Source organism: Rudaeicoccus suwonensis (genome assembly GCF_007829035.1).
Lineage (GTDB): Bacteria > Actinomycetota > Actinomycetes > Actinomycetales > Dermatophilaceae > Rudaeicoccus > Rudaeicoccus suwonensis.
Map to the genome: position 1 here is coordinate 2,349,422 of NZ_VIVQ01000001.1, position 57,671 is coordinate 2,407,092.

Here is a 57,671-nt window from a genome sequence, read left to right on the forward strand (position 1 = left end):
CCTTGTCCGCGATCGGGTCCATCATCTTGCCGAAGTCGGTCACCAGGCCACGCGATCGCGCCAGGTCGCCGTCGATGCGGTCGGTGATCGAGGCGATCGCGAAGACAGCCACTGCCGCCAGCCGGTAGCCGGTGTCGTGGCCGCCGTGCGTCAGCAACAACCAGCCGAAGACCGGCACGAGCACGACGCGGAACATGGTCAGGGCGTTGGCAATGTTCCAGTTGCTGACACCGGTGCTCGGGGTCGAGGCGGGGTCCGGCACCGGCTCGATGAGCGGCTCGCCCGCGGCCCGTCGTCGCTCGAACTCCGCGCGCCGACGTTCGAGCTCCTCCCGCGCGGTCGGCCTGTTCTCGCGGCGGTCGGCTGCGCTCACACCGGCTCCGCGATCAGGTCGATGCCGTGGGTGTCGACGACGCGTGCGGTCACGATGTCGCCGACCGCAGGCAGCGGAGCGCCCGGGCGCAGCGACAAGATCGTCTCGCCGTCGACATCCGGGCCCTGCTGGCCGGCGCGCCCGCGGACCTCCGGCTCAGCCTCGTCAGCGTCGCCGAAGTCGTCGAATTCGTCTGCGTCACCGACGGATTCGACGAGCACCTCGAGGGTCTCGCCGATGCGTTCGGTGGCGCGTTGCAGGTTGAGCTCCTCGACCAGTCGCTGCAAGTGCGCTAGCCGGTCGGCCACCTCGGCCTCGGGAAGCTTTGCGTCATACGTCTCGGCCTCGGTGCCGTCCTCGTCGGAGTAGCCGAACACCCCGACCACGTCGAGGCGGGCCTCGGTCAGGAAGGACTCGAGCTGCTCGAGGTCGGCGTCGGTCTCACCGGGGAATCCGACGATGACATTGCTGCGGACGCCCGCGTACGGCGACCGTCGCCGCACCTCCTGCAACAGCGTGAGGAAGGACTCGCGGTCACCGAACCGGCGCATCCGGCGCAGCAACGGCCCGCTCGCATGCTGGAACGAGATGTCGAAATACGGGACGACCCCGGGCGTGGAGGTCATAACGTCCAGCAGGTCGGGCCGGATCTCAGCAGGCTGCAGGTAGGACACGCGAACCCGCGAAATGCCTTCAACCGCAGCAAGTTCCGGCAGCATCGTGTCGAGCAGCCGCAGGTCACCGAGATCCTTGCCGTACGACGTGGAGTTCTCGCTCACCAGGAAGATCTCGCGCACGTCGTGCTGCCCCAGCCAGCGCGCCTCGGCCAGCACATCCGACGGGCGGCGGGAGACGAAGGCACCGCGGAACATCGGGATCGCGCAGAATGCGCACCGCCGGTCACACCCGGAGGCGATCTTCAGCGGTGCCCACGGCCGACCGTCCAGCCGCGCACGGATCACTCGCGGCGCCGCGACCGGCGACTCGACGGCCACATCGGCGGGTTCACGCACATCACCGTGCCCCGGGATCGCACCCGCGGCGTCCTGGCGCTGCACCGGCGACAGCGGCAGCAGCTTGCGCCGGTCCCCCGGCGTGTGGGATGTCGGTGCGTGGCCGTTGAGCACGGCCGTGAGCTGCGCGGACATGTCGGTGTACGAGTCGAATCCGAGCACCGCGTCGGCCTCGGGCAGCTGGGCGGCGAGCTGCTCGCCATACCTCTCGGCCAGGCAGCCGACCGCGACGACCGCCTGCGTGCGGCCGTGCTCCTTGAGGTCGTTGGCCTCCAGCAGCGCGTCGATGGAGTCCTTCTTGGCCTGCTCGACGAAGCCACACGTGTTGATGACCGCGACATCGGCTTGCGCCGCGTCGTCGACGAGGGTCCAGCCTTCGGCGGCAAGACGGCCGGCGAGCTCCTCCGAATCGACCTCGTTGCGGGCGCAGCCAAGGGTCACCAGCGCAACGCTGCGGGGGGAGGTCATGCGCTCAACTGTATTGGACCGGCATGCAGCCGACCCAGACCACGCTGCCCGGCTCGCCGGTGGTGAGATGTGCTGTATGTCGATGACCCCTTCCGCCGCCAGCCTCGCCCGCGTGACCGCCCTGCTGGGTGAGCATCCGCTCATCGACGGCCACAACGACCTGGCCTGGGCGGCACGGGAACTCGTCGGCTACGACTTCGACAAGCTCGACCTGGCCGCCGGCACCGCCGACCGCACGCACACTGACATTGAGCGGCTGCGCCGCGGGCACGTCGGCGCGCAGTTCTGGTCGGTTTTCGTCCCCTCGAACCAGCCGGGCAGCGAAGCCCTCACCCAGACGCTGGAACAGATCGACGCGGTGCACCAGTTCGTCGGCCGGTGGCCGGAGGCCTTCGGCCTCGCGCGCACCGCCGATGAGGTGGAGTCGGTCTTCGCCTCCGGCCGCATCGCCTCCCTGCTCGGCGCCGAGGGCGGTCAGTCGATCGACAGCTCTCTGGCGGCGCTGCGGATGCTCTACGTGCTGGGCGTGCGCTACATGACCCTTACCCACAACGACAACAACCCCTGGGCGGACTCGGCGACGGACCTCCCGGAGCACGACGGCCTGACCCGGTTCGGCGTGGAGGTGGTGCGCGAGATGAACCGCATCGGCATGCTGGTCGACCTGTCGCACGTCTCGGCAGACACGATGCGCGCCGCCCTGGCGGCCTCGGAGGCGCCGGTCATCTTCAGCCACTCCTCCGCCCGGGCCGTGTGCGACTCGCCACGCAATGCACCCGACGACGTCCTCGAGACGGTGCGCGACCGCGGTGGTGTGGTCATGTCCACCTTCGTGCCGGCATTCGTCTCGCAGGAGTGCGCGGACTGGCGGGCACGAGCGCAGGACGCCGCACGCGACGCCGGCGTGGTGCCGACCGACCACGTGGCGTTCACCGCGTTCGCCCGCACCTGGGCGCAGCGCCACCCGGAGCCGACCGCGACGCTCGACGACGTGATCGCGCACTTCGTCCACATCCGCGAGGTCGCCGGGATCGACCACCTCGGTGTGGGCGGCGACTACGACGGCGTGCCGGGGCTGCCGCTGGGGCTGGAGGACGTGTCGTCATACCCGGTGGTCTTTGCCGCGCTGGCCGACCTCGGCTGGTCGGACGAGGACCTCGCCAAGGTCGCCGGCGGCAACGTGCTGCGGGTGCTGCGCGATGCCGAGTCCGTCGCACGCGACCTGCAGACCACCCGTGGCCCGAGCGTGGCCACCATCGCCGAACTCGACGGCTGAGCGCGCCCGACCCGGGCGTCGCGGTCACGACGTCGGGGTCGGAGCCCCCTGCACGAGGCACTGCGACGGCGAGTGGCCGCCCTTGGGGAAGGCCACCGCGAGCGCCTGCGCGATGTCGTGTGCACGCGCGATGTAGCCGGGTGTCGTGAAGTGGATGCCGTCGCTGATGAACCATTTGTTCTGCACCTGGTCGGCCCAGTTCGCGACACGCATCGTGGGGTACTTCTTGCACGCGTCCAGCAGAGCGTTGTTCCACTTCTGCATGTTGGCCTCGGAGTACGCCGGATTGCTCGGGTTGTGCACCCGCACGTTGACCCACAGCACATCGTCCGAGCCGACGAGTTGCATGAGGCGTGAGATCCGTTGCGGCAGTGAGACATTCCCGCCGACAGCCTGGTCGGCGGTGTCATTGGTGCCCAGCGCGAAGACCCAGCAGCCGTGGTAGCCCGCGGCGATCTGCTGCTGAACGACGGTCGCCGCATTGGGGTGGCCGTCGAGGGTCTCGACGATGGACCGCCCCCCGGAGATCTCCGGGGTGTATGACGTGACGCCGACGTCGCGCAGTTGCTGCGGGTACTGCTGCGCGGGGTTGGGGATGTAAGAGTTGCCCAGCAGCCCGTCGGAGGTGGAGTCGCCGACATGCACGACGTGGGTGCACGACGACTGCAGCACGCCCGGACCGCCGATCGCGACCGACGGGGTGGCCGAGGAACTGGGTGAACCGCCACCGGAGGGTTTGGCGCTGCCGGTCGGCACCGACCCCGGAGAAGTCGGGGTGGGACTCGCCGGAGCGGCCGCGGCGTCGCTGGCCGCCATGAGATTCAGTGGGAGGGCCTGTGGCACGACCATGACCGCCACTGCCAGTGCACCGACCATCGCGCTGCCGGCTCGCACGTTGAGCCGACGCGACAGCACTCGTGCACGTGCAACGTCGACGGGGGTGGCCGCGACCGGTGCGGCAGAGACGGGCGCAGCGACCGGTGTCGCCACCGGCAGCGGTGCTGTCTCGTCGGCCTCTGTTACGGCGGCCAGGTGCGGTCGCACCGGCAGACGGACCGCGCCGGGGATCTGCCCGGGCAGCGGCACAGCAGTGGCGTCGGCGTCGATGACCGCCTCGGGCGGCAGGATCGGCTCCACCGCTGTGGTGCCACGTCGACGCAGCGCTGCGCGCAGCCCGAGGGTGCGGATCGGATCTTCGACATACCGCCACGACAGGGCCGAGATGAGCACGGTCAGTATGACGACCGCGGCGCCGTGGGCCAGACCGTTCGCCAACACGCCGTTCGTCGGCATGAACACCAGGATCGGCAGGTGCCACAGGTAGATGCCGTACGAACGCTCGCCGATCCACGTCAGCGGTCGTAGCGCGAGCACGCGGCCGAGGATGCTGCCGGGCGTGCTGATCGCGAGCAGCACTGCGCCGGTCGCGACGGACAACGCCAGCAGCCCGAAACGGTAGGTGGACAGGTCGTATTCGGTCGTCTCACTGACCAGCACACCGATCACGACCAGCCCGAGCACGCCGGCGACGTCGATCGCGCGCCGGTGCTCGGGCAGCCGCTCGCGACGGCCGTGCAACCACAATGCGAGCGCGGCGCCGACGAGCAGACCGCCCACCCGGGTGTCGGTGCCCTCGTAGGCGCGCGTGGTGTCGAAGCCGCTCTTGGCCAGCATCGACAGTTCGACGAAGGAGGCCGCGGCCAGCAGCGCTGTGATCACCGCCATGACCCGGGTATGACGGCGGGTCACGAACCACAACGCAATCAGCAGCAGCGGCCAGACCAGGTAGAACTGCTCCTCCACCGACAGCGACCACAGGTGGTCGAAGGGGCCGGTGTTGAACCGCGCGAAGTAGGAATCACCGGCCAGGATCGTGTGCCAGTTGGCGACATAGAACAGGGCCGCGATCGCGTCGACGCCCCAGGTGCCTGTCTCCCCCGGCCGTCGGATGACCGTCGCGACCATCGTGACGATCAGCAGCAGGACGACCGCCGGCAGCAGCCGGCGAGCCCGCCGCACCCAGAAGCTGCGCAGGTCCCAGCCGCGCTGCTGCGCGCCGGATAACAAAATGGAGGTGATCAGGAATCCCGAGAGCGTGAAGAAGATCCCCACGCCGAGCAACCCGCCACCGGCGTGCGGGACGTGCAGGTGGTAGGCGATCACCAGTGCGACCGCGATCGTTCGTAGTCCGTCCAGTCCTGGGACGTAGTGCTTGACGCCCCCGATCGGCTTGGGCACTGCGATTCCCCCTTCTCAACTCTCGTCGTGTCGCCGCGACTCGCTTCCGCTCGGCCGTTCCACCCCGGCAGACGCCTGACACCGCTGCGCGGTTGGGTCCGACCCTGTGTCGGAGGGCGGAACGCCCCATCGTCGGATTTTCAACGGTAACAACCGGTTCCGCCTTCTCCCGGTCACGACATGCGTATCCGCCCATCGGATCGCAGGCCGTAAAAATCACGTCAACGCCCCTCAAGGTCGCGTCAATTCACGAGGCGCCGCGCCATACCGGTCTGAGGCTGGGCGCATGGCTGAATACATCGTCGCGGGCGTGATCGCCTTCGCCCTGCTGGTGTACCTCGTGTACGCCCTGATCTACCCGGACAAATTCTGATGAGCGAGACCGTCAGCGGACTGCTGACCATTGCCGTCCTGGTTCTTGCGCTCGCCCTGGTGTATGTCCCGCTCGGCGACTACATGGCCCGTGTCTTCACCAGCGACAAGGATCTCGCGCCGGAACGGTTCGTCTACCGTCTCTGCGGCATCAATCCCCGCTCCGAACAGCGGTGGAGTCTGTATGCCGTGTCGGTGGGTGCCTTCTCGGTGGTGTCCATCGTCGTGCTGTGGGCGATGCTGCAGTTCCAGTCGCATCTGCCACTGGCGCGTGGCGCAACCATGGACTGGCACACAGCGATCAACACCGCCGTCTCCTTCGTCACCAACACCAACTGGCAGAGCTACTCCGGCGAGACCGGTGTGTCCGCGCTCGTGCAGACGCTCGGGCTGGCAACCCAGAACTTCGTCTCCGCCGCCGTCGGTCTGGCGGTGGCCATCGCGCTGATCCGGGGCCTGTTGCGCAACCAGAGCGGCACGATCGGCAACTTCTGGGTGGATCTGGTGCGCGGCACCTTCCGGATCCTGCTCCCCCTCGCCTTCATCGCGGCCGTCGTCCTGCTCGCCGGCGGCGTGATCCAGGACATCTCGGCCTCGCAGACCATCACGACGATCACCGGCAACCACCAGGTGATCGAGCACGGCCTGGTCGCCAGCCAGGAGGCCATCAAGGAACTCGGCACCAACGGCGGCGGCTACTTCAACGCCAACTCCGCGCATCCGTTCGAGAACCCGAACGGATTCACCAACATCTTCGAGATCTTTCTACTGCTGGTGATCCCGTTCTCGATGCCCCGCACCTACGGCCGCATGGTCGGCGACAACCGCCAGGGTCTGGCCGTCGTGGGCTTCATGGCCTTCCTGTGGACCATGATGCTCACCGTCATCACCTGGGCCGAGGTCGCCGCCTCACACAGCCCCACCGGTTCGATGGAGGGCAAGGAGGTGCGCTTCGGCGTCTGGGCGTCGGCTCTGTTCGCCAACTCGACCACCGCGACCTCGACGGGAGCGGTCAACTCATGGCACGAGTCGTACAGTCCGATCGGCGGCGGCGGCACCATCGTCAACATGGCGCTGGGCGAGATCAGTCCTGGCGGTGTCGGCTCCGGCATGTATGGCGCGCTGGTGATCGCGATCCTCACGGTCTTCATTGCCGGGCTCATGGTCGGCCGCACGCCCGAACTGCTCGGTAAGACGATCGGCCGCAAAGAGATCACGCTGGCGTCGCTCTACACCGTGGTCACACCCGCGCTGGTGCTGATCGGCACAGCTGCGGCGCTGGTCGTCAAGAGCGCGAAGGCCGGTCTGCTCGCCACCGGGCCGCACGGCCTATCGGAGATGCTGTACGCCTACACCTCGGCGGCCAACAACAACGGCTCCGCGTTCGCCGGTCTAACCGCCGACCAGCCGTACCTGAACCTCACCCTGGCAGCAGCGATGTTCTTCGGCCGATTCGTGCCGATGATGCTGATTCTGGCTCTCGCCGGCGCCCTGGCGAAACAGAAGCGACGTCCCGCAGGCGACGGAACCATGCCCACCCACACACCACTGTTTGCCGGACTGATGGTCGGCGTCGCGGTCCTGGTGACCGGGCTGACGTTCCTTCCCGCCATCGCGCTCGGCCCGCTCGCGGAGGCCTTCCAGAAATGAACTCATTGATGTCCCTGGCGGCGCAGTCGATGCCCGATGCGCTGCGCAAGTTCAACCCGCGCCATCTGTGGCGCACCCCCGTGATGTTCGTGGTCTGGGTCAGCGCGCTGCTGACCACGATCGAGGCATGTGTCCACCCGTCGTGGTTCGCCTGGCTCGTGGCGATCTGGCTGTGGGCGACGATCCTGTTCGCCAACCTCGCCGAGGCTGTCGCCGAAGGGCGTGGCAAAGCACAGGCGGAGACACTGCGCAAGACCCGCACGACCACCACCGCACGCCGGCTGCTGGAGGACGGCTCCGAGGAGCAGATCGCCGCAGCCGACTTGAAGCTGCACGACCGGGTGGTCGTCGAAACCGGCCAGGTGATCCCCGGTGACGGTGACGTCGTCGAAGGCATCGCGACCGTCGACGAGTCGGCGATCACCGGTGAGTCCGCACCGGTCGTGCGAGAGGCCGGTGGTGACCGATGCGCGGTCACCGGCGGCACCACCGTGCTGTCCGACCGCATCGTGGTGCAGATCACCTCCAAACCCGGTGAGACCTTCATCGACCGGATGATCGCGCTCGTCGAGGGCGCCGAACGGCAGAAGACCCCCAACGAGATCGCGCTCGGGATCCTGCTGATCGTGCTGACGATCGTCTTCCTGCTGGCTGTCGGCACCATCCCTCCGCTCGCAGGGTTCAACGGTCACAAGCCGTCCGTCATCGTGTTGGTGGCGCTGCTCGTCTGTCTGATCCCCACCACCATTGGCGCCCTGCTGTCCGCGATCGGCATTGCCGGTATGGACCGCCTCGTGCAGCGCAATGTGCTGGCGATGTCCGGGCGCGCGGTCGAGGCCGCCGGTGACGTGTCGACGTTGCTGCTGGACAAGACGGGCACCATCACCCTGGGTAACCGTCAGGCCAGCGACATCGTGGTCGTCGGCGAGGGCGACAAGACCGAGGTCTACGAGCTGGCCCACCTGTCCTCGCTCGCCGACGAAACACCCGAAGGCCGCTCGATCGTCGACTGGACGGCCAAGGAGCTCGGTCACACCTCCGAGTCACCGAAGGATGCCGAGGTGGTGCCGTTCACGGCACAGACCCGGATGAGCGGCCTCGATCTGGCCGATGGCACCGAACTGCGTAAGGGCGCCGCCAACTCGGTGGCAAAGCTGGTGCGCGACTCCGGCGGCCGAGGGGCCGACCAGGCGCTGGAGATCGCCGACACCATCAGCGAGAGCGGTGGCACGCCACTGGTCGTCGCCATACGTCGTCCCGGTGGTCCCGTCGACGCGGTCGGCGTCATACATCTCAAGGACGTCATCAAGCCCGGCATGGTGGAACGCTTCGGCGAGCTTCGTCGGATGGGCATCCGGACGGTCATGATCACCGGTGACAACCCCAAGACGGCGAAGGCGATCGCCGACGAAGCGGGAGTCGACGACTTCCTGGCCGAGGCCACCCCCGAGGACAAGATGCGCCTGATCAAACAGGAGCAGGAGGGCGGCCGGCTCGTTGCGATGACCGGTGACGGGACCAACGACGCCCCTGCGCTGGCACAGGCCGACGTGGGTGTCGCCATGAACACCGGAACCTCCGCAGCCAAGGAGGCCGGCAACATGGTCGACCTCGACTCCGACCCGACGAAACTGATCGACATCGTCGGTATCGGCAAGCAGTTGCTGATCACCCGTGGAGCGCTCACGACGTTCTCGATCGCCAACGACCTCGCGAAGTACTTCGCGATCATCCCGGCGATGTTCGTCACGAGTTACCCGGGCCTCTCGAAGCTGAACATCATGCACCTGCATTCGTCGAACTCGGCGATCCTGTCGGCGGTCATCTTCAACGCGCTCGTCATCGTTGCGCTGATCCCGTTGTCACTCAAGGGTGTTCGCTACCGCCCGGTGCGTGCCGAGCAGATGCTGATGCGCAACATCCTGATCTACGGCGTCGGTGGCGTGATCGCACCGTTCGTCGGTATCAAGCTCATCGACCTTCTCGTCCAGTTCCTCCCAGGGATGTGACCCATGTCCACTTCATCGCTCTCCATCGGCCGCCAGTCGTTCGCGGCACTGCGGATCTTCGTGGTGCTGACCGTGCTGGTCGGCGTGATCTACCCGGCGGCCGTCTGGGGTGTTGGACGCATCGCGTTCCACTCCCAGGCAACCGGCTCGCTGATCACCCGTGACGGCAAGGTCGTCGGATCGTCGCTGCTGGGACAGCAGTTCACCGGTCCGCAGTGGTTCCAGGGCCGTGCGTCCGCCTCGAACTACGCCGGCAACGCCAGCGGCGGCTCCAACCTGCCTGAGGACGACAAACGCCAGCAGCAGGCGGTTGCTCAACGCAGAGCCGCGTTGAGCTCGCTGGGTGGGAAGATTCCGCCCGACGCGCTCACCGAGAGCGCGAGCGGCCTCGATCCCGACATCTCCCCCGCCTACGCCCAGCTGCAGGCCCCTCGTGTCGCCAAGGCCCGCGGCCTGAGCCTCGCGGTTGTCGAGCACCTGATCAGCGAATACACCCAGGGCCGCGACGCCGGGTTCCTCGGCGACCCGCGAGTCAACTTCCTCGAGTTGAATCTGGCGCTGCAGAAGCTGCAGTAATGAGCCCGGACGACACCGAAGTGGCCCCGAGGCAGCACAATCGACGTATGTCGCGCGGCCGTCTTCGTATCTACCTCGGCGCCGCTCCCGGTGTCGGCAAGACAGTCAAGATGTTGCAGGAGGGCCGACGACGACAGGAACGTGGCACCGACGTCGTCGTCGGCCTGGTCGAGACGCACGGCCGTGAGTACACCGTCGAACAGCTCGACGGCCTCGAGGTGCTCCCCCGCCGCGAAGTGGTGCAGAGCGGGGCCCACCTGTTCGAACTCGATGTCGAGTCGGTGCTGCGGCGCCGACCCGACGTCGTGCTCGTCGACGAGCTCGCGCACCGCAATGCCGCCGGCTCGGAGCACGAACGTCGCTGGGAGGACATCGACCAGCTTCTCGCCGCCGGCATCGACGTGGTTTCGACGGTCAACGTGCAACACCTGGAATCGCTCAACGACGCGGTCACCCAGATCACCGGGATCCGCCAGCGCGAGACCGTCCCCGACGCCGTGGTCCGCTCGGCCGACCAGATCGAACTGGTCGACATGAGCCCGGAGGCACTACGCCGCCGGCTGGCCCACGGCAATGTGTACGCCGCAGAGAAGGTCGACGCTGCGCTCAGCAACTACTTTCGGGTCGGCAACCTGTCCGCCCTGCGCGAATTGGCGCTGCTGTGGATGGCCGACCGCGTCGAGGAGGCGCTCGCCGACTATCGCGACGATCACGACATCAGCTCGACCTGGCCGGTGCGTGAGCGTGTCGTGGTCGCCCTGACCGGTGGCCCCGAGCAGGAGACCCTCTTGCGCCGTGGAGCTCGCATCGCGGCCCGCGGCGCCGGTGGCGAGCTGTATGCCGTCCAAGTGGTTCCGGACACCGGATTGCGTGATGTGCCACCGGAGCTGGCGACGTCGGCGCGACAGCTCACCGAGGAGCTCGGTGGATCGATGCACACGGTCACCGGCAACGACGTCGGTGAGGCCATCCTCGAGTTCGCCCGCGGCGTCAACGCCTCGCAGATCATCGTCGGCGCGAGCCGGCGACGTCGTTGGCAGCGACTGCTCGGCCGCGGCGTCGGCGACACCGTCGTCGACGGATCCGGGGACATCGACGTGCTCATGGTCACCCACGCTCTTGCACATGGCGGGCGGACGCCGATGCGCGACTGGTCCGGACTCGGCCGAGAACGCACCATTGCCGGATGGCTGCTGGCGACGGTCGGGCTCGCGGTGTTCACCGCCTTGCTGGACCTCAGCCGGCACTGGCACTCGTTGCCGTTGGAGGTGCTGCTCTACCTGGCCTTCACCGTGATCACCGCCATCGTCGGAGGCCTGTGGCCGGCGCTGGCCGCCGCGGTGCTGGCCAGCCTGGCCCTGAACTGGTTCTTCACGCCTCCCGTCGGCACGCTGACGATCAATCAGCCGCAGAACGCCGTCGCGCTCCTGGTGTTCATCGTCGTAGCGGCATCGGTTGCCTCGGTGGTTCACCTGACCGCTCGACGCACCGCGCAAGCCGTTGTCGCCGAACGAGATTCGCGAGTTCTCGCCGAACTCACGCACTCATTGCTCGCGGTCCAGGACCAGCTACCCGCGCTTCTGGACCAGGCGCGCGACATCTTCGGCGCGAGTGGTGCAGCGCTGGTGCGCACCACCACATCCGGCAGTCTCGGCGAGGCCGTCATCGTCAGCGGCGCCGTACCGCTGGATCAGCCGGGTGCCCATCTGACGCGGGCACCCGTCGACGACACCCACCAGTTGGTCATCTCCGGCGATGTCGCCGAGGCGAACCAGCGCCGGCTGGTCGAGGCCTACGCGAGCGTTGCCACCGCGATCCTGCGGCGCAACGAGTTGGCCAAGCAGGCCGCAGCCGCGTCCTCGCTGGCCAAGGACAACCGTTCCCGGGCCGCCTTGCTTGCGGCGGTGTCCCATGATCTGCGCACACCCCTTGCCGCCATCAAGGCGGGCGTCTCGAGCCTGCGCAGCACCGACATTCAGCTCACGCCGGCCGACCAGGGCGAGTTGCTCGAAACCGTCGAGGAGTCCGCCGACCGGCTCGACTCGCTCATCGAGAACCTGCTCGACATGTCGCGGATCAGTTCGGGCAACATCACCGCCCGCACCGATGACCTGCAGGTGGCGGACCTGCTGTCGGCGACCCTGCACACCGTCAGCGAACCGCGACGGGTGCGCGTGTGGGTACCCGACCCGCACATCAGCTGCCGCGCCGATCCGGGACTGACCGAACGTGTCGTCGCCAACCTGGTCGAGAACGCGCTGCGCTACTCCCCCGGCCGGCAGGAGGTGGTCGTCGCCGCCGAACGGCTCGGCAGCGTCGTCCAGATTCGCGTGATCGACCGCGGTCCGGGCGTGCCGGAGAACGAACGCACCGGCATCTTCGCCCCGTTCCAGAGGTATGGCGACAGTCCCCGCGGCAACGGCGTCGGACTCGGCCTGGCCGTGGCGAAAGGACTGACCGAGGCGATGGACGGCACACTGACCGCGGAGGACACTCCCGGCGGCGGTCTGACGATGTGCATCCAGTTGCCCTCCGACGACCCGCACCGGACTGCCTTGCTGCAGGGCGACTCCGATCTGAATTCCGCCGAAGATCAAGGAGTTTCACCGTGACGAAGGTACTGGTCGTCGACGACGAGCCGAGCCTGGTGCGCACCCTGAGCATCAATCTGCGCGCCCGCGACTACCAGGTCGAGCACGCCTTCGACGGCCGCAGCGCCTTGCAGAGCATCGCCGAGGACTGCCCCGACGTGATCGTGCTCGACCTCGGCCTGCCGGACATCGACGGCGTCGAAGTGATCCGGCGGGTGCGTGCCACCAGCGAGGTGCCGATCATCGTGCTGTCCGCACGTCACGACTCCGACGACAAGGTCGAGGCACTGGACTGCGGCGCCGACGACTACGTCACCAAGCCGTTCGGCATGGACGAACTGCTCGCGCGCGTGCGCGCCGCCGTCCGGCGCCACACGCCGGCGACCAGTCATGCTCCCGCCATACACACCCCGGATTTCGCGCTCGACTTCGCCGAGCGGATCGCCATACGCGACGGGGTGCAGGTGCGGCTGACTCCGACCGAGTGGCACTTCCTGGAGGCCCTGGCGGTCCAGCCCGGCCACTTGGTCACCCAGGCCGACCTGCTGCGCGAGGTGTGGGGCGCGGGCTATGAGAAGGAGACGCACTACCTGCGGGTGTATGCCGGTGGCCTGCGCCGCAAGCTGGAACCAGATCCGGCGCACCCTCGCTACCTGGTGACCGACCCGGGCATCGGCTATCGCCTGCTCACCGGCACCACCGAGCGCCGACCTCAGCACTGAATCACGCTCCGTCACGGACCGTGGCTTTGTTCCACACCGCTGTGCATCTGTGCTGCCTTCCGGCGTCAAACCGAGGTTTTCGCAGCATCGGATTCTGCTGTCGCACGACCTTCCCGCCAGCCGGTGAGGTCCCGCAGGTCGCTCGATAGCACGCCGATGTAACGTGGAAGGCTGCACCAGCGCACGAGCGCCAGGTCGCGGCGTCCCGTCATACGCCGCGGCGTAGACGACGAAAAGCCTGGCGCCGCAGGCCTTTCGGCCTTTGCCGGCGTAGGCGGCGAGGAGCACGATGATGCGAGCACACGGGATGCGAGGACACGGACAGCGTCCTGACCACGACGCACCACTGACACCGAAGTCGAGACACTTTCTGCGACGGCTGACCTTCGCCACCGGCGGCGGGATGTTCATCGACGGATTCGTGTTTGCGACTTTCGCCGCCGCGATGGCCGGCAAGGCCCACGAAGCTCTCGGTGTGACCGGATTCTGGGATCAGGCGATCTCGGCGTCGGTGCTGATCGGCACCTTCTTCGGCGGGCTGGTCCTGGGCTACATCACCGACCGGATCGGTCGGCGACCGATGTTCACCTTCGACCTGATCCTGTTCTCCACCTGCGCGCTGCTGTTGTTCTTCGTGACCGCCGCCTGGCAGGTCTTCGTGCTCGGTGTCCTCATGGGGCTGGCAGTCGGCGCAGACTATTCGATCGGTTCGCCGTTGCTCGGCGAATTCTCCCAGTCCAAGAACCGTGGCCACTTCCTGGGCCTGCTGGAGATCAACTGGAACGTCGGCTACGTCGTGGCTTATCTCATCGGCTACCTGATCAACACCTACGAACCCACCTGGTGGCGCGTCATTCTCGGCTGCAGCATCGTGCCGGCGCTGATCTCGTTGGTCGTCCGGCACGGTCTGCCGGAGTCGCCGCGCTGGCTGGTCAGCAAGGGACGTGAGCAAGAGGCTGTCGATATCTACACCGAGGAACTCGACCTGCGCAGCCCAGGCGACCTGCTTGAGGAGACTGTCGAGGACACCGACTACAGGGTGCTCTTCTCCGCCGAGTACATCCGGCGCACGCTGTTCGCCTCGCTGTCGTGGAGTGCGATCGTGATGCCCTACTTCGCACTCACGTTCTTCGGGCCGACGATCCTGCGCTCACTGGGCCTGGGTGACCAGTCACTGCTGGGCGCCCTGCTCGGCACTCTCACGGCGTTGGTCGGCGCACTGCTCTCGTGGCGACTGATCGACCGGGTCGGTCGGCGAGCCATGATCATCCCGCCGATGTTCATCTGCGGCTTCTTCCTGCTGCTCGCCGCGGCATACCAGCAACTACCCACGGCGATCGGCGTGCTCGCCTACTTCGGCTACCTGTTCTCTTACGGTGTCATGAGCATCACGACCGGCATCTACCCGGAGGAGGTCTTCCCCAGCTCCGTGCGCGCGTCCGGGGTCGGCTTCTCCAGCTCGGTCAGCCGGATCGCCGCGGCCATCGGCACGTTCGGGCTGCCGTGGGTGAACGACACCTTCGGCACTCCTGTCGTGCTGATCATCCTGGGCATCGTTTCGGTGCTCGGCGGTGTCATGTGCGTGGCGTGGGCGCCGGAAACCAGTGGTCTCGCGCTCACCGAGACCTCACACCGCACCGACCCGCATGCCTACAAGCGCTCAGCCAAGGTGCCTGCCTCAGCCTGATCTGCTCGGGGCGTTCGAAGCTCGCCGGGCAGCGCCGGGCAGCGCCGGGAAATCAGATGCGCAGTGTCAGCAGGCGTGACTACCGTGGCGCCTGATGAACTCCCTGATCACCGACGACGCGACCCGCCCCACCGGCAGTGCCGCCGATCAGGGTGCTGCTGCTGCCGATCCGGTGCGACCGCTGGACTGGCGGCGGCTGAAGGGCACTGCCAGCGCCGTCGCCATGACCGCATCGCTGATCGCCGCCCTGGGCCAGGCGTTCGGCACGGTGGTGGCCGGCTGGCTGGCCGATCACGCCACCGCTGCACTCGTCGGTCTGCTGGCGGCCTGCCTGCTCGGTTCCGGCGTGCTCGACGCCGTCGGGCGGCTCATCTGGGCCGGGGTCGTCGACCGGGCCGAGGGTGGTCTGCGCACCGACCTGCTCACCGCGACGATGCGCCAGCCGGTCGAGGCACTGACCGAGCAGGCCGTCGGCGAGATCCTCGACCGGGTCGACGACGACACCCACGAGCTGGGCAACCTCAGCCGCGAGATCTTCTGGCGGCTGGCGCAGACGGTCTTCGCCGTCCCTGCGTTGTATGTCGTCGCCGGTGTCTCGTGGTGGCCGGCCTGGGTGCTGTTCCCGATCGCGGCAGTGCTGACCTTCGTGCTGATCCGCGGACCACTGCGCGAGATCGGCCTCCGCAAGGTGCTCGAAGAAGCTGCCTGGACCGATCACGCTGCCGCTCTCGAGGAAGCCGTCGCCGGTCGCGACGACCTGCGCACCAGCCTTGGCCAGGCTCACGCCATCCGTCGGCTGGCGACGTTGTCCGCACTCATCCACCGGCGCTTCGCCGACGTCGTCATCCTCGAGGGCCGCACGGTGCGACGCTCCGGTCTGATGCTGCACTGTCTGCTGGTCGCCACCGTCATCATCGGCGTCGGCATGGTGTCCTCGGGTGGTATGTCGGTGTCCGAATTGGTCACTGTCTTCCTGGCCGCGACGCTGTTCGTCGGGCAGGTCGACCAGGCCAGCCGGTAGCTGCCCGATCTGCAAGCGGGGGTCGGAGCAATCATCCGGTTGCGCCAGCTGCTCAGCGTCCCCGCGGAGCCGGTCGGCGGACGGCCGGTGCCCTCCGGGCAGGTCGGCCTGCGGTTCGATCACCTCGAATTCGCTTATGCGGAAGGCACGTTCGGCCTGCACGACATCGACATCGACATACCTGCGGGCAGCACCTGCGCTCTGGTCGGGCGCAGCGGATCGGGCAAGTCCACTCTGGCGTCGCTGATCACCCGCACCATGGAGCCGCGGCGCGGCACGGTCCGACTCGGCGACAGCGACGTGCTCGACCTCGACCTGCAGCAGTTGCGTGCCGCCGTGGGTGTCGTCACCCAACGCACCGAGATTCTGGCCGGCACTCTCGCCGAGAACATCACCCTCTTCGAGCCGTTCCCGCGACCGCAGATCGAGGCCGCGATCGACCAGTTGGCCCTGGGCGACTGGGTCCGCGGGCTGCCCGAGGGCCTTGACACCCCACTCGGACCGGGTGGGCTGAGCATCTCCGCCGGCGAGGAACAACTGGTCGCGTTCGCGCGGCTTCTCGTGCGCGACGTCAAGGTCGTGATCCTCGACGAGGCGACCGCCCGCATGGACCCCCTCACCGAGCGACGCGTGGTGGCCGCCGCAGACCGGCTGCTCACCGGGCGCACCGGCATCGTGGTGGCGCACCGCCTCTCCACCACCGAACGAGCGCAGTCGGTCGCGGTGCTGGAGCACGGACGCGTCATCCAGCACGGACCGCGCGAAGAACTCGCCAGCCGACCGGGGCCGTTCCGCGATCTGCTCGACGCCGCGAGCAGCGCGCAGGACGCACCGCTCAGCGAGCACGCCGATGCCACGGCTGCGACCATGGGCACAGGTAACGACGGTGCGCCTTCAGGCAGCGCCCGTTCGGTCGCGGCATCGTCCGATGGTGCACCTGCGGCGACCTCGATCGGTGCGGTGCGTCGCCAGGGTCCGCCTCCGCCGGCGATCGAGGTGCCGCCAGGGCCGTCGCTGGCCCGTGGCGTGTGGAGCGCGCTGCGCATGCATCCGCGCTGGTGCGTCGGGTCGATCGTGTTGTTCTCGATCAGCGCCGTCACCGGATCGCTGGGCGCGCTCAGCGGCTTCCTGTGGGGCAAGGTTGTGCAGGATCTCACCGTGTCGCCGCACCTGGACCGCACCGGCATGTGGTTGATGATCGGCCTGGTCGGCTCGCTGCTCATCGGACCTCTGCTGATCAGCATTGCCGTTGTGCTCTACCCGCAGTGGTGGATCGCGGTGCTGTTGCGCAGCCGGATGCAGGTGCTCGTGGGCCAGACCGGTCAGCACCGCCTGCCGCGACGGCCCGCCGGCGAGATCGTCGGACGGGCCCTCGACTCGGACCGGTTCGCGTCGTATGCCGACAACTGGGTCGACGTGTTCACCGGGGTACTGGTGATCGCGGTGACATCGGTGCTCGGCGGCACGATCGCAGCCGGTGGGGTCCTGTTGGCCGTCATGGTCGGTGCGATGCTGGCCTCCCTCATCGGTCGTGGTGTCTCGGGCCGGTCGGCGGCTGCCGCGTCGACCTCCCGCGCAAACTTCGGCCGGGCCCTGGTGTCGGCACTGGACTGCGTGCGCACGATCAAGCTGGCAGCCGCGATGCCCGCCATCCACGAGCACCTGCGCCAGGTCGACGGCGGCCGGGTCGATGCGGCGGTGCGCGAGCACCGGGTCGCCGCCGTGCTGTCGGCGATACCGAACCTCATGGTGCAGGGCGGCGTGGTCGCCGCCTGGACGATCTACCTGCGCGGTGGGTGGGACATCGCGACCGCCCTGCTGGTGAGCAGTGCGGTGTCCGGCTTCGGCTGGTTCGGCGAGACCGCAGGCAAGGTCATCACCCGCGCTCCGGGAGCCCGAGCCTGGCAACTGGCCACCTCGCAGTTCGCTGGTGGCGCCGATCTGATGGCGTTGCCGGCGGGTGTCGATCTGGTGGCCGGCATCGCCCCCGCTCCGGCGGTCGCGCCGCGCACCCGCCTCGACCGGCTGCAGCTGCACGACCTCAGCGCGATCCACGACGACGGCACGATCGGTGTCGAGGGCGTCGATCTGACCGTGCAACGCGGTGAGTTGGTGTTGCTGGTCGGGCAGGTCGGCTCGGGCAAATCCAGTCTGCTGAGCGCGCTGGCAGGTCTGATCGGTCACACCGGTGGTCTGAGCTGGAACGACGTCGACATCGACGATCCACAGCTCTTCCTGCGCCCGGGACAGGTGGCGCACGTCAGCCAGGTGCCGCGCGTGCTGTCGGGCACCTTCGCCGACAACATCCGCCTCGACCACGACCGCAGCACCGACCGCGCCATCGCCGACGCACGGCTGGCAGTCGACATCGCCGACGCGGGTGGTGCCGACTCACTCGTCGGGCATCGCGGGGTGCGCCTGTCCGGCGGTCAGGTGCAACGACTCGCACTGGCACGAGCGCTTGCCGCCGACGCGGAACTGCTGCTCGCCGACGACGTGTCGAGCGCGCTGGACGCCGCCACCGAGCTCGAGCTGTGGCAGGCGTTGCGCAGCCGTGGCACCACCGTGCTCGGGTCGACATCGAAGGCGGCCGCGCTCGACCTCGCCGACCGGGTGGTCGTCCTCGTCGACGGCCAGGTGGCAGCGGAAGGGCCGTGGCGGCACCTCGCCGACGACTGGGGTCATCTCGCAGCCTGAGCTGTGCACCCCTCGGTGTCGATCAGCGACCGCGGCCGGGCTCCTTGAGTAGATGGGCTCCCTGACCAGACGGACTCACTGAGCAGACCGAAACACCGGCGCGGCTGACGTCATCTGTTCCGGCGAGAGCTCTGTGCAAAGGCAGTGACCAGCCCGACGATCCAGCCGGTGGCCAGTCCCCAAGTCGCCCCCGACGACACGTCGTATCGAACATAGCCGCCGACCCAGATCCAGTCGTTCACCGCCCAGTCGGACACCATCGCAACAACCGCACCTGCAATGACCGTCGCCATCCAGCCCGAAAGGAACAGAGCGAAGGCGCCTCCACCGGTCTTGATGGACATCGCCGCCGGCAGCAGTACGAGGAATGACACGACGAGTACGACGATCACACCGACGATGAACCCGGTCTGCCAACTATCCCGCAGATCGCTACCCCACGGCCACGGCAGCACTGTGAGCCACCGCTTGACGATCGCCGGAGCCGACGTGGGCGAGTCCTTCGACGCATCGATCTGATTGCCCACGAACGCGCTTGCAGCAACCAGGACAGTTGCGACCACGGCGCCCACGATGGCCACCGAGAACCCGCTCGAGCCTCGACCTCCACCAGCGAACTCCGCTGCCACTGTTGCAGATCCAGGCTGCACATAACCCTGTCGCGGAGGCGGTGCGTCACCCGCAGCGCTGAATCCGTCGCTTCGTCCCACGGGACCGGCCGGCCCCGCATCAGGTGAGCCGGCGCCTCGTGAGTCGGCATCGGGCTGACCGAATCCGGACGGCCAAGAGCCTGCCGAGCCGGGGCCCACCGGAGCACGACCACCGTTGTAGCCCCTGCCGGACTGACCGGCTGCGTACCCGCCTCCCGCCGAACCCGGCGGCAACTCCTGCGTGTGGTCGAAATCGTCGGTCACGAGTGGTCGTGCTCCTCGGGCGGGTGCGGTCAGCGCGAACGGTTCATTCGCGACGGTCGGTCAATTGCCAGGCGTCTTCGCCGCCATCCTCGTCCGACGCGTCGGTGCCGTCCAGAGCCGCGTCATACGGCTGGTCGGGCACCTCGTCGCCCCGCAGCAGAGCGAGCGTCACGTCGATGTCGTCGGGTTTGACCAGCACGTCGCGCGCCTTCGACCCCTCGGACGGGCCGACGATGCCGCGGCTCTCCATGAGGTCCATCAACCGGCCGGCCTTGGCGAAACCAACCCGCAGCTTGCGCTGCAGCATCGACGTCGAGCCGAACTGGCTGCGGATGACGAGTTCGGCGGCCTGCAGCAGCAGGTCGAGGTCGTCGCCGATGTCCTCGTCGATCTCCTTCTTGGCAGCGGTGACCGTCACGTCGTCGCGGTAGTTGGGCTTCAACTGCTCCTTGACGTGGGCGACGACCTCCTGCACCTCGGTCTCGGTGACCCAGGCGCCCTGCACGCGCATCGGCTTGGAGGCGCCCATCGGCAGGAAGAGCGCATCGCCCTGCCCGATGAGCTTCTCGGCGCCAGGCTGGTCGAGCACGACGCGCGAGTCCGCCAGCGAGGACGTCGCAAACGCCATACGGGACGGGACGTTGGCCTTGATCAGACCGGTCACGACGTCGACGGACGGTCGCTGCGTCGCCAGCACGAGGTGGATTCCGGCCGCGCGCGCCAACTGGGTGATGCGGACGATCGACTCCTCGACGTCGCGCGGCGCGACCATCATCAGGTCGGCGAGCTCGTCGACGATGACCAGCAGGTAGGGGTACGGGACCATCTGCCGCTGCGACCCCGGCGGCGGTGTCACCTTGCCCGCGCGCACCGCCTTGTTGAAGTCGTCGATGTGCTTGAACCCGAAGGCCGCCAGGTCGTCATACCTGGTGTCCATCTCGCGCACGACCCACTGCAGCGCCTCGGCGGCCTTCTTGGGGTTGGTGATGATCGGGGTGATCAGGTGCGGGATTCCTTCGTAACCGGTGAGTTCGACCCGCTTGGGGTCGACCAGCACCATGCGGACCTCCTCGGGCGTGGAGCGCATGAGGATCGAGGTGATCATCGAGTTGACGAAGCTGGACTTACCGGCGCCGGTCGCGCCGGCGACCAGCAGGTGCGGCATCTTGGCCAGGTTGGCGATGACGTAGCCACCCTCGACGTCCTTGCCGACGCCCATCACCATCGGATGTTCGTTGCCGCGGGCAGCCTGGCTGCGCAGCACGTCGCCGAGGCTGACCTTCTCGCGGTCGGTGTTGGGGATCTCGATGCCGATCGCCGATTTGCCGGGAATCGGGCTGAGGATACGCACGTCGGCCGATGCCACGGCATACGAGATGTTCTTGGACAGTGCCGTCACGCGCTCGACCTTGGTGCCGGCGCCGAGTTCGACCTCGTAGCGCGTGACGGTCGGACCGCGGGTGAAGCCGGTCACCTGGGCGTCGACGTCGAAGGATTCCAGGGTGTCGGTCAGCGCCTGCACGACCCGGTCGTTGGCGGCGGACCTGGTCTTGTGCGGAGTGCCGGGCGCCAGCAGATCGGCTCCGGGCAGCGTGTAGGTCACGTCTCCGGCGAGCTGCAGTTGCTCGACGCGCGGCGGCAGGACGGCCGTCGGCGGGGCTTCGAGCGCAGGTTTGGGTCCGACCTTCTTCGGTATGTCGGGGCTCGCCAGCGACTCGTCGGTCCCGGGAAGGCGGTTGGAGTCGCCCGCTGCGGTTGCGGCGGCACCACCGGACGGTATGGCGGTGGTCGGTGGCAGGCCAGGTCGACGGTCCGCGCCGGTGGCACCGGCTGCGGCCTGTCCGGCGCCCGCCGAGGCGAGATCTGCCGCCACGTCGTAGACGTCGTTGACCGGCGCACGCTCACCCGGGCGCAGGATTCGCCCACCACGCGTCTTGCGGGGCACGACGGTCGCGGCCTGTTCGAAGGCTTCGTCACCGTCGAGGCCGGGCGCGTCGGCGCCCTTGGCCGAGCGGCGACGACGCTTGGGACGGTCGCCGTCGATGTCGGCGCCGTGCACGTCGGCGGCCACCGCGTCGAAGGGCTCGTCGTCATACTCGTCGTATTCCGACAACCCGTGCTCACCGAACAGTCGCCCACGCACCTGCCGCACCCGGGCGGGGATGAGCCGCACCGGCGTCGCGGTCATGACGAGGAGGCTGAAAACACCCAGCAGCAGCAGAAGCACGATCGCGCCGAGGTCGTGCACGGCCGCGACCACTGGGCTGGACGCCATGAATCCCACGATGCCGCCGGCTCTGCGCAACGCAGCACCATCGGACGGTTGCGGAATTCCCTTGGCAACACTGGTGATTCCGCACACCGAGACCGCGAACATCGCCAGACCGAGCAACACCCGGTTGGTGGCGTGATGCCCGCGCGGGGAACGCATGAGATGGATGCCGATGAGCAGCAACACCAGCGGGAGCACGAGCGCGCCGAGCCCGAAGGTCCCCGCGACCACGGAGTGGATGACGCCGCCGACAGGGCCAGCCAGGCCCCACCACTCGCGAGCGGCAATCACGACCGCGGCGGCGATGAGCCCGAAACCGAGCCCGTCGCGACGCAGTTCGGGCTCGAGGTCTCTCGCTGAGTGACCAACGCTACGGGCTGCTCCCCCGGCGACGTGGGCGACGCCCAACCAGGTGCCGCGGGCGGCGCGCATCGGCAGAGACAGACCGCCACCGGCCGGCTTCGCTCCGCCGCGAGCCTTGGGGGCAGCCGCCTTCTTCGCCGGAGGACGGGTCGAGGTGCGTCCCGACGCCGGCCGCGATCGCGCGCCCGAGCCGCTGGACGACTTCGGATTGCGGGTCGCGCGCGCGGTGGACGTGCTGGATGACGGACGGGTAGCCACGAAAGCACCGTACGCGAGTCACCGCCCGTCACAGGTGTCACACGCCGGAGCCCGTTCGAGGGGAATCTGAGCGGCCCGCCGGCGTGCATCTGCATGCGCATGTCGCGATACGTGCATGGGCATGTCGATGGACTGTCCCAGGATGCCGCCGCAGGTCTCATGTGACGAGATGGCGGTCGCACGAAGGGACACCCCCAGGATGCCCCCAAGGATGCCCGGGACGGTCTCGTATGACGAGATCGCTGTCCCATGGACTGGAGGCCGCTCGCGAGCTCCGGCTATGGTCTCTCGCAGGTCACGAGTCTCAGCGTCAAGCCCCGGCTGGCTGAGCGGCAACCCTCCTCCGCGGTGGGGTGCTCCGGGTGACGACCGGGCCGACGGCACCAACGCCGCCGGCAAGCGCGGACCACGACGGCAATTACTGGCGATGCCGTGCTGGTCCCTCGACCGGCAAGGAGCACGCCATGAGCATCGCCCAGTCTCTCCGCACGAACGTCGCCGACATCGACACCACCGGCACCAGCGACACCACCGACGCCACCGACACCGTCCAGTCGCGCACCCCCGCTCAGCCGCGGCGGCTCACCATCGCGCCCTCGGGCACGGCGCCTTCCGCACCGGCGCAGACATCTACCACGAGCGGGCATTCCTCGTCGCCGATCCCGTCGCCGATCCCGTCGACCGGACGCGTCTCGGGCAAGCTGTCGTCGTCGGCGCTGCCGCGCACCGTCTCCCACGAACTCGGCGTCCCCACCGTGCACCGCACGGTCACCGACTACGCCAACTTCGACCATGCCGCGACCACCCCTGCCCTCGAATCCGTCGCCCAGGCCGTCGAGCAGGTGCAGCGCCGCTACGGCTCGGTGCACCGCGGCGCCGGATACGCCAGCCGCGTCACGACCGGCTGGTTCGAGCAGGCTCGCGAGGAGGTCGCCCGATTCGTCGGAGCGCGCGAGGGCGACGAGGTCATCTTCACCCGTAACACGACCGATGCGCTGCGGCTGTTGTCGCACTGTCTGCCGCGTCGCACGCAGGTCATCGCCTGGGAGTCCGCACACCACGCGGCGTTGTTGCCCTGGGTGGCCCACCAGACCACCCGCCTGCCGGTGCCGTCGAGCGCGGCCGACGCCGTCGAGTTGCTGCGCTCCGCCCTAGCCGCCACCGATGGGCGCCACGTGCTGGTCGCCATCACCGGAGCGTGCAATGTCACGGGTGAGATCTGGCCTATCGCCGAACTCGTCGCAGTGGCAAAGGAATTCGGCGCTCGCACAGTGCTCGATGCCGCACAGCTGGCACCGCACCGGCCCATCGACCTGACCGACCTCGGCGTCGACTGGGTCGCGTTCTCCGGCCACAAGCTCTACGCACCGTATGGCGCAGGCGTGCTCGCCGGACAACGCGACTGGCTCGACGCGGCCACGCCATACCTGCCGGCGGGTGGCGCCACGGCCGCAGTGACCGCCCGGCACAATCACTGGCACACCGGGCCCGCCCGCCACGAAGGCGGCACTCCGAACGCAGTGGGCGCGATCGCGATCGCCGCCGCCTGCGCGGCATTGAGCGCACGCCGCGAGATCGTGCAGGAACACGAGCGCTCACTGCAGCAGACCCTGCGCGAGGGCCTTGCAAACATCGACGGCGTCACCCTCGTGCACGCACTCGGCCCCGACCGGCCCGGCGTGGGGGTCGTGACCTTCACCATCGACGGCATCGAGCCCGGGCTGGTCTCGCAGGTTCTGGCCGACGAGTACGCCATTGCGGTGCGCGACGGCCGCTTCTGCGCACACCTGCTGTGTGACGCGATCATCGGTCAGGGCCAGTCGGCGGTGCGCGCGAGCATCGGCCTGGCAACGACAGCCGAGCACGTGACGCGACTGATCGAGGGGGTGCGTCGGCTGGTGACGCAAGGCCCCGAGCTGTCCTATGTCCACACCGACGCCGGCTGGACCGCACCGGCCGACCCCCGCGACCTGAGCGAACCCCGCCCCTGGTGACAGCGGAACCTCGCCTTCACCACTGACCTCGTAAGCCCCAACAGGTCACGTACGCAACAACATTCACCGGCATACGGCGCTGACTGGGATTTCATCGACAGCTGCCGCAAAGATCACGGAAAGGTCACGGTTGAACTTGGCATCCGGCCGATAACCACGTACCTTCGATTCTCGGTGGTCATCCTTTCGTCGCCCTTGACGAAACGACCACTGGCGGGTATCGCATCCATGCGACCTCGCCATGCCAAGTGGCTCGCTGCGCACAGCCTCGTCGAGCAGCCACCGCAGATCCGGGATGGTCCCGGAGGCACGACGAGGATGGGGAACCCAATTCGGCCGTGAATTCGGCCTTGGGGTGAGAGCAGGCCACACACCTGCCGGGCACCTGACAGCCCGACCCGACAGCTAACCCCGTATGCGCACGTCAGGAGAGGAACCAATGAACCTCAGCACCAACACGTCCACCAAGACCCGCATCATCGGCATCGGGGTTGCCGGCGCAGCAGTCGTCGGAGCGACCGGCCTGGCGACCGCGGGCGACGCCCACGCCGCGTCCGGCAGTGTCTGGAATGCGGTCGCGCAGTGCGAGAGCGGTGGCAACTGGTCCATCAACACCGGCAACGGCTTCTACGGTGGCCTGCAGTTCACGCACTCGACCTGGATCGGCTTCGGCGGCGGCGCCTACGCCTCCAACGCCAACCTGGCCACCCCGTCGCAGCAGATCGCGATCGCCGAGCGTGTTTTGGCCTCCCAGGGCCCCGGCGCCTGGCCGGTCTGCTCGGTTCGCGCCGGTCTGACCCGCAGCAACGGCTCGGGTTCGGGCTACACACCGCCGGCCGGCACCGCGACGCCGAAGCAGCAGACCTACTCGGCACCGAAGAAGTCCACGACGGTGCGCAAGAGCGAGTCCAGCGCACGCGCGACCACCAAGGTCGAGCTGTCCGGCAAGACGCTCACCGTCAAGGCCGGCGACACCCTCAGCGGGCTGGCACAGACTTATCACGTGTCGGGCGGATGGCAGGCATTGTTCGCAGCCAACAAGGGCACGGTCAACAACCCGAACCTGATCTTCGTGGGCCAGCACCTGCAGCTGCCTGCCTGATCGCGTCCGACCTGATCGCGTCCGGTCACGAATGACCTGATCGCGTCCGGTCACGACAAAACGTAAACGACAGGCTCTGAACGAACCGCCGTGAACGACAGGCTCTGAACGACCGGCCGTGAACGACAGAAGGCCGTCCTTCCCCGCACGGGAAGGACGGCCTTCGTCATACGTGCTCGGCTCAGTTCGAGGCGTGCAGCCGGATCACGCGTCGATGACGATCGGGATGATCATCGGGCGACGGCGCAACTTGCCGCCGACGAATCCACCGACAGCGCGCCGGATCACCTGCTGCAACTGGTAGCTGTCGGTGATGCCCTTCTCGCGCGCTTCGTCGAGGGCGGCTTCCAGCTTGGGGCGCACCGCGTCGAAAACGGCCTCGTCCTCGGCGAATCCGCGGGTTTGGATCTCCGGACCCGCGGCGAGCTTTCCGGTTGCTGCGTCACGCACGACGATGATCGTCACGAAGCCTTCGTCGCGCAGGATGCGGCGGTCCTTGAGCATCGTCTCGTCGGTCGTCCCGACGAGAGAGCCGTCGACATACACGTACCCACACGGCACGGCACCGGCGATCGACGCCTTGCCGTCGACCAGGTCGACCACGACGCCGTCCTCGGCGAGCACGACGCGCTCACGCGCCACCCCCGTCTGCACCGCGAGGTCGGCATTGGCGACGAGATGCCGCCATTCACCGTGGATCGGCATGACGTTCTTGGGACGGACGATGTTGTAGCAGTAGAGCAACTCCCCCGCGCTGGCATGGCCGGAGACGTGCACCAGCGCGTTGCCCTTGTGCACGACCTTGGCGCCGAGGCGCATCAGCCCGTTGATCACGCGGTAGACGGCGTTCTCGTTGCCCGGAATCAGTGAGGACGCCATCAGGATCGTGTCGCCGTCACCGACGTCGATGCGGTGATCGCGATTCGCCATACGTGACAGTGCCGCCATCGGCTCGCCCTGCGAACCGGTGCAGACGAGCACGATCTTGTCGTCGGCCAGGTCGTCCAGCTTCTTGACGTCGACGAGCACGCCGTCCGGCACGGCGAGATAACCCAGGTCGCGGGCGATCGTCATGTTGCGCACCATCGACCGGCCGACCAGCGCGACCTTGCGGTGGTGTTTGTATGCCGCATCCATCACCTGTTGCACGCGGTGCACGTGGGAGGAGAAACAGGCCACGATGATCCGGCGCTGCGCCTGCTGGAAGACCCGCTCGATGGCCGGCGTGATGTCGCGTTCCGGGGTGGTGAATCCGGGCACCTCTGCGTTGGTGGAGTCGGTGAGGAACAGGTCGACGCCTTCCTCGCCGATCCGCGCGAAGGACCGCAGGTCGGTGATCCGGCCGTCCAACGGCAACTGGTCCATCTTGAAGTCACCGGTGATCAGCAAGGTGCCGCCGGGGGTGCGCACACAGACCGCGAGCGCGTCGGGGATCGAGTGGTTGACCGCGACGAACTCGCAGTCGAAGTCGCCGACCTGCTCACGCTGACCCTCCTTGACCCCCAGCGTGTATGGCGTGATGCGGTGCTCCTTGAGCTTGGCCTCGATCAGGGCCAGCGTCAGGGTGGATCCGATGAGCGGGATGTCCGGCTTGAGCCGCAACAGATAGGGCACGGCGCCGATGTGATCCTCGTGGCCGTGTGTGAGCACGATGGCCTGGATGTCGTCGAGACGATCCTGGATGTACTCGAAATCCGGCAGGATCAGGTCGACCCCTGGGTGATCCTCGGGGAAGAGCACGCCGCAGTCGACGATCAGCAGCTTCCCGGCGTACTCCAGCACGGTCATGTTGCGACCGACCTCGCCCAGACCACCGAGCGGCACGACGCGGACGCCGCCTTCCGGCAGGGGTGGGGGCGGACCGAGCTCGGGGTGGGGATGACTCACAGTTCTCCTATGACTTGATGGTCTCTAGCGCGGCGCGCAATTTCGCGCGGTGTTCGTCGGTGGCGGGCAGCAGCGGCAGCCGCACGAAGTCGGACTCGATGACGCCGAGTTCGAGCAGCGCGGCCTTTGCCATGATCGCTCCCTGGCTGGTGTTCATCAGCGCATCGACCAGCGGGATCAGCCCGGTGTGGATCTCGCGGGCGCGCTGCAGGTCGCCACGATCGACGGCCGCGATCAGCTCGGCATACTGCCGTCCGGCGACGTGCCCGACGACGCTGACGAGGCCGGATGCGCCCTGTGCAAGCCAGGCGAGGTTGAGCGGGTCGTCTCCGGAGAACCACAACAGACCGGTCTGCGCCATCAGTTCGCTCGCCGCGAACAGGTCGCCCTTGGCGTCCTTGACCGCGACGACCTCGTCGATCTCGGCGAGTCGCCGGATCGTGTCGCTCGCCAGGGCGGTGCCGGTGCGGCCCGGTATGTCGTAGGCCATCGCGGGCAGACCCGTCGACTGTGCAACAGCCCGGAAGTGCGCGATGACGCCGTCCTGGGTGGGCTTGTTGTAGTACGGCGTGACGATCAGGACCGCGTGCGCGCCGACGGAGGCGAGGGCCTGGGCGGCCGCAACGGAGTGCGCGGTGTCATTGGTGCCCACTCCGGCAGTGACGCGCACCCGGTCACCGACGGCCTCGACGACCGCGCGGACGGTGTCGATGTTCTCCTGGTCGGTGGTGGTGGCCGACTCGCCGGTGGTTCCGTTGACGACCAGACCGTCGTGGCCGTTGTCGGCCAGGTGGCTCGCGAGGCGCTGCAGGCTGTCGAAGTCGATCGAACCATCGCTGTGCATGGGCGTCACCATCGCGGTGATCATCCGGCCGAAAGGCGTCGAGGTCATGAGGGAAGGCTATCTGCCGGGCAATGAAAATCGCGTCGCCACCCGCTCGGGGGTCCGGGTGGCGACGCGATCAGCAGGTACATCGTGGGATGTGGCCACCGCGTTACAGCTTCGAATGTGATCTGTGTCACATTCGTGGTCAGGGCGTCCCTTCGTCGCACCGTACCCACGCTGCGCCATCCATGTGCCGCGTCGCGCGAGCGACGCGTCACGCCACGCCGCTGCGTCATACAACGACTCTGCTCATACAACGCCTCTGCGTCATACAACTGAGCCTGTCGGACGCCGCTGATAGCGTCGGCGCCATGAAGCAGTTTCACGACCTGCTTGAGCGGGTACTGGCCGACGGCGTGACAAAGGAAGACCGCACCGGCACCGGCACGAAGTCGGTTTTCGGGCATCAGATGCGCTTCGACCTGGCGACGGGTTTCCCGGCGATGACCACCAAGAAGCTGCACATGCGCTCGATCATCGGAGAGTTGCTGTGGTTCCTGCGGGGTGACACCAATGTGGCTTGGTTGCACGAGCGCGGCATCACGATCTGGGACGAGTGGGCCGACGAAAATGGCGACCTTGGGCCGATCTACGGCCACCAGTGGCGGTCCTGGCCGACCCCCGACGGCCGTTCGGTCGACCAGATCGCCCGGCTGATCGATGGCCTGCGTCGCAATCCGGACTCCCGGCGGCACATCGTGTCGGCGTGGAATGTCGCCGATGTCGACGACATGGCGCTGCCGCCGTGCCACACGATGTTCCAGTTCTACGTCGGCGACACCGCCCCGGACGGCCGGCGGCGTCTGTCCTGCCAGTTGTACCAACGGTCGGCCGACATCTTCCTCGGCGTGCCGTTCAACATCGTGTCGTATGCGCTGCTGACCGCGATGGTCGCGCAGGTCACCGACCTGGTGCCCGGCGAGTTCGTGCACACCATCGGTGATGCCCACCTCTACCTCAACCACGTCGATCAGGCTCGGCTGCAGCTGACCCGCTCCCCCGGACCGCTGCCGACGCTCGTCCTCAACCCGCAGGTGCGCGACATCGATGCCTTTGATCTAGCCGATGTACGACTCGAGGGGTATGTCGCAGCACCTTCTATCAAGGCCCCGATCGCAGTATGACGATCACCTTCATCGCCGCGGTCGCCCGCAACGGCGTCGTGGGTCGCGACGGGCAGATGCCGTGGCGGATCCCCGGCGAGCAGAAGGGGTTCAAAGCCGCCACCATGGGCCATCCCATGGTGATGGGCCGGCGCACCTTCGACTCGCACGGGCTGTTGCCCGGCCGCAGGCACATCGTGCTGACCCGCGATCCCGACTGGTCCGCGGACGGCGTCGAGGTCGCGCACTCGGTGGACGAGGCACTCTTCCTTGCCGGCGACGACGACTTGTTCGTGACGGGTGGCGCGCAGATATGGGAGGCCTTCGCCGGACTCGCCGACCGCATGCTGTTGTCCGAGATACCCCTGGAACCCGAGGGCGACACGACGTTCCCGGGCTGGCCGTTCACGGATTCGCCAGTATGGCGGGAGGCGTCGCGCGAATCGCACGACGGCTGGGTTGTCGTCACCTATGAGCGACACCGCCCGCGCACACAGGTCGAGATCGGCCCCCGCGTCGCGCGGTCGGGATCTCGCATCAAGGTGGGCGCATCGTGCGCCATACGTGACGGGGACCGGCTGCTCCTGACCCGCCGGGAGGACAACGGATTATGGTGCCTTCCCGGTGGCGGCGTCGACGCTGGTGAGACCTGGTCGGAGGCTGCGGTCCGGGAGGTGCGCGAGGAGACCGGTCTGCACGTCGAGATCGACGGAGTGCTCGCCGCCTACAGCAATCCGGATGTCGTGGTGGTCTATGCCGACGGCAACCGCAATGCCATCTTCGGCGTGTGCTTCCGAGCGCATGTCGCGCGGGGCGCGGCTGGCTTGTCCGACGAGGTGACAGAGGTCGCCTGGCTCACCGAAGCCGACGTCACCCGCCTGCCGATCGTGCCGGCACACCGCTCGCTCGTGCGCGCAGCGTTCCAGCCGCCAGTCACACCAACGATTTTCGACTGAGTCACGTCCCGCATCTCGCAACCGCCTGCCCGCCTGCCCGCCTGCCGATCGTGCTGGTACACCGCTCGCTCGTGCGCGCAGCGCTCCAGCCGCCAGTCACACCAACGATTTTCGACTGAGTCACGTCCCGCATCTCGCAACCGCCTGCCTGCCTGCCTGCCTGCCGATCGTGCCGGCACACCGCTCGCTCGTACGCGCAGCGTTCCAGCCGCCAGTCACACCAACGATTTTCGACTGAGTCACGTCCCGCATCTCGCAACCGCCTGCCCGCTTGCCTGCACGCCTGCCTGCCTGCCGATCGTGCCGGCACACCGCTCGCTCGTACGCGCAGCGTTCCAACCGCCAGTCACACCAACGCTTTTCGACTGAGATGCATCCCGTACCCCGGATCGTGTACATCGCGCCTCGCATCACCCGCCTCGCACGTCGCACGTCCACGCCACCACCCATCACGCCACCACCCATCCATGCCAGCACTCGCCCGCGATATCCACAGTGTCGACGTCGGAATGCAAACGCTGTCAGTGGTCGGTGATGTACTGGACACATGTTCGATACATCAGCAACTCCTTCAACCCGTGACGAGCTGGCTCATCTGTGCGGGCAGATCAACGACGGTCATGCGCGGCTGATCCAGTTGATGCGCCAGGTGATTCGCGACGAGGAGTGGTCCAGCGGCGGGATCCGTTCGCCGGAACACTGGCTCACCGCATTCGCCGGGCTCACCTGGGCGAGCGCCTCCGACATCGTGCGGATTGCTCGTCGGTCAGATGAGCTGCCCACCATGGCGCGGCTCATCGACGACGGTCGACTCACGCTCGGCCAGGCCGCAGTGGTATCGAAATACACGCCTCCCGAGTTTGACGCCGATGTGGCGGAGTTCGCTTCTTTCGCAACCGTTACGCAACTACGCCGCGCGCTCAGCCGGTACGCGTTCTACGCCGAGACACGAGCGCGTCGACAAGCACACTCGTCAGAACCCGAAGCTGCCGCCGGCCCGAGCGATCACGCCACACCACACGACCCGAGCACCACGACCACACCACACGACCCGAGCACCACGGCAACATCGCCCGACCCGAGATTGGCCGCCGATAGCACCCCGGCACCGGAACACCCGACGTTCGCTGACGCGTCAGGTGCGTCCGCACCGCGGACCGGCGCCTTCCTGCCGGCCGACGACGCCACCGATCCGGACAAAGTGGCCGCGGCTCTTGAAAGCGCGGAGTCGGAAGCACCACCACCGGACGATCCGGCAACAGCCCCGCCCCGTCTCGAAATGCGTTACGCGGAAGGAAGATTCAAGCTGACCTACGACGCTCCTGCCGACATCGGGGCGCTCGTCGAGCAGGCTCTGCTGGAGGCGAAAGACGCGCTCTTCCGTCTGACAGATTCAGTCCGACCAGCCGCGACAACGTCACCAACCGCGCGAAATGCTGACATCTCAACAACCTCGGCGACCTCAACAACCTCGGCACATGCGCTCTCTAGCGATGTCGACGTGACTCCGAACCCGGACTCGACCCCGGCTACGGCGGCTGCGGTCGAACCCGCAACCTCCGAGCCCAAGAACGGGGCGCCATACCAAAGAAACCACGAAAAACGTTGGCGCCGAACCACTTTCGCTGATGCACTCCTGCTGATGGCGCAACGATCCCTCGACAGCGGAGCGCCCCCACAGTCGAGCCGCAACAGTCGCTATCGCGTCTACCTGCATCTGGACGTCAATGGGCATTCCTGGCTCGGTGGGGGTGCGGCGATCCCACCGACGATTCGCGATCGCTTGATTTGCGACGGCGACATACAACCCATTTGGGAAAGCGAAGGCAGACCCGTCAGCGTCGGCCGGTCTCAACGGATCGTCCCCGACCGAACTCGACGCCTGATGGAGGACAGGGATCGCGGATGTCGCTACCCGGGTTGCCTGGCCAGACATCACCTGGAAGCTCATCACCTCGATCATTGGATCGATGGCGGACGTACCGATGTCGATCGGATGCTGATGCTGTGCGGGCCACACCACGACGCCCATCACCGAGGCGATTTCAGCATGGTCGGCGATCCCGACCGGCCGAACGGCGTCGTCTTCTGTGATCGGGACGGCAGACCAATCCGACCGCTCTTCGCACCCTTTGGCGGAATGCACCGCGCCGACGCATCTGCATGTGACGACGCCGACGAATCGGTCGATCCGTTGTCAACCGCGCCAACTCGTGCACTGCCTCGTCCCGAACGGCATCCTGCGCCGGACCGCCGCTTCAGCCGCTATGCCGGACCGACGAACGACAGGCTGGAGCTGGCGTGGGTGCGCTTCGAACCAGCGGGGTAGACCGCTGCTGCGGTGGGGTGCGTTCCTCAACGGCACATCGGAAATTGATGAGTGCCGCCCACCACCAGGCAACTGCCACCGGCGTGCAATTTGCTGCCGACGAGAAGTTCATCCGCCGAGCAATGACCACTGCACCAATAACCACCGGCACCAGTGGCTATCGACGAGCAGTGGCTATCGACGAGCAGTGGCTACCGGCAGATCGCCCAGCCGTATGCCGGAACGACCACCGCGGTGCCGTCATCCACGACAGCGCACCGATGCAGGTCGTCAGCCAGATCGACGTCACTCAGATCGACGTGACTCAGATCGACGTCACGCGGAACAACGTCAGGGGTGACGTCGCACCGAAGGACATCACCAAGCACAACGTCACCACTGGCTCGTCCTTCGTCTGCGGTACGTGCTGCACCCGCGACGTCGGGGATATCCGGCGCATCGGCAAACCCCGCGCTCGATCCCGCCGAACCCACAACGACCGCTGAAAGCCTCGGTCCAGGCACCGGAATCGTCACCGCGACGGGCTTGAGATTCAGCACGATGGTCAGCGAATGCCCTTCTGCTTCGACACGATACGCATATTCCTCATTGGTGAGGTGCACTGTGGCGGACGATGCGCGATGCAACCACGGATGTTGCCGGCGCAGCGCAACCAGCCGCTGCGTCAGGCGGTAGATCGGCCAGCCGAAGGGTGCCAGGTCCTCCGCCTTGGCAGGAAATGCGGGGCGGATCTCGTCATCGCCACCGACGCGCTCCTCCTTGATTCCCCGGAACGCCTGCTCATCGCCGTAATAGATCGCCGGCGTTCCCCCGATCGTCATCAGCAGCACGAGGGCGTGAGGCAGCAGGCGTTGATCATCCAGTCGGGAGGCCAGCCTGGTGACATCGTGATTGCCGACGAATGTCCACGGTACAAATCTCAACAGCAGTTCGTTGTGCCGGCGAAGGGACCATTCCAGTTCGAACATATTGCGGTCAAGCAGGCCGCTCCAGATCGCCTTCCACAATTCGTACTGCGTGCAGCTGTCCATGCCGCTCGCTTCGACCATGTCCGGGTAATCCCCGTGCAGCACCTCGCCTACGACATACAGCTGCGGATGCCGCTCGCGCACCCGAGGCAGCACCGTCGCCCAGAACTCGGGATTCACGCTGTATGCCGCATCCAGTCGCCACGCATCAATCCCCTGATCTGCCCAGTGCACCATCACATCAACGACGAGATCGGCAACTGCGGGATTGTCGTGATCGAGTTCGACGAGCTGCTCATGCCCCTCGAAAACAGTTGCCTTTGTGAGGCTTTCGTGACAGGGAAAGTCGCGACCGACGTGGTTGAAGACGCCGTCCAGCATGATCCGGACACCACGAGCGTGGCACGCCGACACCAGCGCGCTGAAGTCGTCGATCGTGCCGAGCCGCTCGTCGATGTCGAAGAAGTCGAGGGTGTCGTAGCCGTGCGTCGCTGACCGGAAGATCGGACCTAGCGCGATGGCGTTCAGTCCGACGTCCACGATGTAGTCGAGCCAGTCGATCAACGCTCGCATGGTGCGCGGGTGGCCGAGTGCGTCCGCGGATGGATGGCGTTCCCTCCCGGTGATGTCGGCTCCGACGAAACCGAGCGGATAGACATGCCACCAGATGCTGTGACGCACCCACTGCGGCTCAGTCATCGGTTCTCCCGTCGTCCTGCTGGTGGATTGCGATCCAGACGCGGCTGGATTGCTGACGAGTATGTCGCGATTGCCCGTGCGTCGAAGACCTCGGATGGTCCTTCAGGCATCGGATGCCGGCGTCGAAGGTGTCAGATGACCAAAGACGCGGGACGGTCAATGACCCGTCGGTCAGGTAGCTCAGGCGTCGACGGCTTCACATGGCTGAGGACCAATCGTGCTCGAGCGGCTCAGGCGTCGTAGTCCAACGCGACCTCGTCGGTCACCGGGTGGGCCTGACACGCGAGCACCAGCCCGGCCGCGATCTCTTCGGGTTCAAGGGCGTAGCACCGGTCCATCGTGACCTCACCGGTCACGACCCGTGCCCGGCACGTTCCACAGACGCCGCCTGTGCAGCTGTATGGCGCATCTGGTCGTTCGCGCAGCGTCGCCGCGAGAATCGTCTCGGTGCGGTCAGCCATGTCGATGCGTGTAGTGCGACCGTCGAGATTCACTGTGACCACAGCCGCACCCGTCGAGCCATCGACGTTAGGCATCTGACCCACCGAATCGACCGAGCCACCCACGCCGCCGCTCCCACCATCATCTGTGGAGGTGCTCACCCGGCTGCGCGCTCCGGCAAGAACATCGGCAAGGGCGTCGGTGCCAGCGCCGGCACCGGCGGGTGAGCCCGCCTCGGTAGCCGCTGGCTCGTCAACGTGAAAAATCTCGTGGTGGATGCGCGAACGCTCGACTCCCTTGTCGGACAGGAAGATTCGGGCGTCTTCGACCAGTCCGAACGGGCCGCACAGGTACCAGTCGTCGACGTCTTCGACGGCGACCAACGAGTCGGTCAGGGCAGCCAGCTTTTCTGCGTCGATGCGACCGTTGAACAACTCCACGTCCTGCATCTCGCGCGACAAGACGAGCATGAGGTGGAACCGACTGGGGTGGGCGTTCTTGAGGTCTTCCAGTTCCTCGAGGAACATCACCGAATCGGTGCGCCGGTTGCCGTAGATGAGCGTGACGCGTTCGTCCGGATGTTCCTGCAGTATCGACGCCGCGATTGACAAGACCGGTGTGATGCCCGATCCGGCGGCAACAGCGACATGGTGACGAGCCCGACCGGCGCCGACTCGATCAGCGGTCCCTTGGGCGGCGGTGTAGAGGGCCATGCTGTGGTCGTGGGCGGTGCTGTTGCCGACCGCCACGCTGTCGTCGTGGGCGGTGCTGTTGTCGTCGGGCACGCGGTCGTCGTGGGCGGTGCTGTCGCCGACCGCCACGCTGTCATCGACGGCACCGTCGTGGACGTCGGGCGAGTTGCGTGTGAGGTCGCCCGCAGCGTTCCCGTCATCGCCGACCTTGTTGCCGACTTCGTCGTCAACGGCCTCACCTTCGGCCACCGACGTGGCATCGCGCTCCGGTCGCGTGAATGTGCCGAGCGGTGACATCACCTGGATCACGTCACCGACCGCAACCTCGTTGTTGAGCCAGGTCGACATACGTCCACCGTCGACGACCGCAGATCCGACGCGAATTTCCTTACGTCGCAACGCTTCTGGCCGTGACATGCAGATCGAGTAGGACCGGCGCACGTCGTCGCCATCGATTGTTGCCCGCAGCGTGAGGTGCTGGCCCGGCTCGAATGCGAACTGCTCGGACAATTCCGACGGAACGGCAAACGTCACTGCCACGCTGGTCGAGGTCAGCCGGTCGACGCTGCTGACCGTCAGTGGATGGAAGGCAGGTCGACGCGTCCGCACGGGCGCGAGGCCGGTCGCACGGGAGCCGCCATCGGCATCGGCGCCACTGGCATCGGCGCCACCCGCATCCAGGCCACTGGTGTCAACGCGGCGGTCATCAGAGGCACGGTCATCAGCGCCGTGGTCATCGGAGGGTGTCTGCAACAAGCTCACAGTGGTTTGAACTCCTCGAACGGTTCACGACAGGTCAGGCAACGACGCAGCGCCTTGCAGGCGGTGGCACCGAACCGGGACAGTTCCTCGGTGTCAGTCGATCCGCAGACCGGGCACGCCACCGATCGCCGCTGCAGTGTCAGCGACACTGCTCCGCCGGCCGCGTGAGCGCCCGATCCAGTCATGTGGGCGCTGGCATCCGGTGGCGCAATCCCGAACTCCCGCAACGCGTTTCGGCCGGATTCGCTGATCCAGTCTGTCGTCCACGCAGGCGACAGTCGAGTATCGACGTATGCCGCAAAGCCGTCACGCGCGGCAGCATCGACGATCGCGCGCTCGATCGCGCGCATCGCCGGGCAGCCGCTGTACGTCGGCGTGATCGTCACCCACACCGAACTGTCCGCGCTGTTGACGACGACGTCGCGCACGATGCCAAGATCGTCGATCGAGATCACCGGGATCTCCGGATCGGGCACCGCGCGGATGTGCGCCTCGACGCGTATGACGATGTCGGCCGCCGCGGGCAGCAGGGACGACGAAGCCGGTTCCGAACCGGACGCCAGTGTCGGGTCCGCGGACGAACCGGACGCCAGTGTCGGATCCGCGGAAGAACCGGACGCCACTGCCGGGTTCACGGACGAACCGGACGCCTCGGCTGGGTCCGCGGTGGCCACACACTCAACGCCGGTGCCCACCGGGCCCGCAGCGGACACTGTCGCAGCAGCCGGAACGTGAGCAACCGTTGCCGAATCGGTCATCTTGAGGCTGCTCATCGTCGCCGGCTCACCACGACGTCGCATCGGGGTGCGAGCGCGCAATGTGCTGCATCTCCGCCAGCAGGTATCCCATCGCCTGCGAGTGCACACCGTCACGACCGCCGCGTGCGTTCTGCAGCGGCGGATCCGGCATCACCAGCGTCGCTTCAGCAACGACCGACTGCACGAATTGCGTTGCACCCGAAAGCAATCGACTCGGCAATACACCGATCCCGGAGTCCGCAGCGGCCACCGAGACCCGGTCGTCGAAGAACAACTCCGAGGTGTATCCGCTGACCCAGTTCAACGCGTCCTGCATGCGTTCGTGCGACTGCGTGGTGCCGTCACCGAGTCGCAGCATCCACTGCCGCGCGTGGTCACGGTGATAGCTGACTTCCTTGGTTGCCTTGCGCGCCACCCCGGCGACGATCTCGTCCGCGGAACCGGCGAGCGCGGCATACAACTCGGTCTGATAGCTGGAGAACCACAGCAGCCGAGCCATCTCGTGAGCGAAGTCGCCACGCGGCTGCTGCACCAGGTGCACGCAGCGGAATTCGCGCTCGTCACGGAAGTACGCCAGGCGATCCTCGTCGCGACCGGTGCCGTCGAGTTGGCCGGCCCGCGTGAGCAGCGCGCGCGCCTGTCCGAGCAGATCGAGGCCGATGTTGCCCAGCGCCATGTCCTCCTCGATCTGCGGCGCGCGGGAGATCCACTCCCCCAAGCGCTGGGCGTAGATCAGCGCATCGTCGCCGAGTCCGAGCACGTATGCCGCAGTCTCCGCCGACACGACGGTCGCCGGAACCGATGCCGTCGATGATGCAACTGCAACCGCAGAATCGTTGTCCGTCATAGGTATTCGACATCCTTCGGCACGTCGTAGAACGTCGGGTGGCGGTAGACCTTGTCGGCGGCGGGATCGAAGAACGCGCCCTTCTCATCCGGGCTGCTCGCGACGATGTCGCCGGCCCGCACCACCCAGATCGAGACGCCCTCCTGGCGGCGGGTGTAGAGATCGCGCGCGTTGCGCAGGGCGAGTTCGGCGTCGGGCGCGTGCAGCGAACCGACATGGCCATGGGCGAGACCGCGCTTGGCTCGCACGAAGACCTCCCACAGGGGCCAGTTCCCACGATCCGCGGAGGGCGTCGCCGCGTCACCCGAGCCGGAGGCCGGTGCGCTCAAGGGGGTCTGCTCCGTCGTGGGGGTCTGCTCCGTCGTGGGGGTCTGCTCCGTCGTCATCAGGCCACCTGTCCTTCTGCCGCAGTTGTTGCTGACCCTGCCGCCACGCTCGATGCGGCGGTTGCGCCGGCAAGTGCAGTGGCGCTGGTGGAATCGGCCGTTGCGCGAGCCGCCTGCTTTGCGGCGTACGCGTTCGCGGCCTCGCGCACCCACGCGCCGTCCTCATGCGCCTTCACGCGGTGGGCGATGCGCTGAGAGTTGCACGGCCCGTCGCCCTTGAGCACCTGCCAGAACTCGTCCCAGTCGATGGCACCGAAGTCGTAGTGCCCACGCTCGGCATTCCACCGCAGATCGGGATCAGGCAGAGTCAGGCCGAGCTTGTCCGCCTGCGGCACAGTCATGTCCACGAAGCGCTGACGCAACTCGTCGTTGCTGAATCGCTTGATCCCCCAGGCCATCGACTGCTCGGTGTGACCGCCGGTGGCCGCTTCGCCGGTGTCCGGCGGGCCGAACATCATCAGCGCCGGCCACCACCATCGGTTCGCGGCATCCTGAGCCATCGCACGCTGCCGGTCGGTTCCACGAGCGAGAGTCCAGAGAATCTCGAAGCCCTGCCGCTGATGGAAGGACTCCTCCTTGCACACCCGGATCATGGCGCGCGCGTACGGACCGTACGAGCAGCGGCACAACGGCACCTGGTTCATGATCGCGGCACCGTCGACCAGCCAGCCGATCGCGCCCGCGTCGGCCCAGGTTGCCGTGGGGTAGTTGAAGATCGAGGAGTACCGCTGCTTGCCGGCGTGCAGCTTGTCGAGCAACTCCGAGCGGTCGACACCGAGCGTTTCCGCTGCGGAATACAGGTAGAGCCCGTGGCCGGCCTCGTCCTGCACCTTGGCCATCAGGATCGCCTTGCGCCGCAGTGACGGGGCGCGACTGATCCAGTTGCCCTCCGGCTGCATCCCGATGATCTCCGAATGCGCATGCTGGGCGATCTGACGGATGAGCGTCTGCCGGTAGGCGTCGGGCATGTCATCGCGAGGCTCAATGCGCTGATCGGCCGCCAGCAGTGCGTCGAAGCTGCCGCCCGGGCCGCGCGTCGTCGCGGTGCCGACGACTGCGTCGAGGGCGCCGTTGTCGGCGGCGTTCAAAGGTGTGTCGGCGTTCGGAGCTGCCGCCTGCGCCTGCTGTCCAGGCGTCTCGGTGTTGTCCGACGGGAGCGCAAAGTCGTTGCCGTACATGACCTCAAGTATGCGCCTTTGTTACACATTTACGCAATTGTGCGGACGTTTCGTCATACGTGCGCCGCACTGCCAAGCTGACCCGATGAGTGACGCCAGTGTTCGCACCGCCCGAGCCACCGACGCCCCGGCAGTCGGGGCAGTGCAAGCTGCCGTATGGCGCACCGCGTTCGTCGGCATCGTCGATGAATCGGTCCTGGCGCAGTTCGAGCCCGCGGCCTTCGCGCAGGTATGGGCCCGATCGTTGCGGCAGCCTCCATCACCGTTGCACCGACTGCTGGTGGCGACGGAAGCGGACCAGATCGTCGGCTTCGCTGCCATCGGCCCGACCAGCGATCCCGACCACCAGCAGTCCGAGGAAGATCCGACCGGCGAGATCCTCGCGATGGGCGTCCATCCGGATGCCCGGCGCCGCGGTCACGGCTCACGCCTGCTGAACGCCGCGGTCGACACCCTCCGCGCCGGCGACTTCACGACCGTGCTCGCCTGGCTGCCCGCAGAAGACGACGAGTTGCGCGCCTTCGCCGCCGCGGCAGGGCTGACCCCGGACGGCGCGTGGCGCGACCACGTCGTGGGCGCCGACGACCGCACCGCTCGCGAGGTACGCCTGGTCGCCGACCTGCGCGAGCATGCCGACTGATCCGATGAATCCGGTGGAGCCGACGGATCCGAGTCGCCCGCGTGTTCCTGGAGTCGATCCGGGAGTCGATCCGGGCGTCGACGGGACCAGCACGGCCGTCGACGGGACGGCCACCGCGGACGCGCGACGCGCCGTCATACGCAAAGGGATCTGGGTCGGCGTCGCCACCGGCGCCTACGGCATCAGTTACGGCGCGCTGGCAGTGACATCAGGGTTGTCGGTCTGGCAGGCGATCGCCTTGTCACTGCTGTTGTTCAGCGGTGGGTCGCAATTCGCGCTCATCGGCGTGCTGGGTGCCGGCGGATCCGGCGCGAGTGCGATCGGCACCTCCACGCTGCTCGGGCTGCGCAACGGCTTCTACGGGATCCAGGTCAGCCGGCTGCTGCAGGTCACCGGCTGGCGGCGTGCGCTCGCCGCGCAACTCACCATCGACGAGTCGACGGCCGTATCAGTGACCCAGACCGACCGCGACCTCGCGCGCACCGGATTCTGGTGGACCGGTCTCGCGGTGTACGTCCTGTGGGGCGGTATGTCGGCCGTCGGAGCAGTGCTTGGCGATGCCATCGGCGACCCGAGGCGATACGGCCTCGACGCCGCCGCGCCGGCCGCATTCTGCGCGTTGATCTGGCCCCGCCTGGGCACGCGACGCGCGCAGCTGACAGCGGTCAGCGCAGCGCTCATCGCGCTGGCGGTCTCGCCGCACGCGCCGAGCGGCATACCGGTGCTCGTCGCTGCAATCGCTGCGGTGGTGGCCGGCATCCTGCCGGGCGGGCCGGGGTCGGCGGTCAGGTCGGCAGCCGAGTCGGCAGTCGGGTCGGCAGTCGAGATGCGGTCAGCGCTCGGGTCCGGGTCGGGGCCGACCGACGCGGCAGGATCGTCGGAGGCTCCCGGGCCGGACGCTGGAATCTCATGAGCATCTGGGTCACGGTGTTGGTCGCCAGCTTCATCTCGTTCGCGACGAAATTCGCCGGGTATGTCGTGCCGCAATCCGCGCTCGGCCATCCCGTGACGAACCGCATCATGCACTATCTGCCGGTCGCGCTGCTGGCCGCGCTCATCGCCATCCAGACCTTCACCTCGGGCAGCGGCGGCTACGCGCTCGACGCGCGCACCGCCGGTTTGGCCGTGGCGCTTGTGTGCCTTGCGTTGCGAGCGCCCTTCCTCGTCGTGGTGGTGGCCGCGTCGGCGACGGCAGCCCTGCTGCGCGCCTTCGGCCTCGGCTGACAACGGCGACGGACGCGTGCGCTGATCGCCGAGCGGATCCCAAGTCGCGAGGCGCAGGTCTCAGGTCTCAGGCCGCAGGTCTCAGGCCGCAGGTCTCAGGCCGCAGGCCGCAGGCCGCAGGCCGCAGGCCGCAGGCCGCGGGTAAGCCGACCACGGCCCGTCGCAGAACGGGCGGGCGCCGCCGACGAGGTCGGCCCGCGGCATACGCTGCAACGGTGACCGAGCCAGCCTGGATCGACCTTGAGGGCGTCGCCAACATGCGCGACGTCGGCGGACTTCCCACCACCGACGGTGGCACCGTGCAGCCCGGGCGGTTGCTGCGCTCGGACAATCTGCAGGACCTCACCGCCGCCGACATCGACCGGTTGCTGCAGCAGTACGGCGTGACCGACGTGGTCGACCTGCGCAGCAACACCGAGCTGCGCATCACCGGGCCGGCACCGATGCAGGCGCTGAATGACGTTGCGCACTATCACTTTTCGTTGTTTCCCGACGACCGCCCCGCCGACACCGCCGACGCACTCGTGTTGCCCTGGCACGGTCGCGCCGAGCAGCCGCGTGATGTCGACCCGACCGCCAGTCACTACCTCGGCTACCTCGCCGAGCGACCGGACTCGATCAGCGCCGCACTCGCCGTGCTGGCGCGCAGCGCCGGTGCGACGGTCGTGCACTGCGCGGCCGGCAAGGACCGCACCGGCACTGTCGTCGCCCTCGCCCTGACCGTCGCCGGAGTGCCGCGCGACGCAGTGGTGGCCGATTACGCCGCGAGCACCGAGCGCGTCGAACGCATCGTCGAGCGCCTGCGCGTGCTTCCCGGCTATGCCGAAAACCTGGCGGGTGTGCCGATGCAGGCGCACTACTCGCGCCCCGAGGTGATCGACCGTCTGCTGGATGCCGTCGCCGAGGAGGCCGGATCCGTGCCGGACTGGTTGCGATCTCAGGGTTGGTCCGACGAGCAGGTGACGGCGCTGCGGGACAAGCTCGTGACGCCGTGACCGACGCCGGGCCGGAGCGCGCGGAGGCACCAAAACGCGTCGCGCTGTTCGCGACGTGCTTCAACGACACCATGTGGCCGGGCACACCCCGGGCAACGGTGCAGGTGCTCGAACGCCTCGGCGTCACTGTCGAATTTCCCTGGAAACAAACATGTTGCGGCCAGATGTTCACCAACACCGGGTACGCCGACGAAGCGATCCCGTTGGTGCGCGGATTCGTCGACACCTTCGAGCCGTATGCCGCGGTCGTCGCCCCATCGGCCTCGTGCGTGGGCTCGGTCCGCGAGCAGTATGCCGCCCTGGCGCGGCGGTCCGGCGACCCCGGACTGCAGCGTGCGGTCGAGCAGACGACTCCGCGGGTGTACGAACTCAGCGAGTATCTGGTGGACGTGCTGGGCGTCACCGACGTCGGTGCCTCGTTCGCGCATCGCGTCACCTATCACCCGACCTGCCACTCACTGCGCATGCTGCGGGTCGGCGACAAGCCGCTGCAACTGTTGCGCGCGGTCGAGGGCATCGAGGTGATCGAACTGCCCGGCGCCGACGAGTGCTGCGGTTTCGGCGGCACGTTCGCGATGAAGAACGCCGCCGTGTCAGTGGCCATGGGGTCCGACAAGGCGCGGCACATCCGCGACACCGGTGCCGAAGTCGTTGTGGCGAGCGATAATTCGTGCCTGGCGCATATCGGCGGGCTGCTGGATCGAGGCCGGTCCGGTGTGCGATGGATGCACCTGGCCGAGGTGCTCGCGAGCACCCGGGAGCAGCCGGCATGAGTCGGTCACATCGCACCTCCGAGCCGGCCAACCCGGTCGGCAGCACGACCGCGACCTTCGTGGGGATGCCGAGCTTTCCGCACGCCGCGGCCGACGCGGTCGGCAACTCCCAACTGCGACGCAATCTGCGGCATGCCACCCACACGATCCGCGGCAAGCGCGCCGAGGTGGTGGCGGAAGTGCCGGATTGGGAGGCCCTGCGGGCACGCGCTGCCGCCATCAAGGACGCGACACTCGCCCGACTGGACGAGCACCTCATGACCCTCGAGGACAGGTTGACCGCGGCGGGCGCCCACGTCCACTGGGCGCGCGACGCCGAGGAGGCCTGCCGCATCGTCACCGACCTGGTGCAGCAGACGGGCGTCGACGAGGTCGTCAAGGTCAAGTCGATGGCCACTCAGGAGATCGAGCTCAACGAAGCCCTCGCCGCCGCCGGCGTAGCGGCGTGGGAGACCGACCTTGCCGAGCTGATCGTGCAACTGGGCGACGACCGTCCGTCGCACATCCTGGTCCCGGCAATCCACAAGGGCCGCAGCGAGATTCGCCAGATCTTCAGCGAACGTATGGCGCAGGCAGGTCGCGCCGCGCCCGCCGATCTGACCGACGAGCCGGCCGCACTGGCCGAGGCTGCACGCGTGCATCTGCGGGAGAAGTTCCTGCGCGCCCGGGTGGCCGTCTCAGGCGCGAACTTCGCCGTCGCCGACACGGGCACGCTGATCGTGCTGGAGTCGGAGGGCAACGGCCGCATGTGCCTGACGCTGCCGCAGACGCTGATCTCGGTCGTCGGCATCGAAAAGGTCGTGCCCACCTGGGAGGACCTCGACGTCTTCCTGCAACTGCTGCCGAGGTCGAGCACTGGTGAGCGGATGAACCCCTACACCTCGATGTGGACCGGTGTCGCTGAGGACGACGGGCCGCAGGACGTGCACGTCGTGTTGGTCGACAACGGTCGCACCACCGTGCTGGAGGACCCCGTCGGTCGAGAGGCGCTGCGCTGCATCCGGTGCTCCGCCTGCCTCAACGTCTGTCCCGTGTACGAACGCGCCGGCGGACACGCCTACGGCTCGGTGTATCCGGGGCCGATCGGAGCGGTGCTGACGCCCCAACTGCGCGGCATCACAGGCGCGCTCGAGAAGTCTCTGCCGTATGCCTCGAGTCTGTGCGGCGCCTGCTTCGACGCCTGCCCGGTGCGGATCGACATACCGCGGCTGCTGGTGCACCTGCGGACCCGTGTCGTCGACGAGGGTCGGAGCGGTAGGCCCTCCGCCGAGAGCGTCGCGATGCGCTCCGCGGAGTGGTTGTTCTCCGACGCACGTCGTCTGACACGGGCACAGCAGGGTGTCACCACCGCTGCCCGAGCGCTGCGCGGACGCACCAGCCTCGGCGCCCTGCCGTGGCCGATGTCGGCCTGGAGCAGCGCGCGGGACGTGCCGGTGCCCCCTCAGGAGACCTTCCGCCAATGGTGGGCGCGCACCCACGAGGGGCGCGCATGAGCAGCGCGAGGGATGAGACCCTCGCGCGGATCCGGTTGGCCAACAACAGAATTCGCGCTGCGGATGGCTCGGGAGCACGCCGGCTTTCCCAGCCGCGCGCAGCGTCGGAGCTGGTGCCCTTGTTCGCCGAACGCGTCGCCGACTACCGCGCGACAGTGCGCATCGTCGACGCCGGAGGCGTGGCTGACGCGATCGCGGATGCAATCCCGGGCAGCGGCAGCGTCGTCATACCGAACGGATTTCCTGACGCCTGGCGCGCACGCATCACCGCGACCGTCGTGACCGAGCACGGCCCCTCGGCCGTCCTGTCGCCGCACGAGTTGGACGACATCGACGCCGTCGTGACCACCGCCGATCTCGGAGTCGCCGAGACCGGCACGCTGATCCTCAGCCACGGCCCCGGCCAGGGACGCCGCGCTCTGACACTCGTGCCCGACCGCCATGTCTGCGTGATCAGCGCTTCGCAACTGGTCGACGATGTGCCCGCTGCCGTCACGGCCGTCGCCGATCAGATCCGGGCTGGGCGGCCGCTCACCTGGATCAGCGGACCGAGCGCCACCAGCGACATCGAACTGTCGCGGGTCGAAGGCGTGCACGGCCCGCGCGCCCTTGTCGTGGTCATCGTCAGCGACTGCTGAGCCGACTGTCCGCCACCAGTGGTCGCAACCAGAACCGACCGGTAACCTTCGGTGCACCAACGCCTGAAAGCGGGAGTGCTCAGATGACCGGATACTTCGTCACCGGTGGCACCGGGTTCATCGGTCGCCATGTGCTGCCGCGTCTGCTCGAAGCCGATCCGCAGGCCCAGATCCACGTGCTGGTGCGCTCCACCTCGGCCGAGCGGTTCACCCGCCTGATCGAGGACTGGCCCGGCAGCGACCGCATCCACCCGGTGATCGGCGACCTCACGGAGCCGCGCTTGGGTCTGCCGGGGCGCGACGGTCTGACCGGCATCAAACACGTGCTGCACCTCGGCGCGATCTACGACATGACCGCGGACGCCGACAGTCAGCAGCGCTCGAATGTCGACGGCACCGCCGCGGTGATCGCGTTCGCCAAGCGGCACCGCGCCATGCTGCACCACGTCTCGTCGATCGCGGTCGCGGGCGACTACGCCGGGCGATTCACCGAGAACGACTTCGACAAGGGCCAAGGCTTCCCCTCGCCGTACCACCACACCAAATTCCTGGCCGAGCAACTGGTCCGGCAAACCGACGGCCTGTCCTGGCAGGTCTACCGCCCGGCGATCGTGGTCGGCGACTCCCGCACCGGCGAGATGGACAAGATCGACGGGCCGTACTACTTCTTCGGGGTGCTGCGCGAACTCGGCCGGATGCCGTCGGCGCTCCCGGTGCTGCTGCCCGACCTGGGCGACACCAACATCGTGCCGGTCGACTACGTGGCCGACGCGCTGGTCGCCCTGATGCTGCGGCGCACCGCCGAGTCCGGCTCAGTGTGGCACCTGACTGCTCCACGACCACAGACCACCACCGCGCTCTACAACGCGATCAAGCCCGCGTTCGACGGCCCGACGGCATACAACGTGGTGCCGCATCAGATGGTCCAGCCGCTGCTGGATCTGGGCCGCAAGTCCCCGCTGCGGCTGGGGCGCGACCTGCTGGTGCAGCAGCTCGGCATACCGGCCACCGTCGTCGATGTGATGCATCTGCCCACCCGGTTCGCCTCGCGACAGACCCAGGCCGTGCTTCGACAGCACGGTGTCGAACTGCCGGCGCTGGCCGACTACGCCCCGCGACTGTTCGACTACTGGGCCGCCAACCTCGACCCCGACCGGCACCGCCGCCCCGACCCGGCCGGCCCCCTTGTCGGCCGCCATGTCGTGATCACCGGTGGTTCAGCCGGCATCGGCAAAGAGACTGCCCGCACGTGTGCCCGCAAGGGTGCTCGTGTGCTGATCGTGGCTCGCAAACTCGAGGAGCTCGAGGAGACCTGCGCCGAGCTGCGCGCCGAGGGCGGGGATGTGCACGCCTACCAGTGCGACATCACCGACCCCGACTCGGTGAGCCTGACGGTCAAGAAGATGCTCGAGGAACACGATCATGTCGACGTCCTGGTCAACAACGCCGGGCGCTCGATCCGCCGTGCGACGCTGAACTCCACCGACCGGCTGCACGACTACGAGCGCACGATGGCGGTGAACTACTTCGGCGCCGTGCACATGACGCTCGAACTGCTGCCGCAGATGGCGCAGCGCCGCTTCGGCCGGATCGTCAACGTGTCGACGATCGGAGTGCTTGCCAAGGGCCCGCGGTTCGGGGCGTATGTCGCAAGCAAGGCCGCGCTCGACGCCTTCTCTGACGTGACCGCCGTCGAAACCGTCTCGCAGCACATCACTTTCACCAACATCCACATGCCACTGGTGCGCACCAGGATGATCGCTCCGACGAAGACGTACGACCGGGTGGACGTCCTCACACCGGAGAAGGCTGCGGCGATCGTGGTGCGCGGCATCATCGAGCACCCCCGCCGGATCGACACCCCGCTGGGCAGCTTCGCGATCGTCAGCCATTTTCTGACGCCGTCGTTCACCGCCGCGCTGCAGCACCAGATGTTCCTGATGTTCCCCGACTCCACCGCCGCCACCAAGGGCGCCTCGCACAGCGCCGACCGTGGTCAGGGCGGCTCGGGAATGGATTCGTTCGGTCTGCTGCTGGATGCGCGCGACGCGTTGCGCTCGACGCTAGGACCGGTCAACGACCTCGCGGAGAGCAGCGGGCTCGCGGGTAAGGTCCGCGACGGGCTGCGGCTGATCCCCGGAATCCACTGGTGAGCGGAAGGTCTGCCGGGTTTCTCTCGGACGGCGGCCGACCAATCGACCCGTCTCGTCGCGCGGAACGAAACCCAGACGGCGATCACGCCAATCCGAGGTAGTTCTCCAAGCCGACAGTGAGGCCCGGATGCGAGCCGACCGCGCGCACGCCGGCGAGGACACCGGGCATGAAACTGGTGCGCTCGAACGAGTCGTGCCGGATCGTCAACGCCTCCCCCTCGGCGCCGAGGTCGACCTCTTGATGTGCCACCCGACCGCGCAATCGCAGCGCATGCACCGGTATGCCGTCCACTGTCGCGCCGCGAGCGCCGTCCGGGTCGGACTGCGTCGCGTCGGGCACCGGTCCGAGCCCGGCTTCGGCGCGGGCAGCGGCGATGATCGAGGCGGTCCGGGCGGCGGTGCCCGATGGAGCGTCGACCTTGGCGGGGTGGTGCATCTCGACGATCTCGACGGATTCGTAGAACGGTGCGGCCTGCCGGGCGAACGACATCATCAACAGCGCACCGATGGCGAAGTTCGGCGCGATGAGCACTCCTACCGAATCATGTTGTGCGAGAAGACTTTCCAGAGAAGCGAGGCGCTCGGCGTTCCAGCCGGTCGTCCCCACGACGGCGTGCACCCCAAGCTCGACGCAGTGGGCGACATTGCCCATCGAGGCGTCCGGCACGCTGAACTCGACCGCCACGTCGGCCCCGTGCAACTCGCCGAGATCGTCGCCCGCGTCATACCGGCCCACAAGGTCGAGATCAGGCGCCGCGTCAACTGCCGCGCAGGCCTGGCTGCCCATCCGCCCGGAGGCACCGATCACGACCACGCGCAGGGATGGACTCAACGGGTCAACACTCACCCGGGTCAGCGTAGACGGCGATTGCTCCGTCGGCCTGCCGACGCCCACGTGCGGACACCTGCGGCAGGGGGCGGACGACGGCCACGAGAGCGGCGACGAAGACGATCAGCTTCGACGTCGGTCCGGATCGTGGTCGACCGTTCCAGTCCTCGGACCTCCGACGGCCATGAGAATCGGTCTGCTATATTTGTTACCTAAGCTAATTACCCGTCACCTGGGCAGCCTCCGACACACTCGACGCACACCCTGACGTAGATACGAAAGCCGAACGACTGTGACAGAACCACTCGTCCCGCCATCCGAAGAACGGCGCCAGCGCACCCGCCGGCGTCGTTATGAGGCAGACCACCCGCGTTACAAGTGGGTGGCGCTGTCCAACACCACCCTTGGCGTGCTGATGGCCACCATCAACTCCTCGATCGTGATCATCTCGCTGCCGGCGATCTTCCGCGGCATCAAGCTGGACCCGCTCGGAGCCGGAAACATCAGCTACCTGTTGTGGACGCTGATGGGCTTCCTGGTGGTGTCCGCCGTGCTGGTGGTCGCACTCGGACGACTGGGCGACATGTATGGCCGGGTCAAGATCTACAACCTCGGCTTCGTGGTCTTCACCGTCGCATCGGTGTTGCTGTCTCTCGACCCGTTCTCCGGTGGCGGCGGAGCGATGTGGATCATCCTCGGCCGCATCATCCAGGGTGTCGGCGGAGCGATGCTCATGGCCAACTCGGCCGCCATCCTGACCGATGCCTTCCCTGCCACCGAGCGCGGAATGGCGTTGGGAATCAACCAGGTTGCCGCGATCGCCGGCTCGTTCCTCGGTCTGATCATCGGTGGCGTGCTGTCGCAGTGGGACTGGCGCGCGGTCTTCTGGGTCAGCGTGCCGATCGGCATCCTCGGCACGATCTGGGCTTACAAGTCGCTGCACGAACTCGGCACCTCCCGCGGAGGGAGCCTCGACATACCCGGCAACATCACCTTCGCTGTGGGCGTCACCGCGATCCTTGTCGCCATCACCTACGGCATCCAGCCGTATGGCGGTCACACGATGGGCTGGACCAACCCGTGGGTGCTGGCCGGGCTGATCGGCGGGGCGCTGGTGCTGGTGGCCTTCTGCTTCATCGAGACCCGCGCCAAGGACCCGATGTTCTCGATGAGCCTGTTCAAGATCAAGGCCTTCAGCGCCGGCAACTTCGCTGGTCTCCTCGCCTCGATCGGCCGAGGTGGCATGCAGTTCATGCTCATCATCTGGCTCCAGGGCATCTGGCTGCCGCTGCGCGGTTACAGCTACGAATCGACCCCGTTGTGGGCCGGCATCTTCCTGTTGCCACTGACCGCCGGCTTCCTGATCGCCGGTCCGGCGTCGGGCTACCTGTCGGACCGTTTCGGCGCACGCGCCTTCGCCAGCGGCGGCCTGCTGATCAACGCCGCGACCTTCATCGGCCTGGTGCTGATCCCGGTCGACTTCTCGTACTGGATCTTCGCGACGCTGCTGTTCCTCAACGGCATCGGCTCGGGCATGTTCTCCGCGCCGAACACCACGGCGATCATGAACTCCGTCCCCGCCAACCAACGCGGCGCGGCCTCCGGCATGCGAGCGACCTTCTTCAATGCGGGCACCTCACTGTCGATCGGCATCTTCTTCTCGCTGATGATCGTCGGCCTGTCACAGCACCTGCCGAACGCGATGCGCACCGGTCTGATCGCCCAGCACGTGCCCGCGGATGTGGCCGGCCAGGTGGCGTCGTTGCCGCCGGTCGGGTCGATGTTCGCAGCCTTCCTGGGCTTCAACCCGATCGAGAGCATCCTGAAACCGACGGGTGTCTTCGCACACATGGATCCGAGCAACGTGCAGACGCTCACCGGCAAGGAGTTCTTCCCGCACCTGCTGTCCGGTCCGTTCCACGACGGTCTGGTCGTGGTCTTCGGCGCCGCCGCGATCATGATGATCGTCGCCGCGATCGCCAGTCTGCTGCGCGGCAGCAAATACGTGCACGAGGACGGTTCCGACGTCGACGCGGATGACGCTCCGAGCGACTCCGACGGTCCGCAGACCGATGCGCCCGTCGACGGCCCGGCCGCCGACGACGCACTCGCGGACGCCGGTCAGCGCGCCTGACTACAGTGCCAGGAGTGTCTCCGCTCAGTGCATCCTCCTGGCTGACCGCCTGGACGTTCTCACCATTCGGTGTCGTCCTCGCGATCATCCTCCTCGTCCCGTATGTCGCAGGTCTTCTCGCGGCGCGGCGCCGCGGCCACTCCTGGCCGTGGTGGCGCACTGCGTCCTACCTGGTGCTCGGAGTCGGCACCCTGCTCTACGTGACGTGCGGCCCGGTCGGTGTCTACCGGGACACCTTCTTCTGGATGTTCGCCGCCCAGGTGGCGGTCGTCGGGTCGGTCACGCCGGCCGGTCTGGCCATTGGTGACCCGATCGGGTTGTTCAGTGCCGCCACGGGTCGCACCGACACGTGGGTGCACCGCGCCGTGCGCAGCCCGGTCGCACGCTTCTTCATGTTTCCCCTGGTCAGCACGGCACTGGATCTCGGCGGGATCCTTGCGGTCTTCTACACCGGCTACGCCAAGGCGGCCATCGACTCAGACCTCGTCGGGGCCCTGCTGCTGTTGCAACTGCTGTTCGTGGGGCTCATCTTTGTGCTGCCGGTGCTCGCGGACGATCTTCTTCCCCGGTGGGCGACGCCGCCGGTGCGCACCTTCCTGGCATTCCTCGACGGCCTGGTGGACGCGATCCCTGGCGTCCTGCTGATGACCGCGAATTCACTTCTGGTGCCATCATTTCCGGGCTTCTCCGAGCACGCTGCCCATCTGCGCGACGGCATCAGCGCCTCGCTCGACCAGCAGTACGCCGGTGGCGCTCTGCTCGTCGTGGCCGAGACGATCGGGCTGCCGATGCTCGGCGCGGTCTTCGCCGAGTGGCTGCGCGCCGATGCCGCCGAAGCGCGCGCAGCGGATGCCCTGCTGGATGCACGAGACGCCGCCGATGCCGCTGCAGCGGCCGGTGGGATCACGAGGTCCGGCAGTTCGAGGATGTCCGGCAGTTCGAGCCGCTCGGGCGATCCGGGTTCCGGGCCACGCATGCCGGGCGGCGCGGGCGTCGACAGCGATGCTCCGGACCTGCCGGAGCCGGATGCCGCTGCGCCGCCTGAGTCCGCGCCCGCGGGCGCACAGCAGCCGTGGTGGCTGACCGATCCGCGGATGGCCGACCGCTTCGGCCATTCCCGGCATGATCCCGACAGCCCATGACAGGACTGCTCGACAGCTGGGTCCGCGCGATCACTGAGCTGTCACCGACGGCCGATCCCGCGCAAGCTCGGCGCGATGGTGAAGGCCTGCTGTTGCGCTGGAACGAAGGCCACCGCAGCTATCACACCGCCCAGCACCTGAACGAGGTGCTGAGCGCGCTCAACCTCCTCGGTGGCGCCGATCGGCCGGCTGAGCGAGCCCTGGCGACCCTCGCTGCCTGGTTGCACGACGCCGTGTATGACGTGACCGCCGAAGCCGGCGCCAGCGAACGCGCCAGCGCCACTCTTGCGACCGCCGTCCTGACCGGACTCGGCTGCCGGGAGGACATCGCGACCGCAGTCGAGCAGCTGATCCTGATGACGACCACCCACCAGAGCCGGTCGGCGGATCCGGTCGGGGATGCCCTTCACGACGCCGACCTGTGGATCCTTGCTGCTCCGATGCCGCGGTTTCGGCAGTACTGCGAGCAGGTGCGAACCGAATACCGGCACGTTCCGGACCCGGCCTACGCCGAAGCACGCACCGGCATACTGTGCGCTCTGGTCGATCGGGCAGACGTCTACCGCACCGCTCGCGCCCGCGAGGAGTGGACCGCGGCCGCCCGCAGCAACGTCGCGAGCGAGCTACGGTCACTCAGCACGCTCCTGCCTGACCGCGCACGCTGATCCGGGCATCACTCCAGCGGCGGGAGTCACTCAGATTCCGGCGACATTGAGCACACTGTAGATGCCGAGGCAGGTCATCACGACGGCCGCGATCCGGGTGATCCACACCATCGGCAGCACCTTGAGCAGGGTCTTGCCGCCGAGCATCGCGAGCAGGGCGACACACCACAACGCGACGACCGCACCGATGCCGACCGACACCGGATTGCCATACCGGGCAGCGAGATTGGCAGTGAGGATCTGCGTGAGATCGCCCCATTCGGCTACCAGGATGATGCCGAAACCGACCGAGGAGACCTTCCAGAAACCCGCACCGTCAGGTATGCCGTCCGCCTCGGCTTCCTCCTTCGCCTCGACCTGATCCTGGTCTTCTGTGCCTTCGCGCCAGATCAGGAAAGCGCCGAGGAAGAACAGCACGGCAACGACGGCCTCGACAAGGCGGTGCGGCAGCAGGGTCAGCACCGACCCTGCTGCGACGGCGATGACGACGTGAACGAGGAATGCGCTCGCCACGCCGGCGAAGACCCAGCGCCACGGGAATCTGGTGCCGAGCACAAGGCTGGCGATGGCGGTCTTGTCTGGCAGTTCACCGACGAAGATGAGTGCGAAGGTAGCTGCGATGACACTGATGTCGATCACGAGTCGTGGTCCTTGCGGTCAGGACGGCAACAGCTCGAGCGACTCCACGGAATCCGGGCGACGTCGAACCGCAGCCGAGATGGCTGATGGTCCGAACGTCTCGTCCAGCCGGTAAACCGGCCCTGAGCACCGGGCCGCATCAGCAGCCAGTATGTCGACACTCAGTGAGGGGACTACTCCCGTTCGCGCGGCCAACGATATCGGAGACCCGCCAGCTCCGCACATTCGCGCACCGTCGTGGCCGTCGACCGGGTCGGCAATCTCGGACGAGCCGTCGCTGTCGACCTGGCAGGCGATGCCGTTTTGGCGCTCCTACAACGACAGGTTGTGCCATGTCACCGCGGTACGGAACACTCCTCCAGGATCCGCCCCTCCACGTCCCCTGAGGGGCAGCCCAGCGGAACCGCGCGCTCCCGGTCAGCGGCCTATCGGCACCAGATAGGAGGCGTCGCCGGCGAGCACTGTCGGTCGTCCGGAATCCGGAATCGACAGCAACACCGTGACGCCGGTGCGCCGGTCGATCTGCGACTTGGGCTTACCGTCATCACCCTCCGCGGCCGCGGAATCCTTTGAGAGAACGACGTGCCCGTCCGTCTTCGAGGTCGCCGTGACCGCGCAGTCGAGCGTGAGGAAGCCCAACGTCACCGTGCCGGCTCGCACCAGACGCAGTGCCGGTGTGCCGACGACGACGGCGGTTGCCGGGTCGGTGTCCACCGGACTCCCCCACGGTCGGCATGCCGAGCTGATGTTCATGCCCTTCTGCCCGCTCGATCCCACGCCGTTGCGGTAGTCGGTCAGCGGACCGGCGTCTGCGAATTCACCGGTGTCCCCGGTACGGATCGCCGAGATGACCGCCGGCACGGCATTAGCCGCCGCCTGGCGCTGTGCCTTGGTCAGAATGGTAGGTGCCGGATTCGGCCTCGGCAGCGCGCTCAGTCGCACCCCACCGATCGATGCGGTGAGCCGCCATCCCGTCGTGTGTCCTGCTGCCTGCGTCGGCACCATCAGTCGAAGACTACCCATGTCAGCGGTGGCACTCCCACCATCGCTACGCGAGGCACTGGCAGACACGCTTGTCGTGTGCGCCGCCAGCCAGACAGCCGGTGCCTGGCCGTCGTCGGCGCGGGCGGCGGTGCTGCCGAAGGCGCTGACGACCTGTGTTGTGAACGGCGCTGCGTCGTGCGTTCCGGCCGACTTCTTGTAGCGAGTCGAATAGATGTCGCCGGCCAGCGCGACTCCGGAATCCGCTGAGGCCCAAGCCCTTTCGTCATACGGTGGCTGTGAAGCCCGATCGATCGCGGCGTTGTTGCGCAGGTCGTAGTCAGCTGCGATGGCCTTCGCCTGCGCAAGCGTCACCACGGCGGGCGCGGCGCTCGTCGGCGACGTCGCCGACGGTTGGGGTGCTGCACTTATGCCATCACCACAACCAGTCAGCAGCGCGCCGGAGACGCAGACGGCGACCGTGGTGGCGGCAATGGGCAAGATGAAGCGAAGCTGCGAGCGCATGAGAGTCCTGACGGTCGACGTGACGAGGGTCGTGCGGCAGCCGTGGCATTCGCACGGATCCGACCATCGCATCGGCGCTTTCCGCAGCGCAGAAGTTATCCACAACTCGTCCAGGGGACCGGCATCCTCCATGCAATGTGTGGCGTCGCATGGACCGCGATCTCGTCTCAGGTGGAGACATGCGGCCTGCGGCCACCGCGGCGATACGGCCTAGGCGGGTTTGCGCGCGCGTACCAGGAGGCTGACGCCGGGCAGACTCTTGACCGGGAGGTACCGCTCGAGGGCGATGACACCGTACAGCGCTGTGTTGACCAGTGGGTTGAGGTCGTCGAGGTCGCTGCCCGTGGACTTCTTGCGCCGCCAGGCGGCGACGGGGCGCAGCAGGACGTTCCACGACTGGCAGGACTCGATCTCGAAACCGCCCCGCGTGAGCACCCCGAGCAGCGTCTCGCGGGTGTAGCGACGCACGTGATCGACGGCGACGTCATGCTCGGACCACAGCGCCGGGTCGGCCGGCACCGCGACCAGGAAGGTCGCGCCGGGCTTCAGCGCCCGGAAGACGCCGGCGACAGCGGCGTCGTCATCCGGAATGTGCTCCAGCACGTCGAACGCGACAACCAGATCCGCGGAGTCGTCCGCGACCGGCAGGAAGCACGCGTCCGCTCGCAACACCGGCAGGCCCCGCTCGGCCGCGACCTCGGCCCCCTCCGCGCCATACTCGACCGGCACGGCGTGCCAGCCGGCCTTGACCAGCACCCGGGTGTTGCCGCCGCCTGCCGCGCCCACGTCGACCGCCAGGCCCGGCGCCATGCCCTTGATCGCGGTGGCGAGCAGATTACGGCGCTCGCGATACCACCAGTGCTTGTCCTCCAAGCGGGCGAGCTTGCGGATCTCGGTTGCTTCCACGCATTCCTCCTGTGCCGTGGCACCCCCCGACGGCGTCGAATTCGGTGCGCGCCTACTGTACGCATCCCGGCTGCTCGGGCGGTTCAGCCTCGGCGTGTCCGCCGACTGCGCGTGAGCACGTATGCCGTGGGCGTCACTCCGTTGTAGCGGATCACGCGTTCGGCCACGATCTTCAGACCCCGCGCCCGAGCAGCGGAATCGGCAAAGACACGTTTGTCATCGGTCAGTAGCACGCAGCGGCCGTCGCTGATGAGCACCCGGTCGATCTCGCGCAGCACCGCGGGATACAGCGTGCGGTTGATCTCGTTGCTGCCGACGCGTTTGCCGAACGGTAGGTCGGTCACGACCCGATCCACGCTCGCCGCCGGCAGATCCAGCGCGGTCGCGTCGCCCTGCAGCACCTTGACACGCCCGGACAGATTGAGCGCAGCGACGTTATCTGCAGCAATGGCAACCGAATTCGCGTCGACGTCGACCGCCGTGGTGCTGCCGTCGCGAGTCAGACCGTCGATGACAGGCACAGTCCCGACACCCGCGCACGGGTCGAGCAGGTGATCGCCGGTCCGCGCCTTGGCCAACCGGATCAGTCCCGCAGCGACCGGACCGGGAGTGGTCGCCGGAAGCCGTCGCAACGACCCGAATCGTGCCGCCCACGACCACGGGCCGAGTTCGGCGCGGTGCCGTGCGACGTCGACGTTGACCATCCAGTCGGCGGGTTCGTTGCGCCAGCCGAGGCCGGCTTCGATCGCCTCGATCAGCTGTTGCCGCGGCTGGTCCTCCCCCGGAAGATGCACCCGAAATCGCACACCACCCGCGACGTCGAGCACGGCGGACCAGTCGACGGCAGCCAGCGCGGCGACGGTGCCCAGTGCCGGGTCGAGAGCCACGGCGACGCGATCGATCATCGGCCCGAAGGTCGCGACCGGCGAAAACCCTTCCAGCGCAATGTCTCCCGGGCCCACCTGAGTCGAACGCAGATCGTGCTGCTCACGCAGATCTCCGCGGACGAGATCCTCGAAGCCCACAGCGCAGGTGACCAGCAGAGCGGGTTTCGGCATACCGCTCAGGTTACGGGCCAGGTCGGGCCCAGCCACAATCTGCAGGCCGGAGGGGAAGCGAACGGCCCGGCCACCCACACGGGGTGACCGGGCCGTCTTCGCTCAGCTGTGCCGTTTCTCAGGCCTCGTCGGACGCACCGGCCGAGTCGCCGGCGTGAGCGCCGTCGGCGCCCTCACCGTGACCACGACCACGGCCGCCACGACGCCGGTTGCGCGGACGACGCTCGCCGCGCTCCTGCCCGTCGTCACCGTCAGAGGAAGCACCATCGGTCGAAACCGCATCGGCAGCATCCGCCGCCGGAGCGTCGTGGCCGGCCGAATCCGCAGCGTCATCAGCGTCGTCCGCGCTAGCGGCTTCTTCGACGACAGCCAGCGACAGCTTGCCCCGCGGGTCGATCTCCTTGAGCTCGACCTGGACCTTCTGGCCGATCTTCAGAACGTCCTCGACGGCGTCGATGCGCTTGCCGCCGACGAGCTTGCGCACCTCGGAGATGTGCAGCAGGCCGTCCTTGCCGGGCAGCAGCGACACGAACGCGCCGAAGGTTGTGGTCTTGACCACGGTGCCCAAGAAGCGCTCGCCGACCTCGGGCATCTGCGGGTTGGCGATCGCGTTGACCGCCGCGCGCGCCGCCTCGGCCGACGGACCGTCGGTTGCCCCGATGTAGACCGTGCCGTCGTCCTCGATCGACAGGTCGGCGCCGGTGTCCTCCTGGATCTGGTTGATCATCTTGCCCTTCGGGCCGATGACCTCACCGATCTTGTCGACCGGGATCTTGACCGCGATCACGCGCGGAGCGTACGGCGACATCTCGTCGGGAGCGTCGATCGCTTCGTTCATGACATCCAGGATGTGCAGACGCGCGTCGCGCGCCTGGGTCAGCGCACCGGCGAGCACGTCGGCGGGGATGCCGTCGAGCTTGGTGTCGAGCTGGATGGCGGTGACGAACTCGCGGGTACCAGCGACCTTGAAGTCCATGTCGCCGAAGGCATCCTCGGCGCCGAGGATGTCTGTCAGTGCTGCATATTCGGTCTTGCCGTCGACCTCGGCCGACACCAGACCCATGGCGATGCCCGCAACCGGCGCGCGCAGCGGCACACCGGCGTTGAGCAATGCCAGCGTCGAGGCGCACACCGAACCCATCGACGTCGAACCGTTGGAGCCGAGAGCTTCGGACACCTGACGGATGGCGTAGGGGAACTCCTCGCGCGTCGGCAGCACCGGCATCAGCGCACGCTCCGCGAGAGCACCGTGGCCGATCTCGCGGCGCTTGGGCGAGCCCACCCGGCCGGTCTCACCGGTGGAGTAGGGCGGGAAGTTGTAGTTGTGCATGTAACGCTTGCGGGTCACCGGCGAGAGGGTGTCCAGCTGCTGCTCCATGCGCAACATG

Annotated in this window: 45 protein-coding genes and 2 riboswitches (2 of these 47 running past the window's edge); of the genes, 26 read left to right on the forward strand and 19 right to left on the reverse strand. The window is 67.6% G+C overall.

The features are described from left to right. On the reverse strand, positions 1-373 hold the 5' portion of the coding sequence (pgsA, locus tag BKA23_RS10725) for a CDP-diacylglycerol--glycerol-3-phosphate 3-phosphatidyltransferase (RefSeq protein WP_145227869.1). Its footprint begins 359 nt before the window's first position; the window shows 373 of its 732 coding nt (coding positions 1-373); its start codon is at positions 371-373; its stop codon lies beyond the left edge, outside the window. Further along, positions 370-1,854: a MiaB/RimO family radical SAM methylthiotransferase gene (locus BKA23_RS10730; protein WP_145227871.1), complete on the reverse strand. Its 1,485-nt coding sequence runs from the start codon at positions 1,852-1,854 to the stop codon at positions 370-372. Before BKA23_RS10730 ends, pgsA begins: the two co-directional genes overlap by 4 nt. Before the next feature lie 76 nt (positions 1,855-1,930). On the opposite strand from BKA23_RS10730, the gene BKA23_RS10735 reads away from it, so the two are divergent. Further along, complete coding sequence (locus BKA23_RS10735) at positions 1,931-3,130, forward strand: dipeptidase (protein ID WP_246104612.1); 1,200 nt, start codon at positions 1,931-1,933, stop codon at positions 3,128-3,130. Between the two features lie 24 nt (positions 3,131-3,154). Here BKA23_RS10735 and BKA23_RS10740 read toward each other — a convergent pair whose 3' ends face one another. Then, positions 3,155-5,368: an acyltransferase family protein gene (locus BKA23_RS10740; protein WP_170226462.1), complete on the reverse strand. Its 2,214-nt coding sequence runs from the start codon at positions 5,366-5,368 to the stop codon at positions 3,155-3,157. Between the two features lie 286 nt (positions 5,369-5,654). On the opposite strand from BKA23_RS10740, the gene kdpF reads away from it, so the two are divergent. The 9 genes from kdpF (at position 5,655) to BKA23_RS10780 (ending at position 18,693) form a co-directional block, all read left to right on the forward strand. Then, positions 5,655-5,741 carry a K(+)-transporting ATPase subunit F gene (gene kdpF / locus BKA23_RS18240; RefSeq protein WP_145228469.1) on the forward strand — a complete coding sequence of 29 codons (87 nt, stop codon included), beginning with the start codon at positions 5,655-5,657 and terminating at the stop codon, positions 5,739-5,741. Beyond that, positions 5,741-7,390 carry a potassium-transporting ATPase subunit KdpA gene (kdpA, locus tag BKA23_RS10750; RefSeq protein ID WP_145227875.1) on the forward strand — a complete coding sequence of 550 codons (1,650 nt, stop codon included), beginning with the start codon at positions 5,741-5,743 and terminating at the stop codon, positions 7,388-7,390. The genes kdpF and kdpA overlap by 1 nt, the downstream gene beginning before the upstream one ends. Then, complete coding sequence (gene kdpB, locus BKA23_RS10755; protein WP_145227877.1) at positions 7,387-9,399, forward strand: potassium-transporting ATPase subunit KdpB; 2,013 nt, start codon at positions 7,387-7,389, stop codon at positions 9,397-9,399. Before kdpA ends, kdpB begins: the two co-directional genes overlap by 4 nt. Positions 9,400-9,402: 3 nt before the next feature. Then, positions 9,403-9,975 (forward strand): potassium-transporting ATPase subunit KdpC, encoded by a 573-nt coding sequence (gene kdpC, locus BKA23_RS10760; protein ID WP_145227879.1) that lies wholly within the window; start codon positions 9,403-9,405, stop codon positions 9,973-9,975. A 47-nt stretch (positions 9,976-10,022) separates the two neighbouring features. Then, positions 10,023-12,587 carry a DUF4118 domain-containing protein gene (locus BKA23_RS10765; protein ID WP_145227881.1) on the forward strand — a complete coding sequence of 855 codons (2,565 nt, stop codon included), beginning with the start codon at positions 10,023-10,025 and terminating at the stop codon, positions 12,585-12,587. Further along, positions 12,584-13,288 (forward strand): response regulator, encoded by a 705-nt coding sequence (locus BKA23_RS10770; protein ID WP_145227883.1) that lies wholly within the window; start codon positions 12,584-12,586, stop codon positions 13,286-13,288. Before BKA23_RS10765 ends, BKA23_RS10770 begins: the two co-directional genes overlap by 4 nt. Before the next feature lie 289 nt (positions 13,289-13,577). Beyond that, the gene (locus BKA23_RS10775; protein WP_145227885.1) at positions 13,578-14,975 is read left to right on the forward strand and encodes an MFS transporter; all 1,398 of its coding nucleotides are present in this window, start codon (positions 13,578-13,580) and stop codon (positions 14,973-14,975) included. A 94-nt stretch (positions 14,976-15,069) separates the two neighbouring features. After that, positions 15,070-15,996 carry an ABC transporter transmembrane domain-containing protein gene (locus tag BKA23_RS18005; protein ID WP_246104574.1) on the forward strand — a complete coding sequence of 309 codons (927 nt, stop codon included), beginning with the start codon at positions 15,070-15,072 and terminating at the stop codon, positions 15,994-15,996. A 39-nt stretch (positions 15,997-16,035) separates the two neighbouring features. Next, positions 16,036-18,693 carry an ATP-binding cassette domain-containing protein gene (locus tag BKA23_RS10780; RefSeq protein ID WP_246104575.1) on the forward strand — a complete coding sequence of 886 codons (2,658 nt, stop codon included), beginning with the start codon at positions 16,036-16,038 and terminating at the stop codon, positions 18,691-18,693. Between the two features lie 110 nt (positions 18,694-18,803). Here BKA23_RS10780 and BKA23_RS10785 read toward each other — a convergent pair whose 3' ends face one another. Continuing rightward, positions 18,804-19,607 (reverse strand): hypothetical protein, encoded by an 804-nt coding sequence (locus BKA23_RS10785; RefSeq protein ID WP_145227887.1) that lies wholly within the window; start codon positions 19,605-19,607, stop codon positions 18,804-18,806. A gap of 43 nt (positions 19,608-19,650) precedes the next feature. Continuing rightward, positions 19,651-22,500 (reverse strand): DNA translocase FtsK, encoded by a 2,850-nt coding sequence (locus BKA23_RS10790; RefSeq protein ID WP_425473764.1) that lies wholly within the window; start codon positions 22,498-22,500, stop codon positions 19,651-19,653. Positions 22,501-22,793: 293 nt separating this feature from the next. After that, positions 22,794-22,908, forward strand: a riboswitch (SAM riboswitch). A gap of 56 nt (positions 22,909-22,964) precedes the next feature. On the opposite strand from BKA23_RS10790, the gene BKA23_RS10795 reads away from it, so the two are divergent. Both BKA23_RS10795 and BKA23_RS10800 read left to right on the forward strand, forming a co-directional pair. Beyond that, a complete protein-coding gene (locus tag BKA23_RS10795) occupies positions 22,965-24,494 on the forward strand; it encodes an aminotransferase class V-fold PLP-dependent enzyme (RefSeq protein ID WP_145227889.1) in 1,530 nt (509 codons plus the stop codon). A gap of 273 nt (positions 24,495-24,767) precedes the next feature. Further along, a riboswitch (cyclic di-AMP (ydaO/yuaA leader) is annotated at positions 24,768-24,929 on the forward strand. 4 nt (positions 24,930-24,933) lie between these two features. After that, positions 24,934-25,596: a LysM peptidoglycan-binding domain-containing protein gene (locus BKA23_RS10800; protein ID WP_170226463.1), complete on the forward strand. Its 663-nt coding sequence runs from the start codon at positions 24,934-24,936 to the stop codon at positions 25,594-25,596. Positions 25,597-25,800: 204 nt separating this feature from the next. On the opposite strand, the gene BKA23_RS10805 is transcribed toward BKA23_RS10800, so the two are convergent. Both BKA23_RS10805 and dapA read right to left on the reverse strand, forming a co-directional pair. Next, positions 25,801-27,483, reverse strand: a complete 1,683-nt coding sequence (locus BKA23_RS10805) for a ribonuclease J (RefSeq protein ID WP_145227893.1) — start codon at positions 27,481-27,483, stop codon at positions 25,801-25,803. Positions 27,484-27,490: 7 nt separating this feature from the next. Further along, positions 27,491-28,375, reverse strand: a complete 885-nt coding sequence (gene dapA / locus BKA23_RS10810; protein ID WP_145227895.1) for a 4-hydroxy-tetrahydrodipicolinate synthase — start codon at positions 28,373-28,375, stop codon at positions 27,491-27,493. 305 nt (positions 28,376-28,680) lie between these two features. Between dapA and BKA23_RS10815 the strand changes: the two genes are divergently transcribed. From BKA23_RS10815 to BKA23_RS10825, 3 genes are all read left to right on the forward strand, one after another. Next, positions 28,681-29,493: a thymidylate synthase gene (locus BKA23_RS10815; protein ID WP_145227897.1), complete on the forward strand. Its 813-nt coding sequence runs from the start codon at positions 28,681-28,683 to the stop codon at positions 29,491-29,493. After that, positions 29,490-30,428, forward strand: coding sequence for a dihydrofolate reductase (locus BKA23_RS17660; protein WP_170226464.1), 939 nt, complete (start codon positions 29,490-29,492; stop codon positions 30,426-30,428). The genes BKA23_RS10815 and BKA23_RS17660 overlap by 4 nt, the downstream gene beginning before the upstream one ends. A 547-nt stretch (positions 30,429-30,975) precedes the next feature. Continuing rightward, on the forward strand, positions 30,976-32,757 hold the full coding sequence (locus tag BKA23_RS10825) for an HNH endonuclease signature motif containing protein (protein WP_145227899.1): 1,782 nt from the start codon (positions 30,976-30,978) through the stop codon (positions 32,755-32,757). 191 nt (positions 32,758-32,948) lie between these two features. On the opposite strand, the gene BKA23_RS10830 is transcribed toward BKA23_RS10825, so the two are convergent. From BKA23_RS10830 to paaA, 6 genes are all read right to left on the reverse strand, one after another. Beyond that, a complete protein-coding gene (locus BKA23_RS10830) occupies positions 32,949-34,424 on the reverse strand; it encodes an alpha-amylase family protein (protein WP_145227901.1) in 1,476 nt (491 codons plus the stop codon). A gap of 230 nt (positions 34,425-34,654) precedes the next feature. Beyond that, the gene (locus BKA23_RS17835) at positions 34,655-36,319 is read right to left on the reverse strand and encodes a 2Fe-2S iron-sulfur cluster-binding protein (protein ID WP_425473765.1); all 1,665 of its coding nucleotides are present in this window, start codon (positions 36,317-36,319) and stop codon (positions 34,655-34,657) included. Beyond that, on the reverse strand, positions 36,316-37,092 hold the full coding sequence (gene paaD, locus BKA23_RS10850) for a 1,2-phenylacetyl-CoA epoxidase subunit PaaD (protein WP_342783606.1): 777 nt from the start codon (positions 37,090-37,092) through the stop codon (positions 36,316-36,318). Before paaD ends, BKA23_RS17835 begins: the two co-directional genes overlap by 4 nt. Before the next feature lie 10 nt (positions 37,093-37,102). Next, the gene (gene paaC / locus BKA23_RS10855; protein ID WP_145227903.1) at positions 37,103-37,924 is read right to left on the reverse strand and encodes a 1,2-phenylacetyl-CoA epoxidase subunit PaaC; all 822 of its coding nucleotides are present in this window, start codon (positions 37,922-37,924) and stop codon (positions 37,103-37,105) included. Continuing rightward, entirely contained in the window at positions 37,921-38,253 is a 333-nt protein-coding gene (paaB, locus tag BKA23_RS10860) for a 1,2-phenylacetyl-CoA epoxidase subunit PaaB (RefSeq protein ID WP_246104615.1), read from the reverse strand. Before paaB ends, paaC begins: the two co-directional genes overlap by 4 nt. Positions 38,254-38,309: 56 nt before the next feature. Further along, a complete protein-coding gene (paaA, locus tag BKA23_RS10865; protein WP_145227907.1) occupies positions 38,310-39,488 on the reverse strand; it encodes a 1,2-phenylacetyl-CoA epoxidase subunit PaaA in 1,179 nt (392 codons plus the stop codon). 85 nt (positions 39,489-39,573) lie between these two features. On the opposite strand from paaA, the gene BKA23_RS10870 reads away from it, so the two are divergent. From BKA23_RS10870 to BKA23_RS10905, 8 genes are all read left to right on the forward strand, one after another. Continuing rightward, a complete protein-coding gene (locus BKA23_RS10870; protein WP_246104576.1) occupies positions 39,574-40,128 on the forward strand; it encodes a GNAT family N-acetyltransferase in 555 nt (184 codons plus the stop codon). Then, the gene (locus BKA23_RS10875) at positions 40,118-41,041 is read left to right on the forward strand and encodes an AzlC family ABC transporter permease (RefSeq protein ID WP_246104577.1); all 924 of its coding nucleotides are present in this window, start codon (positions 40,118-40,120) and stop codon (positions 41,039-41,041) included. The genes BKA23_RS10870 and BKA23_RS10875 overlap by 11 nt, the downstream gene beginning before the upstream one ends. Further along, a complete protein-coding gene (locus BKA23_RS10880; RefSeq protein WP_145227909.1) occupies positions 41,038-41,352 on the forward strand; it encodes an AzlD domain-containing protein in 315 nt (104 codons plus the stop codon). The genes BKA23_RS10875 and BKA23_RS10880 overlap by 4 nt, the downstream gene beginning before the upstream one ends. Positions 41,353-41,567: 215 nt before the next feature. Next, positions 41,568-42,347 (forward strand): tyrosine-protein phosphatase, encoded by a 780-nt coding sequence (locus BKA23_RS10885; protein WP_246104578.1) that lies wholly within the window; start codon positions 41,568-41,570, stop codon positions 42,345-42,347. Further along, positions 42,344-43,120 carry a (Fe-S)-binding protein gene (locus BKA23_RS10890; RefSeq protein ID WP_281287548.1) on the forward strand — a complete coding sequence of 259 codons (777 nt, stop codon included), beginning with the start codon at positions 42,344-42,346 and terminating at the stop codon, positions 43,118-43,120. Before BKA23_RS10885 ends, BKA23_RS10890 begins: the two co-directional genes overlap by 4 nt. Next, the gene (locus BKA23_RS10895) at positions 43,117-44,613 is read left to right on the forward strand and encodes a LutB/LldF family L-lactate oxidation iron-sulfur protein (protein WP_145227911.1); all 1,497 of its coding nucleotides are present in this window, start codon (positions 43,117-43,119) and stop codon (positions 44,611-44,613) included. Before BKA23_RS10890 ends, BKA23_RS10895 begins: the two co-directional genes overlap by 4 nt. Continuing rightward, complete coding sequence (locus BKA23_RS10900) at positions 44,610-45,251, forward strand: LutC/YkgG family protein (RefSeq protein WP_145227913.1); 642 nt, start codon at positions 44,610-44,612, stop codon at positions 45,249-45,251. The genes BKA23_RS10895 and BKA23_RS10900 overlap by 4 nt, the downstream gene beginning before the upstream one ends. 83 nt (positions 45,252-45,334) lie before the next feature. Further along, the gene (locus tag BKA23_RS10905; RefSeq protein ID WP_145227916.1) at positions 45,335-47,404 is read left to right on the forward strand and encodes an SDR family oxidoreductase; all 2,070 of its coding nucleotides are present in this window, start codon (positions 45,335-45,337) and stop codon (positions 47,402-47,404) included. A gap of 82 nt (positions 47,405-47,486) precedes the next feature. Here BKA23_RS10905 and dapB read toward each other — a convergent pair whose 3' ends face one another. Then, entirely contained in the window at positions 47,487-48,251 is a 765-nt protein-coding gene (gene dapB / locus BKA23_RS10910; protein ID WP_281287549.1) for a 4-hydroxy-tetrahydrodipicolinate reductase, read from the reverse strand. 274 nt (positions 48,252-48,525) lie between these two features. Between dapB and BKA23_RS10915 the strand changes: the two genes are divergently transcribed. Genes BKA23_RS10915 through BKA23_RS10925 form a run of 3 tightly spaced genes read left to right on the forward strand, consistent with a single transcriptional unit; the run spans position 48,526 to position 52,174 of the window. Further along, positions 48,526-50,367 carry an MFS transporter gene (locus BKA23_RS10915; protein ID WP_246104579.1) on the forward strand — a complete coding sequence of 614 codons (1,842 nt, stop codon included), beginning with the start codon at positions 48,526-48,528 and terminating at the stop codon, positions 50,365-50,367. A gap of 14 nt (positions 50,368-50,381) precedes the next feature. Beyond that, complete coding sequence (locus BKA23_RS10920; RefSeq protein WP_170226465.1) at positions 50,382-51,509, forward strand: cytochrome c oxidase assembly protein; 1,128 nt, start codon at positions 50,382-50,384, stop codon at positions 51,507-51,509. Beyond that, a complete protein-coding gene (locus BKA23_RS10925) occupies positions 51,506-52,174 on the forward strand; it encodes an HD domain-containing protein (protein WP_145227920.1) in 669 nt (222 codons plus the stop codon). Before BKA23_RS10920 ends, BKA23_RS10925 begins: the two co-directional genes overlap by 4 nt. A gap of 30 nt (positions 52,175-52,204) precedes the next feature. On the opposite strand, the gene BKA23_RS10930 is transcribed toward BKA23_RS10925, so the two are convergent. The 5 genes from BKA23_RS10930 to BKA23_RS10950 all read right to left on the reverse strand — a co-directional run. Continuing rightward, positions 52,205-52,813, reverse strand: coding sequence for a TMEM165/GDT1 family protein (locus BKA23_RS10930; RefSeq protein WP_145227922.1), 609 nt, complete (start codon positions 52,811-52,813; stop codon positions 52,205-52,207). A 417-nt stretch (positions 52,814-53,230) separates the two neighbouring features. Next, on the reverse strand, positions 53,231-54,319 hold the full coding sequence (locus BKA23_RS10935) for a hypothetical protein (RefSeq protein WP_145227924.1): 1,089 nt from the start codon (positions 54,317-54,319) through the stop codon (positions 53,231-53,233). 210 nt (positions 54,320-54,529) lie between these two features. Continuing rightward, positions 54,530-55,225: a class I SAM-dependent methyltransferase gene (locus BKA23_RS10940; RefSeq protein ID WP_145227926.1), complete on the reverse strand. Its 696-nt coding sequence runs from the start codon at positions 55,223-55,225 to the stop codon at positions 54,530-54,532. Between the two features lie 83 nt (positions 55,226-55,308). Further along, the gene (locus BKA23_RS10945) at positions 55,309-56,283 is read right to left on the reverse strand and encodes a TRM11 family SAM-dependent methyltransferase (RefSeq protein WP_145227928.1); all 975 of its coding nucleotides are present in this window, start codon (positions 56,281-56,283) and stop codon (positions 55,309-55,311) included. Between the two features lie 118 nt (positions 56,284-56,401). Continuing rightward, on the reverse strand, positions 56,402-57,671 hold the 3' portion of the coding sequence (locus tag BKA23_RS10950; protein ID WP_145227930.1) for a polyribonucleotide nucleotidyltransferase. Its footprint extends 1,154 nt past the window's final position; the window shows 1,270 of its 2,424 coding nt (coding positions 1,155-2,424); its start codon lies beyond the right edge, outside the window; it ends in the stop codon at positions 56,402-56,404.

Excerpts from the sequence above, each read along its gene's own strand:
- BKA23_RS10875 (WP_246104577.1), top strand. The coding sequence starts at position 40,118 with ATGCCGACTGATCCGATGAATCCGGTGGAGCCGACGGATCCGAGTCGC.
- BKA23_RS10830 (WP_145227901.1), bottom strand. The coding sequence starts at position 34,424 with ATGACTGAGCCGCAGTGGGTGCGTCACAGCATCTGGTGGCATGTCTAT.
- BKA23_RS10925 (WP_145227920.1), top strand. The coding sequence starts at position 51,506 with ATGACAGGACTGCTCGACAGCTGGGTCCGCGCGATCACTGAGCTGTCA.
- BKA23_RS10905 (WP_145227916.1), top strand. The coding sequence starts at position 45,335 with ATGACCGGATACTTCGTCACCGGTGGCACCGGGTTCATCGGTCGCCAT.
- BKA23_RS10825 (WP_145227899.1), top strand. The coding sequence starts at position 30,976 with ATGTTCGATACATCAGCAACTCCTTCAACCCGTGACGAGCTGGCTCAT.
- BKA23_RS10730 (WP_145227871.1), bottom strand. The coding sequence starts at position 1,854 with ATGACCTCCCCCCGCAGCGTTGCGCTGGTGACCCTTGGCTGCGCCCGC.
- kdpC (WP_145227879.1), top strand. The coding sequence starts at position 9,403 with ATGTCCACTTCATCGCTCTCCATCGGCCGCCAGTCGTTCGCGGCACTG.
- BKA23_RS10900 (WP_145227913.1), top strand. The coding sequence starts at position 44,610 with ATGAGCAGCGCGAGGGATGAGACCCTCGCGCGGATCCGGTTGGCCAAC.
- paaA (WP_145227907.1), bottom strand. The coding sequence starts at position 39,488 with ATGTACGGCAACGACTTTGCGCTCCCGTCGGACAACACCGAGACGCCT.
- BKA23_RS10935 (WP_145227924.1), bottom strand. The coding sequence starts at position 54,319 with ATGCGCTCGCAGCTTCGCTTCATCTTGCCCATTGCCGCCACCACGGTC.
- BKA23_RS10735 (WP_246104612.1), top strand. The coding sequence starts at position 1,931 with ATGTCGATGACCCCTTCCGCCGCCAGCCTCGCCCGCGTGACCGCCCTG.
- BKA23_RS17660 (WP_170226464.1), top strand. The coding sequence starts at position 29,490 with ATGACGATCACCTTCATCGCCGCGGTCGCCCGCAACGGCGTCGTGGGT.
- BKA23_RS10945 (WP_145227928.1), bottom strand. The coding sequence starts at position 56,283 with ATGCCGAAACCCGCTCTGCTGGTCACCTGCGCTGTGGGCTTCGAGGAT.
- BKA23_RS10815 (WP_145227897.1), top strand. The coding sequence starts at position 28,681 with ATGAAGCAGTTTCACGACCTGCTTGAGCGGGTACTGGCCGACGGCGTG.
- BKA23_RS10880 (WP_145227909.1), top strand. The coding sequence starts at position 41,038 with ATGAGCATCTGGGTCACGGTGTTGGTCGCCAGCTTCATCTCGTTCGCG.
- dapA (WP_145227895.1), bottom strand. The coding sequence starts at position 28,375 with ATGACCTCGACGCCTTTCGGCCGGATGATCACCGCGATGGTGACGCCC.
- BKA23_RS10765 (WP_145227881.1), top strand. The coding sequence starts at position 10,023 with ATGTCGCGCGGCCGTCTTCGTATCTACCTCGGCGCCGCTCCCGGTGTC.
- kdpB (WP_145227877.1), top strand. The coding sequence starts at position 7,387 with ATGAACTCATTGATGTCCCTGGCGGCGCAGTCGATGCCCGATGCGCTG.
- paaD (WP_342783606.1), bottom strand. The coding sequence starts at position 37,092 with ATGAGCAGCCTCAAGATGACCGATTCGGCAACGGTTGCTCACGTTCCG.
- paaC (WP_145227903.1), bottom strand. The coding sequence starts at position 37,924 with ATGACGGACAACGATTCTGCGGTTGCAGTTGCATCATCGACGGCATCG.
- BKA23_RS10795 (WP_145227889.1), top strand. The coding sequence starts at position 22,965 with ATGAGCATCGCCCAGTCTCTCCGCACGAACGTCGCCGACATCGACACC.
- BKA23_RS18005 (WP_246104574.1), top strand. The coding sequence starts at position 15,070 with ATGAACTCCCTGATCACCGACGACGCGACCCGCCCCACCGGCAGTGCC.
- kdpF (WP_145228469.1), top strand. The coding sequence starts at position 5,655 with ATGGCTGAATACATCGTCGCGGGCGTGATCGCCTTCGCCCTGCTGGTG.
- BKA23_RS10800 (WP_170226463.1), top strand. The coding sequence starts at position 24,934 with ATGAACCTCAGCACCAACACGTCCACCAAGACCCGCATCATCGGCATC.
- BKA23_RS10775 (WP_145227885.1), top strand. The coding sequence starts at position 13,578 with ATGATGCGAGCACACGGGATGCGAGGACACGGACAGCGTCCTGACCAC.
- BKA23_RS10895 (WP_145227911.1), top strand. The coding sequence starts at position 43,117 with ATGAGTCGGTCACATCGCACCTCCGAGCCGGCCAACCCGGTCGGCAGC.
- BKA23_RS10870 (WP_246104576.1), top strand. The coding sequence starts at position 39,574 with ATGAGTGACGCCAGTGTTCGCACCGCCCGAGCCACCGACGCCCCGGCA.
- kdpA (WP_145227875.1), top strand. The coding sequence starts at position 5,741 with ATGAGCGAGACCGTCAGCGGACTGCTGACCATTGCCGTCCTGGTTCTT.